At 67.1% G+C, this 57671-nt stretch carries 48 protein-coding genes and 1 tRNA gene (2 of these 49 running past the window's edge); 30 read left to right on the top strand and 19 right to left on the bottom strand.

The window, feature by feature from the left end; translation table 11 throughout:
• Nucleotides 1-1729, top strand: partial view of a TonB-dependent receptor gene (locus tag AC06FE_RS14765; protein ID WP_478073464.1) — the 3' portion only. The gene continues 1319 nt to the left of window position 1, outside the view; only the last 1729 of its 3048 coding nucleotides appear in the window; its start codon lies beyond the left edge, outside the window; it ends in the stop codon at nt 1727-1729.
• A gap of 688 nt (nt 1730-2417) precedes the next feature.
• Complete coding sequence (locus tag AC06FE_RS14770; RefSeq protein ID WP_192287798.1) at nt 2418-5447, top strand: TonB-dependent receptor; 3030 nt, start codon at nt 2418-2420, stop codon at nt 5445-5447.
• Nucleotides 5448-5564: 117 nt separating this feature from the next.
• Here AC06FE_RS14770 and AC06FE_RS14775 read toward each other — a convergent pair whose 3' ends face one another.
• On the bottom strand, nt 5565-7649 hold the full coding sequence (locus tag AC06FE_RS14775; RefSeq protein WP_478073465.1) for an NHL repeat-containing protein: 2085 nt from the start codon (nt 7647-7649) through the stop codon (nt 5565-5567).
• 88 nt (nt 7650-7737) lie between these two features.
• On the opposite strand from AC06FE_RS14775, the gene AC06FE_RS14780 reads away from it, so the two are divergent.
• Complete coding sequence (locus AC06FE_RS14780) at nt 7738-8193, top strand: hypothetical protein (RefSeq protein ID WP_478073466.1); 456 nt, start codon at nt 7738-7740, stop codon at nt 8191-8193.
• Nucleotides 8194-8211: 18 nt separating this feature from the next.
• On the opposite strand, the gene AC06FE_RS14785 is transcribed toward AC06FE_RS14780, so the two are convergent.
• Nucleotides 8212-8985: a lytic transglycosylase domain-containing protein gene (locus AC06FE_RS14785; protein ID WP_478073467.1), complete on the bottom strand. Its 774-nt coding sequence runs from the start codon at nt 8983-8985 to the stop codon at nt 8212-8214.
• A 106-nt stretch (nt 8986-9091) separates the two neighbouring features.
• Between AC06FE_RS14785 and AC06FE_RS14790 the strand changes: the two genes are divergently transcribed.
• Nucleotides 9092-9415 carry an ASCH domain-containing protein gene (locus tag AC06FE_RS14790; RefSeq protein ID WP_478073468.1) on the top strand — a complete coding sequence of 108 codons (324 nt, stop codon included), beginning with the start codon at nt 9092-9094 and terminating at the stop codon, nt 9413-9415.
• A 192-nt stretch (nt 9416-9607) separates the two neighbouring features.
• Here the strand turns inward: AC06FE_RS14790 and AC06FE_RS14795 are convergent, their stop codons facing one another.
• Together AC06FE_RS14795 and AC06FE_RS14800 are read right to left on the bottom strand one after the other, a co-directional pair.
• Nucleotides 9608-10681, bottom strand: a complete 1074-nt coding sequence (locus AC06FE_RS14795) for a chitinase (protein ID WP_478073469.1) — start codon at nt 10679-10681, stop codon at nt 9608-9610.
• A gap of 226 nt (nt 10682-10907) precedes the next feature.
• The gene (locus tag AC06FE_RS14800) at nt 10908-11861 is read right to left on the bottom strand and encodes a hypothetical protein (protein ID WP_478073470.1); all 954 of its coding nucleotides are present in this window, start codon (nt 11859-11861) and stop codon (nt 10908-10910) included.
• 192 nt (nt 11862-12053) lie between these two features.
• On the opposite strand from AC06FE_RS14800, the gene AC06FE_RS14805 reads away from it, so the two are divergent.
• Nucleotides 12054-13802 carry an acyl-CoA dehydrogenase family protein gene (locus AC06FE_RS14805; RefSeq protein WP_192287805.1) on the top strand — a complete coding sequence of 583 codons (1749 nt, stop codon included), beginning with the start codon at nt 12054-12056 and terminating at the stop codon, nt 13800-13802.
• Between the two features lie 48 nt (nt 13803-13850).
• On the opposite strand, the gene AC06FE_RS14810 is transcribed toward AC06FE_RS14805, so the two are convergent.
• Complete coding sequence (locus AC06FE_RS14810) at nt 13851-15350, bottom strand: SulP family inorganic anion transporter (protein WP_478073471.1); 1500 nt, start codon at nt 15348-15350, stop codon at nt 13851-13853.
• A 329-nt stretch (nt 15351-15679) separates the two neighbouring features.
• Between AC06FE_RS14810 and AC06FE_RS14815 the strand changes: the two genes are divergently transcribed.
• From AC06FE_RS14815 to AC06FE_RS14830, 4 genes are all read left to right on the top strand, one after another.
• Entirely contained in the window at nt 15680-16522 is an 843-nt protein-coding gene (locus AC06FE_RS14815; protein ID WP_478073472.1) for a class I SAM-dependent methyltransferase, read from the top strand.
• A gap of 169 nt (nt 16523-16691) precedes the next feature.
• Complete coding sequence (locus tag AC06FE_RS14820) at nt 16692-17333, top strand: CDGSH iron-sulfur domain-containing protein (protein ID WP_446539855.1); 642 nt, start codon at nt 16692-16694, stop codon at nt 17331-17333.
• A 14-nt stretch (nt 17334-17347) separates the two neighbouring features.
• On the top strand, nt 17348-17644 hold the full coding sequence (locus tag AC06FE_RS14825; protein ID WP_446539854.1) for a hypothetical protein: 297 nt from the start codon (nt 17348-17350) through the stop codon (nt 17642-17644).
• 302 nt (nt 17645-17946) lie between these two features.
• Nucleotides 17947-18312, top strand: a complete 366-nt coding sequence (locus AC06FE_RS14830) for a hypothetical protein (protein ID WP_478073473.1) — start codon at nt 17947-17949, stop codon at nt 18310-18312.
• Nucleotides 18313-18325: 13 nt separating this feature from the next.
• Here AC06FE_RS14830 and AC06FE_RS14835 read toward each other — a convergent pair whose 3' ends face one another.
• Both AC06FE_RS14835 and AC06FE_RS14840 read right to left on the bottom strand, forming a co-directional pair.
• On the bottom strand, nt 18326-19744 hold the full coding sequence (locus tag AC06FE_RS14835; protein WP_478073474.1) for a sensor histidine kinase: 1419 nt from the start codon (nt 19742-19744) through the stop codon (nt 18326-18328).
• Between the two features lie 89 nt (nt 19745-19833).
• Nucleotides 19834-20583: a response regulator transcription factor gene (locus tag AC06FE_RS14840; protein ID WP_478073475.1), complete on the bottom strand. Its 750-nt coding sequence runs from the start codon at nt 20581-20583 to the stop codon at nt 19834-19836.
• Nucleotides 20584-21088: 505 nt separating this feature from the next.
• Between AC06FE_RS14840 and AC06FE_RS14845 the strand changes: the two genes are divergently transcribed.
• Together AC06FE_RS14845 and AC06FE_RS14850 are read left to right on the top strand one after the other, a co-directional pair.
• On the top strand, nt 21089-24076 hold the full coding sequence (locus AC06FE_RS14845) for a TonB-dependent receptor (RefSeq protein WP_478073476.1): 2988 nt from the start codon (nt 21089-21091) through the stop codon (nt 24074-24076).
• A 584-nt stretch (nt 24077-24660) separates the two neighbouring features.
• A complete protein-coding gene (locus AC06FE_RS14850; protein ID WP_478073477.1) occupies nt 24661-25395 on the top strand; it encodes a response regulator transcription factor in 735 nt (244 codons plus the stop codon).
• 382 nt (nt 25396-25777) lie between these two features.
• Here AC06FE_RS14850 and AC06FE_RS14855 read toward each other — a convergent pair.
• From AC06FE_RS14855 to dtd, 6 genes are all read right to left on the bottom strand, one after another.
• Nucleotides 25778-25853: transfer RNA gene (locus tag AC06FE_RS14855), tRNA-Ile, on the bottom strand.
• 249 nt (nt 25854-26102) lie between these two features.
• Nucleotides 26103-26561, bottom strand: coding sequence for a DUF6691 family protein (locus tag AC06FE_RS14860; protein WP_478073478.1), 459 nt, complete (start codon nt 26559-26561; stop codon nt 26103-26105).
• Nucleotides 26558-26983, bottom strand: a complete 426-nt coding sequence (locus tag AC06FE_RS14865; RefSeq protein ID WP_478073479.1) for a YeeE/YedE family protein — start codon at nt 26981-26983, stop codon at nt 26558-26560. The genes AC06FE_RS14860 and AC06FE_RS14865 overlap by 4 nt, the downstream gene beginning before the upstream one ends.
• A gap of 19 nt (nt 26984-27002) precedes the next feature.
• Nucleotides 27003-28265, bottom strand: coding sequence for an OmpP1/FadL family transporter (locus AC06FE_RS14870; RefSeq protein WP_192287817.1), 1263 nt, complete (start codon nt 28263-28265; stop codon nt 27003-27005).
• Nucleotides 28266-28922: 657 nt separating this feature from the next.
• Nucleotides 28923-30776, bottom strand: coding sequence for an RNA polymerase sigma factor RpoD (gene rpoD / locus AC06FE_RS14875; protein ID WP_192287818.1), 1854 nt, complete (start codon nt 30774-30776; stop codon nt 28923-28925).
• 90 nt (nt 30777-30866) lie between these two features.
• The gene (gene dtd, locus AC06FE_RS14880) at nt 30867-31307 is read right to left on the bottom strand and encodes a D-aminoacyl-tRNA deacylase (protein ID WP_132865847.1); all 441 of its coding nucleotides are present in this window, start codon (nt 31305-31307) and stop codon (nt 30867-30869) included.
• A gap of 62 nt (nt 31308-31369) precedes the next feature.
• Between dtd and AC06FE_RS14885 the strand changes: the two genes are divergently transcribed.
• The 4 genes from AC06FE_RS14885 to AC06FE_RS14900 all read left to right on the top strand — a co-directional run bounded on the left by AC06FE_RS14885 (nt 31370) and on the right by AC06FE_RS14900 (nt 35722).
• Nucleotides 31370-32290, top strand: coding sequence for a lauroyl acyltransferase (locus AC06FE_RS14885; RefSeq protein ID WP_478073480.1), 921 nt, complete (start codon nt 31370-31372; stop codon nt 32288-32290).
• A 72-nt stretch (nt 32291-32362) separates the two neighbouring features.
• Nucleotides 32363-33487: a GTP cyclohydrolase II RibA gene (ribA, locus tag AC06FE_RS14890; protein WP_478073481.1), complete on the top strand. Its 1125-nt coding sequence runs from the start codon at nt 32363-32365 to the stop codon at nt 33485-33487.
• A gap of 226 nt (nt 33488-33713) precedes the next feature.
• The gene (locus tag AC06FE_RS14895; RefSeq protein ID WP_478073482.1) at nt 33714-34226 is read left to right on the top strand and encodes a PH domain-containing protein; all 513 of its coding nucleotides are present in this window, start codon (nt 33714-33716) and stop codon (nt 34224-34226) included.
• On the top strand, nt 34223-35722 hold the full coding sequence (locus tag AC06FE_RS14900; protein ID WP_478073483.1) for a PH domain-containing protein: 1500 nt from the start codon (nt 34223-34225) through the stop codon (nt 35720-35722). Before AC06FE_RS14895 ends, AC06FE_RS14900 begins: the two co-directional genes overlap by 4 nt.
• A 48-nt stretch (nt 35723-35770) precedes the next feature.
• Here AC06FE_RS14900 and AC06FE_RS14905 read toward each other — a convergent pair whose 3' ends face one another.
• Nucleotides 35771-36802, bottom strand: a complete 1032-nt coding sequence (locus AC06FE_RS14905; RefSeq protein ID WP_478073484.1) for a CDP-glycerol glycerophosphotransferase family protein — start codon at nt 36800-36802, stop codon at nt 35771-35773.
• A 102-nt stretch (nt 36803-36904) separates the two neighbouring features.
• On the opposite strand from AC06FE_RS14905, the gene AC06FE_RS14910 reads away from it, so the two are divergent.
• The 6 genes from AC06FE_RS14910 (at nt 36905) to AC06FE_RS14935 (ending at nt 43114) form a co-directional block, all read left to right on the top strand.
• The gene (locus AC06FE_RS14910; RefSeq protein ID WP_446539834.1) at nt 36905-37720 is read left to right on the top strand and encodes a glycosyltransferase family 2 protein; all 816 of its coding nucleotides are present in this window, start codon (nt 36905-36907) and stop codon (nt 37718-37720) included.
• Between the two features lie 158 nt (nt 37721-37878).
• Nucleotides 37879-38826 carry a UDP-glucuronic acid decarboxylase family protein gene (locus AC06FE_RS14915; RefSeq protein WP_132865853.1) on the top strand — a complete coding sequence of 316 codons (948 nt, stop codon included), beginning with the start codon at nt 37879-37881 and terminating at the stop codon, nt 38824-38826.
• On the top strand, nt 38823-39731 hold the full coding sequence (locus AC06FE_RS14920; protein WP_192287824.1) for a glycosyltransferase family 2 protein: 909 nt from the start codon (nt 38823-38825) through the stop codon (nt 39729-39731). The genes AC06FE_RS14915 and AC06FE_RS14920 overlap by 4 nt, the downstream gene beginning before the upstream one ends.
• Nucleotides 39732-39911: 180 nt before the next feature.
• Nucleotides 39912-41135, top strand: coding sequence for an O-antigen ligase family protein (locus AC06FE_RS14925; protein ID WP_478073485.1), 1224 nt, complete (start codon nt 39912-39914; stop codon nt 41133-41135).
• Entirely contained in the window at nt 41132-41971 is an 840-nt protein-coding gene (locus AC06FE_RS14930; protein ID WP_192287826.1) for a glycosyltransferase family 2 protein, read from the top strand. The genes AC06FE_RS14925 and AC06FE_RS14930 overlap by 4 nt, the downstream gene beginning before the upstream one ends.
• Before the next feature lie 21 nt (nt 41972-41992).
• On the top strand, nt 41993-43114 hold the full coding sequence (locus tag AC06FE_RS14935; RefSeq protein ID WP_478073486.1) for a glycosyltransferase family 4 protein: 1122 nt from the start codon (nt 41993-41995) through the stop codon (nt 43112-43114).
• Here the strand turns inward: AC06FE_RS14935 and AC06FE_RS14940 are convergent.
• From AC06FE_RS14940 to def, 4 genes are all read right to left on the bottom strand, one after another.
• Nucleotides 43087-44802 (bottom strand): ArnT family glycosyltransferase, encoded by a 1716-nt coding sequence (locus AC06FE_RS14940; RefSeq protein WP_478073487.1) that lies wholly within the window; start codon nt 44800-44802, stop codon nt 43087-43089. The two genes, AC06FE_RS14935 and AC06FE_RS14940, sit on opposite strands and share 28 nt — an antisense overlap.
• A gap of 20 nt (nt 44803-44822) precedes the next feature.
• Nucleotides 44823-46166 carry a 16S rRNA (cytosine(967)-C(5))-methyltransferase RsmB gene (gene rsmB / locus AC06FE_RS14945; RefSeq protein WP_478073488.1) on the bottom strand — a complete coding sequence of 448 codons (1344 nt, stop codon included), beginning with the start codon at nt 46164-46166 and terminating at the stop codon, nt 44823-44825.
• 4 nt (nt 46167-46170) lie between these two features.
• Entirely contained in the window at nt 46171-47094 is a 924-nt protein-coding gene (gene fmt / locus AC06FE_RS14950) for a methionyl-tRNA formyltransferase (protein ID WP_478073489.1), read from the bottom strand.
• 113 nt (nt 47095-47207) lie between these two features.
• Nucleotides 47208-47723 (bottom strand): peptide deformylase, encoded by a 516-nt coding sequence (gene def / locus AC06FE_RS14955; protein WP_132865861.1) that lies wholly within the window; start codon nt 47721-47723, stop codon nt 47208-47210.
• A gap of 129 nt (nt 47724-47852) precedes the next feature.
• On the opposite strand from def, the gene AC06FE_RS14960 reads away from it, so the two are divergent.
• The 9 genes from AC06FE_RS14960 (at nt 47853) to AC06FE_RS15000 (ending at nt 57264) form a co-directional block, all read left to right on the top strand.
• Nucleotides 47853-48977 (top strand): LysM peptidoglycan-binding domain-containing protein, encoded by a 1125-nt coding sequence (locus AC06FE_RS14960; RefSeq protein ID WP_132865862.1) that lies wholly within the window; start codon nt 47853-47855, stop codon nt 48975-48977.
• 77 nt (nt 48978-49054) lie between these two features.
• On the top strand, nt 49055-50203 hold the full coding sequence (dprA, locus tag AC06FE_RS14965; RefSeq protein ID WP_192287831.1) for a DNA-processing protein DprA: 1149 nt from the start codon (nt 49055-49057) through the stop codon (nt 50201-50203).
• Between the two features lie 45 nt (nt 50204-50248).
• Nucleotides 50249-50722, top strand: coding sequence for a DUF494 family protein (locus AC06FE_RS14970; RefSeq protein ID WP_132865864.1), 474 nt, complete (start codon nt 50249-50251; stop codon nt 50720-50722).
• Between the two features lie 36 nt (nt 50723-50758).
• The gene (locus tag AC06FE_RS14975; protein ID WP_192287832.1) at nt 50759-51496 is read left to right on the top strand and encodes a GYF domain-containing protein; all 738 of its coding nucleotides are present in this window, start codon (nt 50759-50761) and stop codon (nt 51494-51496) included.
• A gap of 30 nt (nt 51497-51526) precedes the next feature.
• Nucleotides 51527-52453, top strand: a complete 927-nt coding sequence (locus AC06FE_RS14980) for an RDD family protein (RefSeq protein ID WP_478073490.1) — start codon at nt 51527-51529, stop codon at nt 52451-52453.
• 186 nt (nt 52454-52639) lie between these two features.
• Nucleotides 52640-55147, top strand: a complete 2508-nt coding sequence (locus AC06FE_RS14985; RefSeq protein ID WP_192287833.1) for a DNA topoisomerase I — start codon at nt 52640-52642, stop codon at nt 55145-55147.
• 121 nt (nt 55148-55268) lie between these two features.
• Nucleotides 55269-55829, top strand: a complete 561-nt coding sequence (gene tsaC / locus AC06FE_RS14990) for an L-threonylcarbamoyladenylate synthase type 1 TsaC (protein WP_132865868.1) — start codon at nt 55269-55271, stop codon at nt 55827-55829.
• 152 nt (nt 55830-55981) lie between these two features.
• Entirely contained in the window at nt 55982-56629 is a 648-nt protein-coding gene (locus AC06FE_RS14995; protein WP_478073491.1) for a DUF4124 domain-containing protein, read from the top strand.
• Nucleotides 56630-56646: 17 nt separating this feature from the next.
• Nucleotides 56647-57264, top strand: a complete 618-nt coding sequence (locus AC06FE_RS15000) for a DUF4124 domain-containing protein (RefSeq protein ID WP_478073492.1) — start codon at nt 56647-56649, stop codon at nt 57262-57264.
• On the opposite strand, the gene AC06FE_RS15005 is transcribed toward AC06FE_RS15000, so the two are convergent.
• A protein-coding gene (locus AC06FE_RS15005; protein ID WP_192287837.1) for an SDR family oxidoreductase crosses the window boundary here: on the bottom strand, nt 57252-57671 show its 3' portion. Its footprint extends 357 nt past the window's final position; only the last 420 of its 777 coding nucleotides appear in the window; the start codon falls outside the window, past its right edge — the gene reads right to left on this strand; the stop codon is at nt 57252-57254. The genes AC06FE_RS15000 and AC06FE_RS15005 overlap by 13 nt on opposite strands.

The raw sequence follows: 57671 nt of genomic DNA on the forward strand, positions 1-57671 counted from the left end.
GTTCACCATCAGCCCCGATGGCACGATGAGCTACTACGACGGCAACATCGACAGCGATGCCGGCGCATGCCCCTACGTAATCGACCGCACCGGCGCGCAGATCGGCTGCGCGGTAAGCAGTTCGGTCGACATGATGGGCGGCAAGAACGAGCGCAAGAACACCCGCCTGGACCTGGAATGGCAGCTCGGCCAGCACAAGATCAGCGCCGGCTACAGCGACGAGAGCTGGGATTCGACCGCCGGCACCTCGTACTCGGCCGGTGCCTACTGGCGCATGGCCTCCTCCTACGCCTACCTGATCAACTACCGCACCGGCGGCGGCATCGGCATCGACCAGAAGTCCTGGTACGTGGATGACCATTGGCAGGTCACCGACAACCTCATGCTGTATGCGGGTATCCGCAACGACTCGTTCGAGAACAAGAACGGCTCGGGCGCGACCTTCGTCAAGCAGGACAACATCTGGCAGCCGCGCCTGGGCTTCTCGTGGGACGTGTTCGGCGACGGCAGCAGCAAGCTGTACGCCTCGCTGGGCCGGTACTCGCTGCCGATCGCCGCCAACGTGGCGCTGCGTGCCGCTTCGGCCTCGTACTACACCTACACCTACTACACCTACGACGGCTACGACCCGGTCACCGGCGTGCCCAACGTCACCGGCTCCTTCGCCGATGGTGCGTACGACTTCGTGGTCAACGGCGAAGATGGCAGCACCCCGGACCCGAAGGCCGTCGCGTCCAAGGGCCTGAAGCCGTACACGCAGGACGAGGCCATCCTCGGCTACCAGTACGAGCTGCGTTCGGACACCCCATGGCTGGACGCGTGGACCTTGAGTGCCAAGGCCACCTACCGCCGCGTCAACAACGTCATCGACGACACCTGCGATACCCGCCAGCTGTACAACGCCGCGCAGGACGCCGGCTACGACGTCTCCAGCTGGGGGGACGAGTGGGGCCTGCGCGAGGGCCTGCCGGGCTGCTACCTGTACAACCCGGGCCGCGACCTGACCCTGACCCTGGACGTGGATGGCGACGGCGCCACCGAAACCCTCACCGTCGACGGCGACAAGCTGGGCCCGAAGGCCAAGCGCTACTACAAGGCATTGACCCTGGCCGCCGAAAAGCACACCGACAAGTGGTATGCCAGCTTCAATTACACCTGGGCCAAGCTCAGCGGCAACTACGAGGGTCTGGTGAAGAGCACCAACGGCCAGGACGACACCGGCACCACCTCGGACTTCGACTTCGCCGAGATCATGTACGGTGCCGACGGCTACCTGTTCAACGACCATCGCCATACCTTCAAGCTCTATGGCGGCTACAGCTTCAACGACGAGTGGCAGGTCGGCGCCAACCTGCAAGTGCAGTCCGGCGCGCCGATCAGCTGCCTGGGCGGCGGCACCGGCACCTTCGGCACCGAGTATGGCTACGCCGGCGTGTTCCACACCTGCAACGTGGGCGAGGACGACATCGCCAAGCTCGGCAGCGCCGGCCGTACGCCGTGGACGTTGAACTTCAGCCCCAACGTGGTCTACACCCCGAAGTGGGCTGAAGGCCTGAGCTTCCAGCTGTCCGTGCTCAACGCCTTCAACTCGATCAAGCCGCTGCAGGTGTACGAAACCAGATACGCGTACAACTCCGCCGGCACGGTCACCGACTACTACAGCTACCGGGTCGGCAAGTACTACACCAGCCCGCGCTACGTGCGCCTGCAGCTGCAGTACGACTGGTAAGGATCCACCGCTCCACCCGGCCCGGCACATCACCAAGGCGATATCGGTGGTGTGCCGGGCCGACGGCATTTGAGGAGGTCGGCAACGGCATCCTGCCTGGCACTGCCGCCGCGACCTCGACCTGCGTGCCTTGCCATCGAACGGCGTGCGCTTCCACGCACGCCCCCGCATCCTTGATCGGCATCAGACGTGAACGCTCGCAGGCCCGCTGCGTGCCAACTGCGATCACACCGGGCGGCCAGCACAGGCCGTCAACCTCGCCGGCGACGGCAAACCCCACTGGCCGACACGGCCGCGGGGACGGGATGGGGGCACGACGGCTGCTCCATCTGGAAAGCACTGCGTGTCATCCGAAGCATCTCCCGACATCGACTGGCATCTGCCGCCGCGAGCGGGGCAGACGGCATGTCACACATGACACGAAGACCCCGCCCAAGGCCGGATCCCGCCGTTGAGCGCCCCGTAAGCGTCCTCATCGGGCGGGCTCTGACGTGCCTGAGGGTGGGCAATAACACCCCATTCAGCGTCCAGTAGAATTCGAAATTTCAATGTTTTCAATCACTTAAATTTAGTTTCAGCTGATATTGCAAAACCTGTCAAAAAGAAATTAAGATTTCGTTCAGTTGTCACGGTGGTTTCACCAGAAACAGCTAGCGAATGAAACAACTTTCCAATGCAAGGGATTTAGATGAGCAGTGCTAAGCAAGCAATCCGCCTGAAGCGCACCGCGCTCGCGGTGATTCTGACTTCGGTCATCGGTGCCGCTGCCGCCCAGAGCACCACGGGTTCGTTGTACGGCAACGCCCCGCAGGCCGCCGGTGCAACCATCACGGTGCAGAACGATTCCGGCCTGAAGCGCTCGGTGACGGTCGATGCCAATGGTCGCTACAACCTCGGCTCGCTGCCGGTGGGCAACTACTCGATCACCCTGCAGCGTGATGGCCAGGTGGTCGACAAGCGCGAGAACGTGCAGCTGCGCGTCGGCGCCGGTACCGAAGTGTCCTTCGGCGGTGGCGATGCCACCAACCTGGACGCCGTGACCGTCACCGCAGCCAACATGCCGAAGATCGACGTGAGCAACACCGTCTCCAAGTCGGTCATCACCTCCGAACAGCTGGACGTGCTGCCGCTGGGTCGCAGTGCCGAAGCCATCGCACTGCTGGCACCGGGTGTGGTCGCCGGTAGCGGCCAGTTCTCCAACGGTTCGCGCTCGGTGCTGTCGTTCGGTGGCTCCAGCGTCACCGAGAACGCCTACTACCTCAACGGCTTCAATGCCTCCAACCCGCTGAGCAACATGGGTGGCGTCAGCCTGCCCTACGGCGCAATCGACCAGCAGGAAACTTACACCGGTGGTTACAGCGCGCGCTACGGCCGTTCGACCGGCGGCGTGATCAACCAGCTCGGCAAGCGCGGCACCAACGAATGGCATTTCGGCGCGCAGGTGACCTGGGCTCCGGACAGCCTCGCCGCTTCGCCGCGTGACATCAATTTCCCGGACATGGATCTGCCGGATGGCTACGGTTACGCCTTCGCCGACCGTGCAGGCACCATCTATCGGTCGCGCGATGAAGACACCGCCACCCGTACCACCTATAGCGGTTATGTCAGTGGTCCGCTGATCGAAGATCGCCTGTTCATCAACCTTGCCGCAGAGTCGGACAAGACCGAAGGCGTATCCACGGCCAATCGCGTGGCATCGCAGGTCATCCGCAACCACTACAGCTACTCGGCACCGAAGTTCTACGGCAAGATCGACTGGAACATCAACGACAACAACACGTTGGAGTACACCCGCGTCCAGAACACGGACCGCCAGGCGGGCTATTACAACAAGTTCGACTACGCCACGCTGCAGGAAGGCGGGCGCGCAGGTACCTTCGCCGACACCACGAAGCTGAAGAACGAGTTCGACATCTTCAAGTACACCGGCTACCTGACTGACGACCTGACCCTGAGCGCCGTGTGGGGCCGTAGCAAGGAAACCAACCTGCAGGGCAACCCGGGCAACTCCACCAATCCGTATCTCAGTGGCGTGGCCAACCAGAACACCGCGGTCACCGGCGGCAAGCTGATCCGCAACGATCAGGCCAGCCTGTACACCAAGGCCGATGATGCGGGCAGCAAGACCCGTGGCCTGCGCGTGGACCTGGAATACCGCCTCGGCGACCATGAGCTGACCGCCGGTATCGACAACATGTATTACAACGCGCATAACGAAGGTGAGCGCGTCACGGGGCCTGGCTACGCTTGGGTTTACTCCAAGTCGAAGTCCCCGTCCTCGCCCATCTCTCCGGGTCTGGGAGTCGGCGCACCGGGTGGTGACGGCTACTACGTCTCCAAGTACATCCTCACCACCACCACCAGCATGGCCGTCAAGCAGAAGGCCTACTACCTGGAAGACCGCTGGCAGGTCACCCCGAACTGGCTGCTGACGCTCGGCGTACGCAATGACAAGTTCACCAACTACAACAGCGCCGCGGTTGCCTACGTGGAAAGCGGTGACCAGTGGGCCCCGCGTCTGGGCGCCACCTGGGACGTGTTCGGTGATTCGTCGCTGAAGGTGTTCGCCAACCTGGGCCGCTACTACCTGGCCCTGCCGAACAGCGTCGCCATCCGCGGTGCCTCGGCCTCGACCTTCACCTACGAGTACTTCAACTACACCGGTATCGATGCCAACGGCAACCCGACCGGCCTGACCGCACTCGGCCCGGGCGCCGTGTCGTCCAACGGCGAGTACGGCCAGACCCCGGATCCGGCATCCGTGGCTCCGACCGACCTGAAGTCGCAGTACCAGGATGAGCTGATCCTGGGCTTCGAGAAGACCATCGGCCAGTCGTGGAACACTGGCGCCAAGGTCACCTACCGTCGCCTGCAGTCGGCCATCGACGACATCTGCGATCCGGACCGCATGTTCGAGAAGCTGGAGTCGATGAACATCGACACCTCGAACCTGGACGTGCCGCACTGCACGATCTTCAACCCGGGCAAGACCAACACCTTCCTGGCCAAGCACCTGGACGGTTCGGGCTACACCTCGTTCCAGATGAGCGGCAGCGACTGGGGCTTCGGTGGCAACAAGGCCAAGCGTGACTACGTCGCCATCGACCTGTTCCTGGAGCACCCGCTGTCGAACAAGTGGTACGGTCGTGTGGACTACACCTGGTCGCGTAACTTCGGCAACACCGAAGGTCAGGTGAAGTCGGATATCGGCCAGGACGACGTCTCCAAGACGCAGGACTGGGACGGCTCGTACCTGATGGAATACGCCGGCGGCTACCTGGCCAACGACCGTCGCCATCAGCTGAAGGGCTACGGCGCCTATCAGTTCAACGACGAGTGGACCGCCTCGGCAACCGTGCGCATCATGTCGGGCATGCCGAAGAGCTGCCTGGGCTACTACGGCGCCAATGAAGGCGACCCGATGAGCTACCGTACCGCGTATCACTACTGCGCCGGCGAGCCGTCGCGTCCGGGTGATGCGGGCCGTCAGCCGTGGACCAAGCGTGTGGACCTGGGCGTGATGTACCGTCCTGCCTTCGCCGACCACAAGCTGGCCTTCAGCCTGGACGTGTTCAACGTGTTCAACGAACTGAAGGCGGTGCAGTCGGATTCGAAGTTCAACGCGGATTCCCCGTACACCGTTTCCAACACCTATGGAATCGGCACGTACTACACCGCGCCGCGTTCGGTCCGCCTGTCCGCTTCCTACGATTTCTGATCGAAGGAAGGCAACAGCAAGGCAATCGCCCGTCGATTGCAGGTGAACAAAAGCCCCGGCATCTGCCGGGGCTTTTTTGTTGCCGCACGACACGATGTACCTGCCGGAGGATCGCCGTTACTGGACCCTTATCGGAAGCTCGGTTCCCGCCATCGCCGCGTTCCCGCTGTAATCCTTCGCAGTGATGCGGATCGTGTAGTTCCCCGGCAGCAGTTCCGCTGGTTGCAGCAGGCCGGTGGCCAACAGGCCGTCACGCACGGTGTTGGTCAGCACGTAGCGGAAACGCGTGCTGCTGCTGCCATGCACGGTGATGCCGCTGTCGGCGGCATAGGCCACCTTCACCGCCTCGCGTTGCGGCGGCATGCGGTTGAAGAGGATGTTCATCCGTGGCTGCTCATAGCCGGGCAATGCGCGACCGTTGCTGTCCAGGATCTGGTAACCCAGCGCGTACAGGCCAAGGCGGCGGCGCGGCAGGTTGTCATCGACCTGATCCCACGCCTCCACCACCAGTTGCAGGCCGTTGTCATCACGGGGTACCCGCAGGCGGCCATCGACCTTCGTCACCAGGCGCTGGTCATTGGCATCGAGCAACGCGATGTCGTCGATCTTCGGCGCGACGTGATCGGCGTAGTTGGCGAAGCCCAGTCGCACCGCGTTGCGCTCGTAGCCGGACGGTCCCACCGCCAGGTGCACGTGCGCCTGGTTGTTGATGCTCCCCAGGGCGTCACCCGGCTGGAAGCGGGTGCCGCGGCGCACGCGCACGCGATCGAGGCGGCCGCTCTCATCATCGAGCAGCTGGAAACGCGCGGCGTCCAGCGGGCGGTTGCCGGCATCACGCCCCACCTTCATGTGGATGTAGTCCAGCTTGTCCAGCGAGAACCCTTCGGCCTGGCCGCCCAGTGACCAGGTCGACGCGGGACTGCTGACCTTCCCGGGCGCAATCGCCAGCACGGTCTGGCCGACATCGCCACGCACGTCGAAACCGCTGTGCAGGTGATGGCGGCTCTCGCCGCTGAAGTTGCCACGCACCTCGCCCAGTGTCCCGGTCACCTCATGCCAGCCGAGCTGCGGTGCCAGCGGCCACCGCCGCTGGTTGGCCGGCAACGGGTTGTCCGGCGAAGGCCCCAGCACGGGCGGCGACGCCTGCAGGCCGCCGGCTGCCGGTGCCAGGTGATGGACACGGTAGGCATCGGCATCGGCCATCAACAGGCTGCCGTCCGGGGCCAACGCCAGGCCGGCCGGTCGCGCGAAGCGCTGTGCGTCATTGCCCGCCACCGCCACGATGTGGCCGTGCGGCGAGACCTGCACCACGCGACCGCTCAACCGCTCGCTGACATAGACCACGTCGTCGTGCGTCACCGCCAGCGCCATTGGTCCCCACAACACACGCTCCCCGTCGCGCATGCCCACGCGCGTGCTGACCATGCCTTCGGGGCTGATCACGCGCAGCGCATTGTTCTGCAGGTCGGCGACCCACAGGTTGCCGTGCGCGTCGAGCTTCAGGTCGGTGGGCGTGTCGAACCGCGCCACCGCACCGGCGCCGTCCTCCCACCCCGGGCGCTCGCCGCCGGCCAGGGTCGCAACCTGTCCATCGGGCGTGATCACGCGGATGCGGTCGTTCCAGGTATCGGCCACGTAGATGCGGTCATCCGGTCCCACGGTCACGCCCATCGGCCCGTTGAAGCGTGCCTGCGCGCCCGCACCGTCGGCGAAGCCCGGCGTACCGTCGCCCGCCACGGTGCTCACCTGCCCCTGCGGGGTGATCCTGCGGATGGCATGGTTGCCGGTATCGGCCACGTAGAGGTTGCCATGGCGGTCCAGCGCGATGCCGGACGGCGTGTTGAACGCCGCCGCCGCACCCTGTCCGTCGGCAAAGCCTTCGCGGCCACCGGCCAGCAGCGTGAAGGCCCCGCCCAGCAGGTCGCGGTAGAGGATCCGGTTGTTGTCGCCGGCATCGGCCACGAACAGCACCGTGCCGCCGAGGGCCACGCCCCACGGGTCGCTGAAGCGCACCTGCGCGGCACTGCCTGCCGCATTGCCGGCAACGCCGTCACCGCCCACCAGGTCGATGCGGGCCCGCCAGCCCAGCGGCGTGGGCGCCGGGCCCACCGGGCCTTTCGGCGTCGGTACCCACAGGAAACTTGCCGCCAGGGCAGCTCCGGTAACGACGACGACGGCCGTAATCCAATGCTTGCGATCCATGTACACCCAAATGATTACCGAGCCGGCACGATAGACGCTGATCGACCGGGGCGGAACCTGCCATCGGTCCCGGACCCCGGAGCCCACCATGACCACTCGCCTGTACCTGCACGCCACGCCCATCACGCTGCAACCGGCGCATGGCGAGGCCATCGCCCTGGCGCTGTCGCTGGACCGCTTGCTGGCCGACGGGCTGGCGCGCTTTCCGCCGGGCGAGGCAGCGATCGAATGGGCCATCGCCACCACCGAGGATGCACTGATGCCACATGTCGCGGCACTGCGCGCGCACCCCGTGGAGGTCCTGTGGGTGGCCGATGACGGCCTGGCTGCATTGCCAACCCTACTTGGTGATGAAGCACGCACGCGTTGGCACATCGACGCGGTGGAACGCGCCTTCAACCTGCTGGCCGACGTGGCCGCTGGCTTGCCCGCACATCGTGTCGGTTTGCCTGCGCAACCGCGCTTCATCGCCGCGCTGGTGGTGGTGCGTGAACTGATGCATCACGTGGGCTGGCAGCAGCTGCAGCTGCCACAACCCGCTTGAGCCCATCACGCCCGGCCGCTACTGCGCGGGACGCTCCGGGCCATTGCCCATCGCCTGCCGGTAGGCGCTGTACAGCGCCAGCACCTTGTCCACGTACTGTCGCGTTTCCGCGTACGGCGGCACGCCGCCATAACGCGTGACCACGCCGATGCCGGCGTTGTATGCCGCCGCCGCGAGGGTACGGTCACCGTTGTAGCGACGCAGCAACGACTGCATGTAACGCGCGCCACCGTTGATGGACTGCGCCGGCGACAACGGATCGGTCACCCCATACTCCGACGCGGTCTCCGGCATCAGCTGCATCACGCCCTGCGCGCCCTTGGGTGAAATGGCCTTCTCGTCGAACGCACTCTCGGCGTGTGCCACCGCGCGCAGCCACGCATCATCCACGCCGGTAGCCTTGGCGGCGGCACGGAACTGCCGTGCATGCCGGTCCAGCTGCGGCATGCCCACGCGTCCCAGGCCGGCGTGCGCCGGTTCGCCCGGCGGAGTGGCCACAGTGAAACGCAGGTAGGGCGTCGAACCGGGCAGGTTGCGGGTGGAGTACACCTTCCGGCCGTCCTGCTCACGCTCGTACAACGTGCCACTGAACACCCCGAAGTTGCCCCACAGGTTCGGCGCCTGCACGGCGTTGTCGTCCACCGTCATCGCCGTGCAGCGCGATCCCGGTTCCGGTGCGGTGGCCAGGCTGACCGTGCCCTTCTGCACGCAGCGGTAGACGGTGCGCGCCTGCAACGGCGCACACAGCCCGCACAACAGCAACACCATCGCAACCGCAGCCGCGCGTGACATGCCGGAACCAGATCATGGGAAGGGGCGATGATGCTGGGCCCGCGCGTTTGAACGGCAGGTGATGAAAAGTGCGGCAGAATGAATGGCCGCCTTCCGGCCTGCCACCATGCCCGACGCCGTCCCCCTGCTGGGCTTCGCCACCCCGCTGTTCCATACCGGTCGCAATACCAGCGTACGGCGTGGCCAGCGCTGGCATAGCGTGCCCCGGGCCTGCATCGAATATGCGCCGGGGCAGCTGTCCGCCCCGCTGGAACTGCGGACCGAACTGCGCCGCTTCGACACCCTGACAGCGGCCGACCTGGCCGATGAGCACGACCCGGCCTGCCGCACGCCCCCAGGGCTGCTGGCCGTGATGCAACAGCTGTATCCCGGCTTCGAGCAGGACGAGACCGTCACCCTCGTGCACTTCCAGTGGCCCGCATCCTGGTAGGAACAGCCGCGGCCGCAAAGCCAGCACACGCCGGGAATCACCCCTCCCCCACCCTCCCCCTTCGCTGCGCGAAAGGGAGGGCGCAGTTCGCCACGACCTGCACCACGCCGTAGGCGTGGCCTCGGCCGCGAAGCCAGCGGCCTTCCAACCGCCTGCGCCGGCCGGGGTTTCGGCCGGCACCTACCGGGGATGTCAGCGCGTGCTGGCCGCGCGCAGGTGTGCGCCTACCGGTGCGGAGAACGCACGGTTGTCGGTGACGTCCCAGTTGATCGACCAGGTCATCACGCCACGGAACGCCGGATGCGGCTGCGCCGGGGTGACTTCATCGCAGTTGGAAGCGGTGGTCAGGCAATCGAAGGCACGGTTGATATCGGCCGGCGTCGCGTAGCCATTGCCTGCCGCACGCAGCCCCGATGGCAGCGCCAATGCCACCTGGTCCGCGCGCAGGCCTTCGAAGCGGCCCTTGCCGCCGGCCAGCGGGAAGCCCTCGATCAGCATCTTCGCCGAGCCCACCATCATGTCCACGCTGCCACCGGGGTACTTTTCGGCGCGATAGGGCGTGGGCAGGCCGCCGTTGTTGTAGAGCTGCACGTGCAGCAGGTCCAGCTCGGCGCGCAGGCCATCGATCAAGGGCAGGTAGGCGCCCCAGATGCCTTCCATCGAGACGAAGCCCCCCTGCACGTACGGGTGTTCCGGCGCCATCGACACGTACAGGTTGGGGTACATGCCGTGCAGGCGCTTCACCGCCGAGATCAGGTGCGGCACCACCGGCGCGTCATGCGTGACGCCGGCGATCTTCTCCAGGTCGATGTCGATGCCATCCAGCCCGAAGGTGTTGATGGCCTCGGCGGTGGTGCGCACGAAGTTGTCCTCATCGCGCTGCGTGTTCAAGGTCACCGTGCCCAGCTCCCCCCCGAAGGACAGCACCACGATGCGTCCACGGGCACGCTTGGCGGCGATGTCGGCGATGAGTTGCGCGCGGTCCAGCGCCGGGTCGGGGTTGAACGCCACCTTGCCTTCGCCCATGTCGTCGGCGAAGGCCAGCACGATCACGTCCCAGCTGTCGTCGACCTGCGAGACCGGCAACACGCCCTGGCCATTGTCGAAGTTGTGCAGGTAGCCGACCAACGCATGCCGTGGCAATGCATGGCTATGCCCGGGCGCGACGCCGACCTGCGTCGCCGCAGGCGATGGTTCCGTCTTTGCCTGACAGCCAAACGTGGAAGCCAGTGCCAATGCACAGGCGAGAACGGTGATCGACTTCATCGTGGTCCCTGGGTTGGAAGAGCCCCGATTCTAGGCACACGATCGCCCCGAAAATCGCGAAAAAACAATTGGTTATGAAACCTGTCCGATAATGGCGCCGGGTTGTCCTGGCGATGACCCGTGTGCAGCGCAGCAGGGACGGCACGCGGCCGTGGACATGTGTTCGGCATGTCCGCGCCTTGCCCACCCTTGCCCTTCCGCAGCCACTGCAGGGGACAGGGACGACTCAGCTGCAGGTCTTCATCCGCCGCTCGGCGTCCCAGAGCGCACGCCTTGCCATGTCATAGGCGCTGTCAGCGGCGCTCGGCAGGCTGTGTTCGGCCTCCACCGGATCGGCACCGTTGTTGAAGCGGTACTCCACCCGCTGCAGCGCATCCAGGTGCGCCAGCACCGGCGCCATCCAGCGCGTGCGCTGCTCGGCACTGCAGCGCGGGTAGCGCCGTTCCAGATCACCCACCGCGACGCGGATGCGACGACTCGCTTCGCCCTTCAGGTCGGGCGCCTTCTCGAAGCGGATCGGCGCTGCCTTGTAGGCGTCGCCGGTGGCTTCGCTGCCCAGGTCGGCCTTCTGCTCATGCAGGTTGGGGTTGAAGGCCACCGGCGGCGGGCGACGGGCCTGCGCCGGCTGCACGTCGCGCCCATGCACCACGCGCGCGGCCATCGCGTACGGGGACTCCCCGGGCTTCTTGCTGTCCTCGAACATCTTCGCCACCGCCCCTTCCAGCGGCCGCTCGCCCACGCCGCTGGCCAGCGCGTCGCGGTGCTCGAACACCTGCTCGGTCGCACTCTTCTGCCGGGCCGTCGACGCCTCCGGCATGGCCAGCGTGCCGTCCTTTCCATACAGCCGCTGCGACCAGCTGGCGGCCGGGATGGCCGCGGTCGCGACGGGCGCAGGGGTGGGCGTAGCCGGCGCGGTCACCGCGACCGGCCGCTCGGCCGGCCCGGTGCGGGCAACCACGACGGGCGCGGCGCTCCGTGCAGGCACGGGGGCCACGATCAGCGGCGCGGGCAAGGTCCCTTCCGCGGCCAGCCAGCGCAGCTGAATCCGCGTCTCGCGCCGTACCGGCGTGGCTTCGGGCATCTGCAGCAACAGCCGCGCCAGCGTGGAGAGGAAAGCCAACGCAACCGCGACCGCCGCAACGCGGTTCCACAATGGCTCGGGCGAGGCCTGATAACGCATGCATCTCCATCAAGGGGGTGAATCCGCGGGACGACGACCGGCCCGCCATCGCGGGGCCGTGGCAAGCACAGACCGGGCGTGGCACGGCGAGTTCCATGATTGTGCCGGGCGAATGTGTGAACCTATGGCAATGGGCTGAGCGTTCATTCAGCCAGCCATCGTTCGTTGCCTGTCCTTCCAAGGAGTTGTTCCGTGACTACCGCAGCATCGCCGAACCTGGATGAAAGCATCGCCAAGCAGCTGTTCTTCGGCCATATCGCCGAGGACACGCTGTTCCCCTATCCGCAGATTCGCGAACGTGACCGCGAGATGCTCGGCGCGATGACCGATGCCATCGACCAGTTCCTGGGGGAGAAGACCGCCGAGCTGCGCCAGTACGACCGCGATGCCGAACAACCGCCAGCGTTCATCCAGGCCCTGCGCGACATGGGCCTGTTCGGGCTGATCATTCCCGAGGAATATGGCGGCATGGAGCTGTCCAATGGCGCCTATGCACGCGTGCTGGGCCAGACCAGCAGCCATGACAGCTCGGTTTCGCTCACCGTCGGCGCACACAGCTCGATCGGCATGAAGGGCCTGCTGCTGTTCGGCAACGATGAACAGAAGCAGCGCTACCTGCCGAAGCTGGCCAGCGGCGAGATGATCGCCGCGTTCTGCCTGACCGAATCCGGCGCCGGCTCCGACGCGGCGGCCATCCGCACCAAGGCCACCCGCAACGACGACGGCACCTGGACGCTCAACGGCGAAAAGATCTGGATCACCAACGGCGGCATCGCCGATTTCTACACGGTGTTCGCGCGTACCGACACGCCCGAAGGCAAGGTCACCGCGTTCATCGTCGAGGCCGGGTGGGAGGGCGTCAGCCACGGCCCGCACGAGGACAAGATGGGCATCCGTGCCTCATCCACCACCACCGTCGCCTTCAACGAGGTGCGCGTACCGGCCGCCAACGTGCTGGGCCCGGTCGGCAAGGGCTTCAAGGTGGCGATGAACATCCTCAACAGCGGCCGCACCGGCCTGGGCGGTGGCGCGGTGGGCGGCATGCGGGCGCTGATCCGCATGGCCTGTGCGCAGGCCAGCGAACGCAGGCAGTTCGGCCAGCCCATCGCCGAGTTCGGACTGGTGCGCGAGAAGATCGCGCAGATGACCGCCGACTGCTTCGCCGCCGAAAGCACGGTGTGGATGGTGGCGCACCTGATCGACAGCGGCCGCACCGACTACTCGGTGGAAGCGGCGATGAGCAAGGTGTTCGCCAGCGAGGCCGTGCAGCGCTGCTGCTACGAGGCATTGCAGATCGCCGCCGGCAACGGCTTCATGCGCGAGCTGCCGTACGAACAGATGACCCGCGACACGCGCATCCTGTCCATCTTCGAAGGCACCAACGAGATCCTGCGCCTGTACGTGGCGCTCAATGGCCTGAAGGGCGTGGGCGCGACGCTGGCCGAGCTGCAAAGCGCGGTGGGCGGCATCTTCAATGACCCGATCAAGGGCTTCGGCGTGCTCGGCGACTACGCCGGGCGGCGCGTGCGCGAGGCCACCGGCTACGGCACCGGGCGCATCCGCGCACCGCTGGACGATGCGCTGCGCCCGTTGGCGCGCCTGTGCGAAAAGTACGCGGTGGAACTGTCCAAGGCCTCCGACCGCCTGCTGCGCAAGCACGGCAAGCAGATCGCCGACCAGCAGCATGCGCAGAAGCGAGTGGCCGATGTCGCCATCGACCTGTTCGTCGGCCTGTGCGTGCTGTCACGCGTGGAAAGCCTGATCCAGGCAAAGCACCCGGCGGCGGATGATGCGGTCCGGATCGCCCGCCTGTTCGCCCGCCAGGCGCGCCGTCGCATGGCCCGCAACATCCGTGGTCTGGAACGCAACGAGGACGAGATCATCGAATCCCTGGCCGCCTCGGTGCTGGAGCGCGGCGGCTATGCGTGGGACGTGATGTAAACCCACGCCCGCAGGAGCGGCCTTGGCCGCTCCTGCGATGTTCGCCGGTCAGCGCCCTGCCGGTGCATCCTCCAGCGCCACTGCTCCTTCGCGCAGCATCCGCCGCAACAACATCCGTCCCTGGCGGTCCAGGCCGTGCACGCGTGGCTTCACGCCGTGGTGGCGATAGCGGCTCACCACTTTCTCCAGTGCCGCCACGGCGGTGATGTCCCACAGCTGCGCGCGCGACAGGTCGATCACCACCGTGCGCCCCTGCGCGGCACGCGGATCGAACGCATCGATGAACGCGTCGGCCGAGGCGAAGAACACCTGCCCACGCACCGTGTAGCGCAGGCCACCATCGGCGGCGTCGCCCACTTCCACGTGCAGCAGTCGCGCCACCTTCAGCGCGAAGAACACGCCGCTCAGCAGCACCCCAACGCCGACGCCCGCGGCCAGGTTGTGCGTGCCCAGCGTCACCACCACCGTCGCCAGCATCACCACGCCGGACAGGCGCGGGTGGCGCAGCAACGCGCCCAGGCTGGACCAGTCGAAGGTGGACACGCTGACCATCACCATGATCGCCACCAGCGCGATCACCGGCACCTGCGCCACCCATGGCTTGAGCAGCACCATCAGCACCAGCAGGAACACGCCGGCAAACAGCGTGGACAGCCGGCCACGACCGCCATACTTCACGTTGCCCACGGTCTGCCCGATCATGCCGCAGCCGGCGATGCCGCCGAACAGGCTGGTGGCAATGTTGGCGATACCCAGGCCAGTGCATTCGCGGTTCTTGGAACTGGGCGTGTCGGTCAGCTCATCGACCACACGCGCGGTCATCATTGATTCCAACAGTCCGACCATGGCGATCGCCAGCGCCGGCATGGCGATGATCCGCAGCGTCTGCAGGTCCAGCGGCAACTGCGGCAATCCCATCCAGTGCGGCAGCGATTCGGGCAACCGGCCAAGGTCCGCCACCGTCGGCAGGTCCAGCTTCAACCACGCCGACAGCCCACTGAGCACCACGATGCAGATCAGCGGCGAGGGAATCGCGCGCACACCGGGCAACGGCAGCCGCGGCAGCCCGTAGATCACCAGCAGGCCCAGCGCCAGCATCGCCCAGGTCGCGGTGGTGGCGCCCTGCAACTGCGGCAGCTGCGCGGAGAAGATCAGGATCGCCAGTGCATTGACGAAGCCGGTACGCACCGAGCTGCTGACAAAGCGCATCAGCACGCCCAGCCGCAACACCCCGAACAGCACCTGCATCACACCGGCCAGGAGACCGGCGGCGAACAAATACGGCAGGCCATGCGCACTCACCAGCGGTGCGGCCACCAGCGCCACCGAGCCGGCCGCGGCGGTGATCATCGCCGGCCGGCCGCCGAACACGGCGATCACGATGCTCAGCACGAACGAGGCGAACAGGCCCACCTGCGGGTCCACACCGGCCACGAACGAGAAGGCGATGACCTCGGGGATCAGCGCGAAGGTGGCCACGGCACCGGCCAGCATTTCACGCAGGGGATGGGCGCGCCATTGCGCCAGTTCGGTAGACAGGAAGGACATGCGGGCAAGCCGCCCTGCATGGCAGAGGCGGCGGGATCCAGGGGGAACAGGCCGCGAATTATGCCTGCTGCCATCAACCATCGTGGGTCGCGGTGAGTTCCCGGCAGACCGTGCACATCCGAAATCACCCCTCCCCAGCCCTCCCCTTCGCTGCGCGAAAGGGAGGGGGCGGAAGCGAGTTGCCCGCACTCTGGCCGATCACGCAGGGCCACTCCCTCCCTTTCGCGCAGCGAAGGGGAGGGCTGGGGAGGGGTGCCGTTCACGCCAACCCGAGCCCCCCCATTGCCCCCTGCGGTAGCATTCCCTCCCTCGCACCACGCCTCACCCCAATGCCCCACTACACCGGCCCCCTGCTCACCCGCCCGCTGCTCGACCAGCTGCAGACCGCACTGAAGAAAGGGGCCAGCGAAGCGACCGCCTCGTTCGACCTGGGCCGCAGCCAGGACCCGGTGGGCCTCTCTCCCGACGGCTGGCAATGGCGCGGCCAGGCCTTCCCCTGGCCGGCCAAGCTCAAGGACCGCACGCTCTACTACTGGGACGGCGAGGAATTCAGCCCGGCTTCGCGTTTCGGCAGCGGCCTGTACAAGCTGGTGCCCACCGACTGGGGCGTGCCCACCTTCGAGATCGACGGCATCAAGATGCTGGTCAGCGCCCAGCTCTCGCCGATGGACGATGCGCGCCGCAAGGTGGCGCTGGTCGAACCGCGCGGCAAGCGCGTGCTCGATACCTGTGGCGGCATGGGTTACTTCGCCGCCTGCTGCCTGGACGACGGCGTGGCCGCCATCCACTCGTTCGAGAAGAGCCCGGAAGTGCTGTGGATGCGCACCCTGAACCCATGGTCGCCCGACCCGGACAGTCCCCTGGCCGGTGGGCGCCTGCAACTGGTGCACGGCGATGTCTCGCAGCAGGTCGCCACGCTTGGCGACGCCTCGTTCGATGCCATCCTGCACGACCCACCACGCTTCGGCATCGCCGGCGAGCTGTACTCGCAGGTGTTCTACGACCAGCTCGCGCGCGTGCTGCGCACCGGCGGGCGGCTGTTCCACTACACCGGCGCACCGAACAAGCTCACCAGCGGCCGTGACGTTCCGCGCGAAGTGGCCACGCGCCTGCAGAAAGCCGGCTTCAAGGCCGAACTGGCGCTGGACGGCGTGTTCGCGATCCGCCGCTGAGCCGCAGGAGCAGTCCCGGCCGCGATGCCGGGCTGCCTGAATGCGCACATGCAGTGGCGCGCATCGTCGCGCATGCAAACCGCGTCCGTTCCGCGAGCGGGGACGCGCCTACCCACGGGTGTTTCACATCCGGCGCGCGACACTGGGCGCTCCGAAGCGGAGGCAGCCCATGGCAACCGAAACCGTTCGCGGCACCACCGTCACCCTCCATTTCGACGGCAGCCGGTGCATCCACTCCCGCAACTGCGTGCTCAGCCACCCCGATGTCTTCGTGCCCAACGTGGCGGGGGAATGGATCCACCCCGATGCGGTCAGCGCCGAGGAAGTGGAACTGATCGCCCGCAACTGCCCTTCCGGTGCCATCCGCTACGAATTCAATGACGGCAGCCATGCCGAACCGGCGCCCGTGGTCAACCTGGTGCACGTGCGCGAGAACGGCCCGTTGGCCTTCAATGCACCGCTGCGCATCGCCGGCCAGGATGAGGGCATGCGCGCCACGCTATGCCGCTGCGGTGCGTCGGAGAACAAGCCCTTCTGCGACCACCGCCACGTCGACTGCGGCTTCACCGCCACCGGCGAGCCGGCGGAACGGAAGTCCGAAGCCCTGGCCCAGCGCGACGGCCTGCTGCAGGTCATGCCAACCCGCGACGGTCCGCTGCATGTCGTCGGCAACCTGGAAGTGGTCAGCGGCACCGGCCGCACCCTCGACCGCGTCACCGAAACCTGGCTGTGTCGCTGCGGCCATTCCGCCAACAAGCCGTTCTGCGATGGCTCGCATCGCAAGGTCGGCTTCACCGCGGACGGCGAGTAGACGGGAGTTCCCGCATGCGTGCACTGCAGCTACGACTCACTGCCGATGAAGGCGTTGCCCAAGCCATGCTGGACATGCTCAAGGGCATGGACGACGTGGCATGGGCCGAGGACGCCGCCGACCTGCTTCCCGACGTCACCGACCAGGACAGCAGCTCCGCCGGCCTGAGCGACAACCAGGGCCCGGGCAATCACCTGATCCGGGTCGAGGTCGCCAGTGACAGCGCCACCGAACGGGTCATCGATGCGCTCCAGGCGCTGGCCGAACGGCTCGGTGCGGTGCTGGAGATCGATCCGGACACGGCGGACTGACGTCCCGCCGTCGCGTCGCACCGCACCGCGACGACGGCACCGACGCTTGCGGCATGCAGCGCGCACATAAGCGGCTTCATGCATCGTCCGGTCAGTCCATCCCGAAATCCCCGCCCACTCACCATTACTCACCGGGCAGGTGAAAGTGCGTGCGTGCAAAGCGCAATTCCGATCAATAGATTTAGGCACCAGATCACAATCATCCTGCCTTGCGAGGCTTGCGCAACCACGCCGGTTGCCACCTCAGACATACGCATATGTTCGTATATTCCGTGAGATCCGAGGGAAGCTCGACCCATCCCGTGATGCACCTGACGGACTGGCCCGAGATCTACTCGGCCAATGCGAGCCATCTGGAACGGAGCCTCGGCGTGGCGCTGAGGACGGAGATACGCAGGAAATTCCAGGCCGGCGCTCCCGTCCCGTTGCCGCGGAGCAAGCCCAGCAATGGCGTCAACATCCATCTCTCGGCCAGCGAATCACTCAAGGTGCTGGTGCACAACGAGCTGGTGAAGAACCGGATGAGCCACGAGGCGCTGGCCAGGTCGCTGCGCATGCCGCCCCCTTCTCTCGCGCGCGCACTGGACCTGGAACAGCCGGTGGACGTGGACCTGCTCTCGAGCATGGTCGCGGCCGTGGGCAAGCGACTCATCGCCTACATTTCCTAGGCCGGCGGCCGCGTCAGCGCCCGCTTTCCGCCTCCGCCTCGGCCAGCTCCGCCAGCGCGTCGGCGAAGCACAGGGAAATCGTCGTTCCCACACCCGCCTGGCTTTCCGCGTTCACGCTGCCCCCGGTCCGCTGGACCAGGTCGCGCACGACCGACAGACCCAGTCCGCTTCCCTGTCCACGCGGCTTGGTGGTGAAGAACGGCTCGAAGGCATGTGCCAGCACGTCACCCGCCATGCCCGCCCCGGTGTCGGCAAGGTCCAGCACCAGCCGGTCGCCATCCCGGCGTGCCCGCAGCAAGAAGCGACCGCCACCGGGCATGGCATGGTCCGCGTTCGCGGCCACGTTCAGCACCATCAGGTCGAACTGCATCCGGTCGAAGAACAGCGCCGGCAGGTCCGCGCCAAGGACGACATCAACCTTCACGTCCGGGCCCATCAACTGCCGGATCATCGGCACCAGCGCCTTCAACGCCTCGCCCGGGTCGAACCACTCCTCCACGCCGTCTTCGGCGCGGGCAAGCGACAGCAACCGGCGTGTGAGCAGGTTGGCCCGGTTCACCGCCGAATCAACGCCCACCAGTGATTCCCGCATGTGCGCCGCATCGCCGGCACGCAGCCCGCTGCGCACGTACCCGCCCGCCACCGCCAGGACGTTGCCGAAGTCATGCGCGACGCCGCTGGCGAGCCGGCCCACGGCTTCCATCTTCTGCGCCTGGACCAGCTGCGCGAACGTGCGCTCACGTTCGGCCATTTCCTCGGTCAAGCGCCGGTTGGCCACGTCCAGCGCATCACCACGTGCCCGTGCCTCGCGCAGGCTCTCGCGCAGCGCGACCGAGCTGCGGTCCAGCACCACGGCAATCATCAGGAAGATGGCGGTGCTGAAGGCGGCATCGCCGAGAAGCTCGACCGCCTGGCCCTGCGTGTCGATGTCCACGGCGATTCCCAGCCCGAAGGCCGCGGCGATGCAGAGGAACATCAACCACAACGCCATGCGCCCCACGGCCAGTGCCGCGATCGCCATCCAGATGGCCAGCACCGGCTGCTCGAACCGCTGCCCGCCGAAGCCGGCAACCAGGTAGGCGGGAATCACGGTCGCGGCGAACACCGCCAGCAACGCATGGGAGGCTGCCCTGAACTTCCCCTTGCGCACCAGCACCAGGCTCAGCGCGGAGATGGCGCTGACCGACAGGCCGAACACCATGCCGGTGACTTCGCCCGGCCGCCACGGGATATCCACCAGCAACGCCCGGTAGCACCAGGCGGCCGTCGGGAGCACCGCCAGCAGGAAGGAAACCAACTGGAGCATCGGCGCATTGCGCCGGTCCACCGGATCGGCGACCGGCACGTCCCGCACCCAATGCAGCATCGACCGCCACCGCTGCAGGCCCCGGGCCAATACGCTCCCAGGCACCGCCACGATCTTGTCTTCCACCTGCCTGCTCTCCCCGGAATACCGATCTGTCGGCTGCCCAAGCGGCCAGCCCCTGCTCCCCCGGGGCCATCATATCGGCTGCCCCGGGGTTACAGCAGCAACAGGTAACCGATGCCGCGCACCGTGGTCAGCGGCAGCTCGCAGCCGGTGCCGGCGAGCACCTTGCGGCGGAGGCGATGGATCAGCATCTCCAGCCGGTGCAGGTCGAAATCGTCTTCATCCTGGCTCAGGTGCCCGATGACCGCTTCCCGCGACACCACCCCGCCCCCCGCCTCCGCCAGCAACGCCAGGAACAGCCGCTCGGCCCGGGACAGGGCCACATCGTCACCGGCAGGCGTGGCGATGCGCCAGCCCTGTGCGGTCAAGCGCCATCCCGCTGCATCCGGCGCCGGCATTGCCACGGTGGAGGCGCCGCGCCGCATGACGCTGCGTATCGTCGCGGCAAGCACATCCACGCCGACCGGCTTGGAAAGATAGGCGTCGGCACCCTGCTCCAACCCGTGGACGTGGTCATCGGCACCGCCTCGCCCGGTCAGCATGATGATGGCGGCATTGCCCAGCCTGCGCAGGTGCTGCACCACCGCGAAGCCACTCTCATCGGGAAGGCCGACATCCACGACGAACACATCGTAGGAGCGCAGACTCAGTGCCCGGTACAAGGCCAGCGCACTGCCCACGCCCTCGACCTCGAACCCTTCCCGCTCCAGTCCTGGAAGGAGGATCTTCCCGCGCAGCTCCTCCTCATCCTCCAGCACCATCACCGACCAGCCGTTCGTTTCCCGCTGCATATCTTCCCTTTGCTGCAACCGTGCGAATGGCTGCGCCTGAGCCGCAAGCATTCTTCTTCCAACAGCCCCGAACGAGGCAGTGCCTTCCCCCGGCAGCAGCTTCGTTGCTCGTCGTGCCCATGATCAAGCTGGCTTCGCTGGCTTGAGCTTCACACACCTGCCCGGAATCCAACGATCTGCGCCTGTGCGTCAGGCTTTCTCTCTCCGCGTTTCCCGCCTCGGGGCCGACTGCCGGGAAAGAGCCTGAATGCGAAATTCCGCGCACATCCTGCAGTCAACTGCGCCCTTCACCCCAAATTTCCGACAGACGATCAACGGAGATGATCGTAACCGGCGACGTGCCCACGCCTCGTATAATTTCAAAAACTCTCTTCAATATTTCATTTTTGCGTATTCATATTTGTAGTTTATTTCACTCCGCATTTCGATGACCAAAACTGAATCCTCCATTACAGTCCGGTAGCTTCGTTCAACTTAGGTGCATCTGTAACGATTCAGCCGTTTCTCGGTCATTTCCGGGCGAAGCGCATTCTTGAGTAGGAGAGAGAGAACCCTAATGAAGACAGTTAAAGTACTGACCCGTTCCGCTCTTGCCGTTGCCCTGATGGGCGCGGTGATGAGCTTCGGTGCAAACGCGCAGTCCACCTCCGGCGCCATCAGCGGTTCGGCGGATGCTGGAAGCACGATCGTTATCGAAAGCACCACGGGCCTCTCGCGCACCGTGGTGGTCGATGCCAACGGTCGCTACAACGTTGGCAGCCTGCCGGTGGGCAGCTACACCGTGAAACAGGTCAAGGACGGCGCAACCGTCGGCACCCGCAACATCACCGTTGCCGTGTCCTCCACCACGGACGCTTCGTTCGACGCCACGACGCTGGCCGCCATCGAAGTGGTGGGTTCGCGCATGCAGCCTATCGACGTGACCCAGGTCGACTCACGCATGGTCATCACTGCCGAGCAGTTGGCCAAGCTGCCCATCGCGCGCAGCGCCGACGCCATCGCGCAGTTGGCTCCGGGCGTCATCCAGGGTTCCAGCGACTTCGTGAACGCCTCGAACGGCCAGCGCCTGTCATCGTTCGGCGGTGCCTCCATCTCGGAGAACGCTTACTACATCAACGGCATGAACGTTACCGACCCGCTGAAGGGCTTCGGTGGCATCGAACTGCCCTACGGCTCGATCGAGCAGCAGGAAGTGCTGACCGGCGGCTACGGCGCTGCCTACGGCCGCACCACGGGCGGCGTGATCAGCCAGATCGGTAAGCGCGGTACGAATGAATGGAAATTCGGCGGCCAGCTGCAGTGGACCCCCGAATGGGGCAAGGGCGCGCCGCGCAACACGTACTACTCCGACGCACTTCCGGGCGACGTGGGCAGCAAGGACCTGTACCAGTACCGCGAGGACAACGTGGGCTGGTCGACGGTGCAGAGTGCCTATGTCGGTGGCCCGATCATCCAGGACAAACTGTATGTCTTCGCGTCGGTGGAAGGCGCCCGCTCCGAGGATTCGCTGGTAGGCACGAAGTCCTCGTCCTCCCAGATCTCCGAGCGCACGTTCAAGGACCCGAAGTGGTACGCCAAGGTCGACTGGAACATCACCAACGACCACGTGATGGAGCTCACCGCAGCGTCAACGGAGCACAAGTTCTCCGCCAACAACTACCAGTACGACTACGGCACCTTCCGCCGCGGTGACTACCTCGGCAAGGCGACTGCAACCGACACCAAGGCATTGATGTGGATCGGCAAGTACACCGGCTACCTGACTGACAACCTGACCGTCAGTGCCCAATATGGCGAGCAGACGACGGACCTGAAGTCCAATCCGGACAACAAGTACTCCAACCTGATCCCGGTCGGTGGCAGCGCGAACCAGAACCCGGCCTTGAACGGCGGCGTTCCGATCACCAATGCCAACAAGCTGGCGCAGCTCTCCGACCCCAAGCATCAGACCTTCGGCGCGAACTATCGCCTGGACGTCACCTACCATCTTGGCGATCACGCCATCACTGCCGGTATTGACAACCAGCGGACCGAAGACCGCAATGACAGCACCATCATGGCACCGGATGCCGGGTTCTATTGGCTGTACGGCCGCAAGGCCAATCCGATGACCGACATCAGCGAAGGTGAAGTCGACGCGCCCGGCAAGTATCCGGGCGGTGAAGGTGGCTACTTCGTTTCCAAGTACATCCAGGAAACCCTTGCCTCGGTCAAGGTCACGCAGCGTGCCCAGTACATCGAGGACAACTGGCAGGTCAACGACCGCTGGCTGGTGAAGCTGGGTCTGCGCAATGACCAGTTCATCAACTACAACCCGGAAGGCCAGGCCTACATCAAGCAGACCAAGCCGCAGTGGGCGCCGCGACTGGGCTTCGCCTGGGACGTCAATGGCGATGGTACGTTCAAGGTGTACGGCAATGCCGGACGCTACTACCTCGCGCTGCCGACCTCGCTGGCCGCACGTGGTGCCGCGGGCTCGATCTATACCAACGAGTACTACACCTACACGGGCATCGATGCGAACGGTAACCCGACCGGCCTGACCCCGATCGACACCATCAACGGCCCCGGCGTGCCCTACTCGGCCAACCGCGAGTACGGCCAATCCCCGGATCCGAAGACGGTCACCGCGAAGAACCTCAAGGCGCAGTCCCAGGATGAGTTCATCGTTGGCTTCGACAAGGTCTTCAACGAGAGCTGGAACTACGGTGCCAAGCTGACGTACCGCAAGCTGAACAACGCCATCGACGACACCTGCTACATCGAGAAGTTCGAGGAAGTGGCTGCTGCCCAAGGCATCGATACCACTGGCCTGCGCGGCTGCTACTTCTTCAACCCCGGCGATACCGCGGTGTTCAACCTGCCCGATGGCAAGGGCGGCTACAGCGAGCTGACCCTCACCAACGCAGACCTCGGCTATCCGGCCGTGAAGCGTACCTACATGGCGTTGGATGCCTACATCGAGCACCCGTTCGACGGCAAGCTGTGGGGGCGCGTGACCTACACCTTTGCCCACAGCCGCGGCAACACGGAAGGCCAGGTGAAGTCCGACATCGGCCAGGGCGACATCTCGGCCACGCAGGACTGGGATTACCCGTACCTGATGGAATATGGCAGTGGTCGCCTTCCGAACGATCGGACCCACCAGCTCAAGGCAATGGGCATGTGGCAGATCAACCCGGAATGGAGCGTCAGCAGCACGCTGCAGATCATGAGCGGCACGCCCAACTCCTGCCAGGGTGCCTATGGTCCGGATGAAACCTATCCGGCCTACGCGGGCAACTACTACCACTGGTGTGGTGGCAAGCCGGCCAAGATGGGCGACGCCGGTGAAACGCCCTGGATCAAGAACCTCAACCTCAATGCCGAGTACCGTCCCTCCTTCGCCGACGGCAAGCTGGCCTTCTCCGTCGACGTGCTGAACGTGTTCAACGAACAGAAGGCTACCCGCCTGGATCCGGACTACAGCCCGGGCACTTACCGTCAGGTTCTGTCCTGGCAGGCCCCGCGTAGTGTGCGCCTTGGCGTGACGTACGACTTCTGATCCACCGCTGCAAAAGGAAGGGGGCGCGCAAGCGCCCCCTTCTGCTTCTTACCCCACATGAGTGACTCTGTTGCACCACGCATGTACCCGCGCCGATGGCATCCCCAGCGCAGCCTTCTCTCACCCCTCCTTGGGTGCTGGCACAACACGACACCTGGTGATCGGATACGCATCCACCCCAGTCATGCCCTGCAGGTCATACAGATCGCGCAGGCCATCCCCACATACGGTGTCAGGTGCAACGAACCAGTCAGAAGGACAACGCGTGTACGAGTGCGTGCCTACCTTTCAGGCACCGAGCCTCAGGCAATGATTCAAACCCCATGGCAGCATCATCCTTATGTACTTTCGGCGATGAAACAGGTTGTCGCAGTGCGCGTCGCGACAGAAATGCTGCATGAGCATTCATCTCGTCGCCGTTCATGGGCAGTGCGTGGATTCCACGGCAGCCTGCAATCAAACGCTGACACTTAATGAGATATTGGGAAGAATTTCATGTTGTAAGCTCGAAAGGCGCCAAGACTTGCCTCCGTGCTCGCGGCCTCTGGTTCATTTCGCGCGAACCCACTGACTGAGTCGATCACATGTCCAACCGCACACAGGTCAAGGAAGTTCTGATCGTCGAAGACGACATTGCGTTCCGCGAAGAAGTCCTGGCTCCCCGCCTCAACGACGCTGGCTTCAAGGTCCTGCGCGCGACCAACATCCGCGAGATGTATCGCGAGTTGCTCGTGAACGAACCTTCCCTGGTACTCATGGATGTCAGTCTCCCGGATGAAAGTGGCTTCAGTGCACTCAAGCACCTCAAGGGCGTGGCGAAGTACCCGATCATCATGATGGCCGATCACTACTCTCTGGATGAGCTGCTCCTGGGACTGGAGAATGGCGCCGATGCCTATCTGCCCAAGAGCATCGATGCCACAAGCCTGATCGCGACGCTGCACAGTTCCATCATTCGACACGGCCGGCTCGACTCGCACATCAACGTTGTTGACGAACAACACGCCGGTGCTCGGAATCCGGAGATGGAGTGGCATCTCGACCACATTTCATGGCACATGCTTTCCCCCAAGGGGGTCAGGATCTGGCTCAACTCCGCCGAACGAATCATCGTCCGGCACCTCTGGTCATCGCAGGGGAAACCCGTGCGACGCGAAGTCCTGATCGAATCCCTCACTGCCGACATGAAGGGCTTTGATCCCCACCGCCTTGAAGTCGTCATGCACCGGCTGCGCAAGAAGGTGTTCGATCTGGCAGGTGAACACCTGCCTGTTAAAACGCTGCGCAACATTGGTTATGCGATGTCACAGCACGATTGACGTCGGCGAGCATCGCCCCGCACCCGGGCTTCCGTGGGACACCACTGACTCAAGCGGCAGGATGGGCCGTGCCCTTCGACACAGCTCCAACTTTCCTGTTCCCGCGGCCAGCAAGACCTGCGCGTCATGTGAATGGCCGGAAACCGGGGCCCCAGGTCCGGGACTTCGATTCACGGCAATGTCACCGCACTGCCAGCACCAGATGTGCCCCGGATCTCCCAGCAACGCAGCCGGCCCACTTCGTCGGTTTCAGAACTCTGACGAGATCGGGGAGGATGCAGCCTCAGCATTTCGTACTGGACTGCACAGCGGAAGCATCAACGCACCAAAGCCCAGCCCATGCAATCAGCGCAGCTCGCGGCAGGCGACGTTGAAGTCGCCATGGTGGGCCCACCAGGATTCGAACCTGGAACCAAAGGATTATGAGTCCTCTGCTCTAACCGTTGAGCTATAGGCCCGTGGCAGGCATCACCCTGTCCCGCGATGACGGGAAGTATCGCCTTGCGTCGCTCCCCACGGCCGTTGCGCCGGGAAAGGACCGCTGCGAGCGAGGCATTGCCTCGTGATGCATGGCTGCGCATTTTTGCATACTCGACTGACATGCGCCTACGCGACAGGTGCGGCGATGTCCCGGCAGCTGCAGCGCGGTGGCATTCCCGCAGGATGCGGCCCTACATGCAGGTCCGGCATGCCTGCCCGCAATCCACTCAGCCCTGCCCTTGCGTCAGCAGCCGTCGCTGCTGCAACGCCCTCTGCCAGCGCGCCAGCGCGATGCCCAGCAGCATGGCGGGCAGGAACAGCTGCAGTTCGGGATTGCCGAAGGCCAGCCCGACGATGGCCGGCCCCGGGCAGTAGCCGGCAATGCCCCAGCCGATGCCGAACATCGCCGCGCCCAGCACCAGCGGTGTGTCGATGGCACTGGCGGCCGGCAGATGAAAGCGATCGGCCAGCAGCGGCGCCTTTTGACGCCTTGCCCAGCGATAGCCCGGGAGGGTGACCAGAACCGCCGTGCCCAGCACCAGCAGCAGGCTGGGGTCCCAGCCGCAGACCACGTCCAGGAAGGCCAGCACCTTGCGTGGATCGGTCATGCCCGCGATGGCCAGGCCCAGGCCAAAGAGCGTGCCCGACGCCAATGCGGATGCCCCGGCCCAGGATGCCCTGCTCATGCCGCCACTCCCATGCCGTAACGCAGCACCCAGGTACTGACGATGGCGAACCACAGGAAGGTCAGCGTCGCCACCAGCGAACGCGGCGACAGCCGTGCAAGGCCGCTCACGCCGTGGCCACTGGTGCAGCCATTGCCCAGCGTGGTGCCGTAGCCCACCAGCAGCCCGGCCAACAGCAGCAACCCGGCAGGCATGCCCTCGCGCACCTGCGGCACGCTGCCGCCGAGCAGCAGATGGACGCCACCACCCAGTACCAGACCCAGCAGGAACAGCAACCGTCCGCTACGCTCGGGGCCACTCAGGGCATGGCCGAGGATCCCGCTGACCCCCGCGATGCGGCCGTTCAGCCATAGCAGCAGCACTGCGGCGGTACCGATCAGGCTGCCTCCCACCACGGCCGATACCGGCGTGAACTGCACCATCGTCATTTCCTCCAGGCCCTCAGAACTTCCAGGCGTAGGCAACGCCCAGCAGGTTTTCGGCCAGCTTCAGGTCGGCTTCGCCGCCGCCGAAGCTGGCCGGTATCGCGCCACGGCCGTGCACCTGCCGCGACAGCGCGCGTGCAAGGTAGGCACTGAACTCGTTGCCGTCGCGCGTGGTCCAGGTCGCCCCCAGCGTCACGTGGTTCTCGACCACCGCCGGCGCGAGGATGTTGAAGAAGGTCTGCGCCTCGGGCACCGGCTGCCCGGCATGGCTGAAGCCGCCACGCACGGTGAGCTGCGGGGTGAGCACGTACTGCACGCCCAACTTGTAGACGGTGACGTCCTTCCAGCCGAATCCCGGCCCGTTTGGTGCGCCCAGCGGCTCGCCCTGCAACAGCGGTGCCAGCGGCTGCCCCACGGCGCGCACGTCGCTGTAGTTGATGCGCTGCACTTCGGCGGCGAGGGTGGCGCGGCCACTGGCGCGCACGGCAATGCCGATGCCGTAGTTCTCCGGGACGTCGAAGCTGCCATGGTCGGCGAACAGGCCCTTGTAGCGGTCGAAGGCACTGGCGCTGATCTTCGAGGACCACGTCGCGCCCACGGTGACGCTGTCGCCGAACTGTCCGTTCCACCCCACGCGCACGCCGGCACCGGTCGACGTGTCGGTACCGCGGTTGCTGACCTTGCCGGGTGTCTGCGAGAAGCCGTCGAAAAAGCCGATGCCCTTGGCCTCGAAGCGCTGGTACAGCAGGTTCACGCCGATGCCGATGGCGTGGTGCGGGTTGAGCTTCAACGCAAGCGAGGGCGTCAGGAAGAGCTGCTCCAGGTTCACACCGGCCCTGCCGGTACCGCCAAAGCGCGCATAGGGGTTCTGGCCGTAATCGGTGTTCATGCCGCCGTTGCCATACAGGGCGATGCCCCATGCAGAGCGCTCGCCCACTGCGTGCGTGTAGCCCACCTCGGGCAACACGAAATTCCTGCGCCCGTTGCCGTCGTAGTGCGTATCCGGCGCGATGGCATTGCCCACGATGTCCGCACTGCGCCGGGGCACGAACCAGGTCGCGCCCACATCCAGTCGGTTGCCGACCAACGCGGTGCCGGCGGGATTGGCAGCCGCCGCCAGGCCATCCTGCGGAAGGGCGATGCCAATACCGGCAATGCCGTTGGATTTGACGCTGTTGCCATGGGTGAAATAGCCATTGGTCGCCGATGCGAATGCCGGGGCAAGCAACGCCACGATGCCTGCGGTGAGACGAAGCGGAGCGGGAGCATGGACGTTCATGAGGACCTCGGGGGACAGGTGGCACGACGCCCGATGGCGTCGCTTGCCACCGACGCTAAACCCGCCGACCCCGTGCCTCCCCCGCTGCCTGATTGTTTGAATATTCCAAGCACTCATGTGCCGGCTTCGACGGGATGAAGCAGCACTGTGTGTTGCAACCGCGGATGTTCCGGAACGGCGCGCAGCGCTGCGTCCCTACGCATTCCGCCCTGGTTTTTCCGGTGATTCAGGCGATTTCGCTCCGAATGCAACGACGTCTGGAAGGCGCCTGCCACCTGCGCGCTGCGGGTCCACCGCGCATTCTCGATACGGCGAAACGGTGCGTTGCCGCAGCAGGGGCTGGAATGTTGCCGGGCAACCTGTCCTTGCCTGGCATGACACCCGCAAAGGCGCATCATCGCTGGCGATGCGGGTGCATACGGCGGATTTCCAGCGGGCATCGGGAATGCCGGGGCGCTTAAGTGTGCCCGTTGGTTATCGGGTACGGCATGTGGCCGCTGTACGCTTCATGCGGCGCCTGCCGGAACTGGCCTCCCCGTCTGCGATTGCACTTCCCATGCCGGGCAGGCCCGGACGGCATCCCTACCGATGGCGGCCGTCGCGGGCAACAAAAAACCCCGCCTGGGCGGGGTTTTTTTTTGCTGCCGTCGCTATCGATCAATCGATATCGAGGAAGCTGCGCAGCTGCTCGGAGCGGCTCGGGTGACGCAGCTTGCGCAGCGCCTTGGCTTCGATCTGGCGGATGCGCTCGCGGGTGACGTCGAACTGCTTGCCCACTTCTTCCAGCGTGTGGTCGGTGTTCATGTCGATGCCGAAGCGCATGCGCAGCACCTTGGCTTCCCTCGGGGTGAGGCCGGCCAGCACGTCACGCACGGTTTCGGACAGGTTGATGTTGGTGGTGTTCTCGATCGGGGACTCCACGTTGGTGTCCTCGATGAAGTCGCCCAGATGCGAATCCTCGTCGTCGCCGATCGGGGTTTCCATCGAGATCGGCTCCTTGGCGATCTTCATCACCTTGCGGATCTTGTCTTCCGGCATGTCCATTTCCTTGGCCAGCTCCTCCGGCGTGGCCTCGCGGCCGTACTGCTGGAGCATCTGGCGGGAAATGCGGTTGAGCTTGTTGATCGTCTCGATCATGTGCACCGGGATACGGATGGTGCGCGCCTGGTCGGCGATCGAGCGGGTGATCGCCTGGCGGATCCACCAGGTGGCGTAGGTCGAGAACTTGTAACCGCGGCGGTACTCGAACTTGTCCACGGCCTTCATCAGGCCGATGTTGCCTTCCTGGATCAGGTCCAGGAACTGCAGGCCACGGTTGGTGTACTTCTTGGCGATGGAGATCACCAGGCGCAGGTTGGCCTCGACCATCTCCTTCTTGGCCTTGCGCGCCTTGGCTTCGCCATAGGCCATCACGCGGCTGATTTCCTTGAGCTCGTCCAGCGACAGCTGGGCGCTCTTTTCCAGGTCGATGGTGGCCTGCTGCTCGGCCACGATCTGATCCTTGACGTCACGCAGCGCCGAGGACCACTTCTGCTTGCGCTTGATCGCGTCCTCGACCCATTCCAGGTTGGTCTGGTTGCCTTCCCAGGAACGGATGAAGTCCTTGCGCGGCATGCGCGCGGTGATCGTGGCCAGGTGCAGCACGCGGCGCTCCTGGGCCTTGACCTGGCCCATGGTGTCGCGCAGCAGCTTGGTCAGCACGTCGGTCAGCGGCAGCGGCAGCTTCAAGGTGATGAAGGTAGCGGCCAGCTCGTCGCGCAGCTTGGTCTGGGCCTTGGTATCGCCCTTGGCATGCGCCTTCTTGAACTTGGCCAGGTCCGCGGCCAGCAGGTCCATGCGACGGGCGACTTCGACCGGATCCGGGCCGGTCGGGCCGGTATCCTCGTCGCTGCTGACGTCGTCATCGTCCTCGTCGGCTTCCGAATCGGCGTCGTCGCTGCTGTCGCCGTCGGCGGCGGCGGCCGGGGCCGGTTCTTCCTCGACCAGGTCGTTGAAGCCGACGATCACTTCGGCCAGGCGCTTCTTGCCTTCCTTGTGCGCTTCGTAGTCGGCCAGCACCGATTCCACGGCCAGCGGGAAGGTGCCCAGTGCAGCCTGCACCTGGCCCAGGCCTTCCTCGATGCGCTTGGCGATGGCGATTTCGCCTTCGCGGGTCAGCAGCTCGACCGTACCCATCTCACGCATGTACATGCGCACCGGGTCGGTGGTGCGACCACCTTCGGTGTCCAGCGCGGTCAGCGCGGCCGCGGCTTCTTCGGCGGCGGTATCATCGACTTCGCGGTTGCCGGTGTTGCCATCGCTGAGCATCAGCGTGTCGGCATCGGGCGCAACCTCATGGACATCAATGCCCATGCCGGTGATCAGGCCGATGATGTCTTCAATCTGCTCCGGGTCGACCATGTCGTCGGGCAGGTGATCATTGACTTCGGCGTAGGTCAGGTAGCCCTGTTCCAGGCCCTTGCTGATCAGAAGCTTGATGTCGTTTTGCTGGGCAGGACGTTCGTTGGCCATGTAGTGCTCGCGCCACCGGCGGGTTGGAATATAGGGAACCTAGCATTATACCAGCGCAGCGTAACGCTTGCCGGCGGTGGTTCCGGGGCGTCAGGGTCTGAGCAGGAAAGTGACGGGACCGTCATTCACCAGGCTGACAACCATATGGGCACCGAAGCGCCCGGTTTCCACCCCTGCGGCGTGCTTTTCACGGCAGATCGCCACCAATCGATTGAAAAGCCGTTCAGCCTCGGCCGGCGGTGCGGCGCTGGTGAAGCTCGGGCGCATGCCTGAACGGGTGTCCGCGGCCAGGGTGAACTGGCTGACCAGCAACAAGCCACCGCCGATGTCCCGCAAGGAGCGGTTCATCTTGCCGGCATCGTCGGCGAACACCCGGTAACCGAGCAGGCGATCAGCCATCCGCGAGAGCGCCGCCTCGTCGTCCCCCGGCTCCACTCCCACCAGGGCCAGCAGACCGGGGCCGATCTGCCCCACCACGGCGTCATCGACGGTGACCGAGGCCTGGGTAACACGCTGGATCAGGGAGAGCATGGTCGGTCCAATGGGGCAATCGCCCACCATAGCACCGGGCCTCAGCCGCTAGACTTGCACGGATGAAACCGCAAGCCACCGCCAAGCTCTACCACCGCCTCGCCACCGTCCTGACCCACCTGCCCTGGTCCTGGCAGCGGACGCTGGCCGACACCGTGGCCTGGCTGTGGGGCTGGATCGACGCCCGTGAAAGCCGGGTCACCCGCCGCAACCTGGAGCTGGCCTATCCCGAACTGGGGGCCGACCAGCGTCGCCGGCTGCATCGCCAGATCCTGCGCACCACCGCCCGCCAGGCGCTGGAAACGCTGTACCTGTGGACCCACGACCCGGCCGACAACCTGGCCCGGCACCTGAAGCAGCGCAACGGCCAGGCCCTGTACGACGCCGCGCTGGCCTCGGGCAAGGGCGTGATCGTGATCGCCCCGCACTACGGCAACTGGGAGCTGCTGAACCAGTGGCTGGCCGAACGTGGCCCGATCGCCATCGTCTACGCCCCGCCGGAAAACCCGGTCGGCGATGAGTTCCTGCAGCTGTGCCGCGGCGGTGACAACGTGCGCCAGGTGCGTGCCGAGGGGCCGGCGGTGCGGCAGCTGTTCAAGGTGCTCAAGGACGGCGGTGCCACCGGCATCCTGCCCGACCAGCAGCCCAAGAATGGCGATGGCGAGTTCGTGCCGTTCTTCGGCGTGCAGGCGCTGACCATGACCCTGGTCAACCGCCTGGCCGAGCGCACCGGCGCCACCCTGCTGTACGCCTGGTGCGAGCGCATCGGCCCGGACCTGGAGTTTGCCCTGCACGTGGAGCCGGCCGAGCCGGCCATCGCCGATGCGGACCTGCCCACCGCGGTGGCCACCCTGAGCGCAGGCATCGAGCGCATCGCCCGGCGCGATCCGTCGCAGTACCAGTGGACCTACAAGCGCTACACGCTGCGGCCACCGGGCAGCGGCGAAACTGACCCCTACGCCACCGCCAGGCACCCGCACTGACACCGGCCCTGCAACACTGCGTCACCTGTCCCGTCGATTGAATCAACGAGCGGCGGTCCCCATAAGGTCCCGATGAGCGTCCAGTCCCCCTCCCCCAGCGCCGGCCCGTTCGGCGAAACCGCCGCCATCCACTGCGAGCGCGCCGCCGCCGAGCTGCGTGCCGGTCGGCCGGTGGTGATCGTCGACGGGCAACGTCGGCTGGCCACCCTCGCCCTGGACAGCAGCTCCCCGCGCAGCCTGGCCGCCTTCGGCCAGGCCAGCGACCAGCAGCACTACCTGTTCCTGACCGCCCCGCGCGCGCAGACGCTGGGCATCACCGCCAGCGATGGCATCCGCCTGCCGCTGGCCGGCCGCGATTTCGCCGAGCTGCCGGCACTGGCCTACCTGCGCGATGCCCCCACGGCCGAAGGCGCGCAACCACTGGGCAATGACCTGGACGCCGCGGCGGTGGAAGTGGCCCGGCTCGGCCTGCTGCTGCCGGCCATGATCTCGGTGGAACTGGCGTCGGGGCCAAGCGCGTTCGACCCCTGCCTGCACCTGAGCGTGGAAGCCCTGCGTGACGGTGCCCGCCAGGCCGGCCAGGACTACGAACTGGTCACCCGCTCGCCGGTGCCGTTGCGCGACGTGGGCATGAGCGAGTTCGCGGTGTTCCGTGGCGGCGTGGCGCAGCGCGACCAGGTCGCGGTGATCGTCGGCACGCCGGACCTGCAGGGCGCGGTGCCGGTGCGCGTGCATTCCTCGTGCCTGACCGGCGACCTGTTCGGTTCGCTCAAGTGCGACTGCGGCGACCAGCTGCGGCGCGGCCTGCGCACGCTCAAGGAGCTGGGCGGCGGCATCCTGCTGTACCTGGACCAGGAAGGCCGTGGCACCGGCATCGCCGCCAAGATGCGCGCCTATGGCTACCAGCACGAAGGGCTGGACACCATCGACGCCGACGCCCAGCTCGGCTTCGGTGCCGACGAGCGCCGCTATGGCAGCGCGGTGGCGATGCTGCGCGCATTGGGCGTGCAGCGCATCCAACTGCTGACCAACAACCCCACCAAGGTGCAGCACCTGCGCAACGCCGGCATCGAAGTCAGCGGTTGCGTGCCGGTGACCGGCGAGATCACCGCCGAGAACGAGCAGTACCTGCGCACCAAGGCCGCCCGTGCCGGCCACCATCTGGATGTCGATGCGCTGATCATGGCCGCGCAGTGATGCACGACTGAGGCTGCGGGGAAGTTCGCGCAAAGCCCCTCCCCAGCCCTCCCCTGCTGCGCATGGGAGGGGGCCGATCATGCAGTTTGCGTTGTTGCCTTGGCTGTTGCCTTGGCCTTTGCCCCCTCCCTTGCGCCGAAGGCGGAGGGGAGGGCTGGGGAGGGGTCGCTCCTGCCCGGGCCGGGACACTTGCCTCAGCCTCCATCCAACCCGCTACAGTCAGCGCATGACCGAACCGCCCGCGCTCCCCGAAGCCCCCCTTCCCGCCCCCGAAGCACAGTGGCAGCCATTGCCCCGGCGTGGCGCGGTGTTCGCCGCTGTCGGCAGCGCCATCGGCATGGCCATCCCACTGACGCTGGCCGCCGGCATCGTGCCGTTGGCCTTCCATTACGCGCACTGGCTGCTCGCCGGTTGCGCCGGCCTGCTGGTCGGGCTGGCGTGGGGCGCCTGGTTCGGCTGGCGGCGGCACCGGCTGACGTTCTGGCGGCTGGATGAGCAGGCACTGGGCGTACACCGCGGCCACCTGTGGCAGAGCGAAAGCCATGTGCCCATCTCGCGCGTGCAGCACCTGGACCTGGGCCGCGGCCCCCTGCAGCGCATGGCGGGGTTGGCGACGCTGACCGTGCACACCGCCGGCACGCGCATGAACACCGTCGCCATCGTCGGGCTCGCCCTGGCCGATGCCGAACGCCTGCGTGACCGCCTGGCGCGCCAGCTCGACCACGACGACGCCCTGTGAACCTGCCTTCCGCCGACAACGCCGAACGCCGGCTGCACCCCTGGTCGTGGTTGTTCGTGCTGCTGCGCCAGATCCAGCAGATGCTGCTGCCGCTGGTCGCGGTACTGATCTTCGGTGGCCGGCGTGGCGATGAAGCGTGGTGGTTCCAGCTGATCCCGCTGGTGGTGATCGCCGCGCTGGTGGCCAGCTCGGTGCTGCAGTACCTGACCTACCGCTACCGCATCGGCGCCGACACGCTGGTCATCCGCAGCGGCGTGTTCGAACGCACCCGCCGCGAGATCCCGTTCGCCCGCATCCACAACGTCGCCGTGCACCAGAACCTGCTGCACCGCCTGTTCGGCGTGGCCGAACTGCGGCTGGAATCGGCCGCCGGCGACAAGCCCGAAGCCGAGATGCGCGTGCTCAGGCTCGACCAGGCGCTGGAACTGGAACGCCTGATCCGCCAGCGCGGCCACGCACCGGTCGCCACCGATACGCCGGGGCCGGAAGCCGACCTGTTGCTGGCCCTGCCACCCATGGAACTGGTGCGGCTGGGGCTGGTGTCGAACAAGGCGCTGGTCGTGGTCGCCGCGGCGGTGGGCGCCCTGTACCAGATGTTCCCGCGTGAGATGGCGGCCGACTTCATCGAGCAGCAGGGGCGCCAGGCCCTGGGCTATGCCAGCCAGCTGCATTTCAGCAGCACCGCGATGGCGATCAGCGCCGTGGCCGGGCTGCTGACCCTGCTGCTGTTGATGTGGCTGCTGTCGATCGGCCTGGCCTTCATGCAGTACCACGGCTTCCGCCTGACCGAAGCCGACCGCCGCCTCACCGTCGAACGCGGGCTGCTCACCCGCGTGCGCAGCAGCGTGGCGCGCCGGCGCATCCAGGCCTGGACGCTGCGCGAAGGTGCGCTGCATCGCCTGTTCGGGCGCCGCCAGCTGCGCGTGGACATCGCCAGCGGTGGCGGCAACGAGGACAAGGACGGCCGTGCCCTGAAGGAACTGGCGCCGCTGGCCACGCCGGCCACCTGCGACGGCCTGCTGCAGCACATGCTCCCGCAGCTGCAATGGCCGCCGCTGCAATGGCAGGCCGTCTCCACCCGCGGCTGGTGGCGCCTGTGCCTGCCGGCGCTGCTGGCAAGCGGCGCGCTGGCCGCCGTGTTGACCCACGAAACCGGCCCGTGGGGATTGTTGCCGTTGCTATGGCTGCCATGGTCGGCGTTCAAGGCCCGTCGCCAGGTCACGCGCATGGGCTACAGCATCGATGCCCAGCGCGTGACCGTGCGCGGCGGCTGGTGGAACCGCTGGTGGCGGGTGGCCGAGCTGGACAAGCTGCAGGCGCTGCGGCTGGACCGCTCGCCGCTGGACCGCCGTTTCGGCACCGCGACGCTGACCCTGGACACCGCCGGCGCGTTCGGCGCACCACCGCTGCAGCTGCGTTTCCTGGAGGAACAGCGCGCGCAGGAGCTGATGGCGCAGCTTGGCCAGGAGATGGCGCGGCGCCGGCTGCGCTGGTGAGAGTGAACGACGCCCCTCCCCCAGCCGGGAGAAGGGCATGGCGGGCCGTCAGGTCCGCGCCGGTCCCCAGTAACCGATGCGCTTGCGCAGCTTGAACTTGCGCCACAGGTTCATCGGCTTGGGCTTGCGGTTGCGCGCGCCCTTGGCGACGAACGCATCGATCGCATCCAGGATGCGGTCACTGGACTTGCCATCCCGGTACGGGTGCAACTGGTCGGCGAAGTCGCGCACCGCGGCCATCAGCGCCGGCGGGCGCGACAGCGCGGTACGGATCGCCCCTTCGAACTGCGCCGGGTCGTCGATGTCGATCAGCTGCGGGCCCGGGCGGCGGTTCTTGAACGTGACCACCGGCTTGTAGGTCAGCAGGAACTCGTTGAGCGCCGAGGAGGTGTCCGAGCACATCATGTCCACCTGCGGGAACAGGTCTAGGATGTTGTCGTCGTCGGCGAAGCGCAGGTATGGGCCTTCCAGCGCGCGGTACTTGGCCACCACTTCCGGGTCCATCTTCGGGTGGAAGGTGACGATCCAGCGCCACTCACCGCTCTGCGAGAGACGCTTGATCTCATCGTGCAGGATGCCCGCCGCACTCCATGAGGGCGAGAACGTGGAGTGGTACAGGATCACCGGCGGCGCGCGCACCGGGTCGGGCGCGTCGCGCAGCTGGCTCATGAACGGGTCGATCTTCGGGAAACCGGTCTCCACCACCGAGAAGTGCCCCTGCTCCTTGGCCAGCGCCGAGAACGCGGCGGTGTCGCGCGGGCCGGTGGTGCAGTACAGGTCGAAGAAGCCACGGATGTAGATGTGGCGCGGCTTGCCGGCGTCGAACCCGTGGAAGGTCTCGACCTTCACGCCGGGGAAGAAGTGCGGCACGGCATTGGACGAGGTGATCACCGCGTACGGGTTCCAGGCGCGTACCTGCGCCACCGTCAACAGGGTTTCGTCCTCGGCCAGGTCCTCGGCCCCGGGACCATCGAAGAACCACGCTGCCTCATCCCCGCGTGCCCGGATCGCCGCCTGGACCGGCCGGAGGATGGCCAGCGCGTAGCGCTCCGAGCCGTACAGCAGATAGTGGCGTGGCACGTGGAAACTCCTGAATCTCCGGGATCTGGCGCGGATTATCGCATCGCCAGCCGGCAGCGTCGCTGCTAGGCTTTGGCCCCGGCTCCCACCGCGTACCCCTGCATGCCCCAGCCCTCGTCCAGCTCCCCGAGCAGCCGCCCCCGCGTGTCGGCCTGCGTCATCGCCTTCAACGAGGCGGACCGGATCGGCGATTGCCTGGCCTCGCTGGCGTTCTGCGACGAGATCGTGGTGGTGGATTCGTTCTCCACCGACGCCACCGTGGCGGTGGCCGAAGCGGCCGGGGCACGGGTGCTGCAACGCGCCTTCGACGGCTTCCGGAGCCAGAAGGACTTCTGCGTCAACCAGGCCCGGCATGACTGGGTGCTGTGCCTGGATGCCGACGAACGCGTCGACCCGGCCCTGCGCGCGGCCATCGAGGCCGAACGCGATGCAGGGTTCCCGCGTGGCCCCGGTTACCGCTTCGCGCGCTGCTCGGAGTACTTCGGCCGTTTCCTGCGCCACGGCACCGCTTACCCGGACCGCGTGCTGCGCCTGTTCGACCGCCGCCACGGCGGCTGGCGCGGCGACCGCGAGATCCACGAGGCGGTCTCGGTCGACGGCCCCGTCACCCTGCTCAAGGGCGACCTGCTGCACCACCCCTACCGCAGCTTCCTGCAGTTGCTGGACAAGAAGCAGAAGTACGCGCGGATGATGGCCGAACACGAATTCAGCCGCGGCAAGCGTGCCAGCCTGGGCAAGCTGATCATTTCCCCCGCCTGGCGCTTCTTCCGCAGCTTCGTGTTCAAGCGGGGTTTCCTGGACGGCTGGCCGGGGCTGATCGAGGCCTTCGTCAGCGCCAACTACGTCCGCCAGAAGACCATCATGCTGTGGCTGCTGCAGAACGGCCAACCGGTGCAGACGCCCCCCGCCAGCCGTTGAACCGCTTCCTGTCACGCGCGCCGGAAACGTTTTCCCAGGGATGAACGGCCGCGTTTCCTGCCGCGTACGGCGGCTCGACCGGATGCAACCGTGACAAAATGATGCGCCGGCCCTGCTCCCGTGGCGGGGCCTGTCTTTTTCCTCTCTGGGATCGTTCCATGCAAAGAATTCTGGTCACCGGCGGCGCCGGCTTCCTGGGCTCGCACCTGTGCGACCGACTGATCCGGGACGGCCACGACGTCCTGTGCGTGGACAACTATTTCACCGGCAGCAAGCGCAACATCGCGCACCTGATCGGCCACCCGTCCTTCGAACTGATGCGCCATGACGTCACCTTCCCGCTGTACGTGGAGGTGGACCGCATCTTCAACCTGGCCTGCCCGGCCTCGCCGGTGCATTACCAGCACGACCCGGTGCAGACCACCAAGACCAGCGTGCACGGGGCGATCAACATGCTCGGCCTGGCCAAACGCGTGAACGCGCGCATCCTGCAGGCCTCCACCAGCGAGGTCTACGGCGACCCGGAAGTGCACCCGCAGCAGGAAGGCTACTGGGGCCGGGTCAACCCGATCGGCATCCGCAGCTGCTACGACGAGGGCAAGCGCTGCGCCGAGACGCTGTTCTTCGACTACCACCGCCAGCACGCGCTGGACATCAAGGTGGTGCGCATCTTCAACACCTACGGCCCGCGCATGCACCCCAATGACGGGCGCGTGGTCAGCAACTTCATCGTGCAGGCGCTGCGCGGCCAGGACATCACCATCTACGGCGATGGCCAGCAGACGCGCAGCTTCTGCTACGTCGATGACCTGCTCGAGGCCATGACCCGGATGATGGACACCGAGGCCGGCTTCACCGGCCCGATCAACATCGGCAACCCCGGCGAGTTCACCATGCTCGAACTGGCCGAGAAGGTGCTGCAGCTGGTCGGCGGCCGCTCGCAGCTGGTGTTCCAGCCGCTGCCTTCGGACGATCCGCGCCAGCGCCAGCCGGACATCACGCTGGCCCGCGAGAAGCTGGGCTGGGAGCCCAAGGTCGCGCTGGAAGACGGCCTGAAGGAAACCATCGCCTACTTCCGCACCCTGCTGGCCGAGGACCGGGCATGACCCGCTTGGCGGTCGTCATCACCAACTACAACTATGCGCGCTTCGTGGTCGAGGCCATCGAAGGCGTGCTCGCCCAGACCCGTCCGGCCGCACAGATCCTGGTCGTGGACGATGGTTCCAGCGATGGCTCGCAGGCGCTGCTGCAGGAGCGCTACGGCGCGCATCCGGCGATCACCCTGCTGTTCGGCCAGAACGGCGGGCAGCTGGCGGCGTTCCAGCGCGGCGTGGCCGCCGCCGACGCGGACGTGATCTGCTTCCTCGACGCCGACGATCGCTGGGAGCCCACCTACCTGGAGCAGATCGGCGCGGTCTACGACCAGCGCAAGGACGTCGGCTTCGTGTTCTCCGACATCGCGCTGTTCGGCAACGAGAACGGCCGCATCGGCTTCGCCGGGCGCGCGCTGGACCTGGGCTACACCGCGATCAGCACCTACGCGCTCACCTACTGGTACGGCGCGCCGACCTCGGCGTTGTCGCTGCGCACCCGCTATGCGCGGCAGTGCATGGACCTGCCGGCGCAGGTCAGTGCCAGCTGGCGCCTGTCGGCCGACAACTGCCTGGTGTTCGGCGCCAGCCTGTTCGGCGCCCGCAAGTACTTCCTGCCCACCGGGCAGGTCGGCTATCGCATCCATGGTGACAACGGCTGGTGGGCCAAGCAGGACCGCAACACCGTCTTCCACGGCCTGCTGCAGTCGCGCGGCCTGATCCACCACTACGCCCGCGCCGCCGGCCTGGACGACTCCTGCCTGGAGCTGGCCAAGCTGGAGTACCGCACCAAGCCAGACCCCGACTGGGCCGAGGCACGGCGCTACATCGACCTGTGCTGGCGCGCCCGGCTGCCCTGGTGGAAACGCCTGGAGCGGATCCTGAGCATCGTCCGCAGCCGCAAGCGCGGCAAGGGCTGAACCGGACTGCGGGAATGAGGCTGAACGCTCGTTCGGGGCGTTCATCAAAGACCCGCTTGGCTTCCCTTACCCTTTGCGTCCCCTCCGCCCGCCCCAGCGCCCCGAGGTGACGGCCCTGCGGCATCGAATCCCTTGCGGACCGGGGATTGCGGCGCACGCCCCGCCCACCACCGTTTGCACATGACGCCCGACCTGAAACCGCCACTCTCCACCGTCGACCTGCCCTCCCCCGGGGAGCCAACTGCACCGCGCTGGCGCAACCTGCTGTTCGTGGGGCTGCTGGTGGTGATCGCCGGCATGAGCTTCCTGCCGGCCGGGCCGTCGTTCAATCCGGGCAAGCCATTCCAGTACCTGGCCGCCCTGACGCTGTACCTGCCGGCCTTGATCATCGCCATCGCCCGCCCGGGCCGCTTCCTGGATTTCGCGCGGCGCCCGTTGATGCCCGTGCTGCTGTTGCTGTTCGCCTGGGCCCTGCTGAGCCTGTCGTGGAGCAATGCGAAGCGTCCGCACGATGAGTTCCTGCGCCTGCTGACGGTGTGCCTGTTCCTGTTCGGCTGCACCCTGGCGGTCGGCCGCGACGTGGTACGCCAGCGCGCCCTGCTGGCCTTCGGCGCCGGCATCCTGGCGGTGTCCGCGGTCGCGGCGATGGTGCACTTCGCGATCAAGCCCACGGTCGACAACCGCCTGGTTGGGTTCGGGGTGATGGCCAACGCCAACCTGTTCGGCGCCGCGATGGCCGCCGGCATCCTGTGGCTGTGGCCATGGCGCTGGGAGACGCGCAATCGCCGCCTGCTGAAATGGCTGGCCATGGGCGTCATGGCGACCGCGCTGATCCTCACCTTCTCGCGCAGCGCGATGCTCGCGCTGGCCTTCAGCCTGTTCGTGCTGCTGGTCGTCCGGCACCGGGACCGTGCGCTGCAGCGGCTGCTGCTGCTGATCGCCGTGGGGTTGGGCATCGCCATCCCGGCCTACCCGGAACTGGCCGAACGCGGCCTGTCACTGCGGCCACAGCTGTTCGCCCATGCCATGGAACTGTTCCAGCAGCATCCGTGGCTCGGCCTCGGCCTGGGCGCCGACTTCACGCTGCCGGTGATCGGTGGCAACGGGCAGTACCAGGTCCACACCCACAACCTGTTCACCCAGTTGGCCGTCGAACTGGGCATCCCCGGCGTGCTGCTGTGGTCGGCGGTCTGGCTGGGCCTGGGCTGGCGTGCCTGGCAACGGCGTGACGTTGCCACCGGCCGGGTCGTGCTGGGCCTGTGGCTGTTCGCCACGGTCATGGTGCAATTCGACCTGCCCCACCTGATCGACAGCCCGCGACCCGGTTGGCTGATTCTCTGGCTACCCCTGGCACTGAGCCTGTCGTTACCATCTTCCGGGTCCAAACCGTCCGGGCCTGCATGAAAATCTCGCTGGTGATCCTCACCTACAACTGGCCCGAAGCGCTGGACCGCGTGCTGGAAAGCGTCGCCGGCCAGCGCCGGATGCCGGACGAGGTGCTCATCGCCGATGACGGTTCCGGCGCGGCCACGGCCGACGTCGTGCGGCGTTGGCAGGAACGGCTGCCGGTGCCACTGCGGCACATCTGGCAGCAGGACCAGGGCTTTCGTGCGGCACGCTGCCGCAACCTGGGCATCGCCGCCAGCCAGGGCGACTACGTGGTCCTGCTCGACGGCGACATGCTGCTGCACCGTGATTTCATCGCCGACCACGCGGCCTTCGCCGAACCCGGCTTCTTCCTGCAGGGCGGACGCCTGAAGGCCAGTGCTGCTGAAACCGAACGATTGCTGGCGGGGGGCCGGCCGACGTTCGCGCCGTGGATGGACGCCGACTTCCACGAGTTCGATGGCACCCGTCGCCTGTATGCCTTCCGCCAGCCGTTGCTGGCGCGCTGGAAGGCGCGTGCCCGCAACGGCGGCCGGGTCATGAGCTGCAACATGAGTTTCTGGCGCGCAGACCTGCTGCAGGTCAACGGTTTTGACGAGCGCATGGAAGGCTATGGCGCCGAGGACCGCGAGCTGGCGGCCCGCCTGGAGAACACCGGGCTGCGCCGACGTGGCCTGAAGTGGGCGGCGCTGGCCGTCCATTTGTGGCATAACTCACGGGCGCCCCCGGACGTGGATGACATGACGTTGCCGAACAACCGCCTGTTCCATGCCACGCGTACGCAGAAGCTCACCCGCTGCACGCAGGGCATCGACACCCACTCCGCTGCACCGCCGGACCCCCGGATCGGCTGACCGCCCTTCCACCCCCCCCCCATGAAATTGCTCTTCACCAACTTCCACAGCGGCAGCGGCGGTGGCCACACCACCTATACCCGCGAATTGGCCGGCGCGCTTGCCGCCCGGCACGAGGTGCACGTGGCCGCACCGGGCGGCAGCACGCTGCTGGCCCAGGCCAGTGCCCTGCCCGGCGTGCGCGTGCTGGCGCAGCCGTTCCCCAATGGCCTGCGCCGCATCCGCCAGCGGCTGCACGCGGTGCGGCAACTGCGCGGTTACCTGCGCCGGCACCGCTTCGACGTCGTCCATGTCAACGGCTCGGCCGACCACCGCATCACCCTGGCCGCCCTGCGCGGCATCAGCCCGCGCCCGCGCGTGGTGCTGACCAAGCACAACACCAAGCCCATGCGCGGACCGCAGCACGTCTGGCGCGCACGCTGGCATACCGACAAGGTCATCGCGGTGTGCGAATACGTGCGCCGGCAACTGGAATCCACGCCGTACCGCGTGTGCCATCCGCAGACCGTCTACAACGGCGTGGACACCGTCCACTTCCAGCCCTGGCCACAGGATGCAGCCGCCGCGCAGCGACGCGCGCTAGGAATCGCCGACGATGCGCTGCTGGTCGGCAGCAACGCCGGCACCGCCGGCTACAAGGGCTGGACCGACCTGGTCGCCGCGCTGCAGTTGCTGCCGGCGGCAGAACGCGAACACATCCATGTGGTCCTGGCCGGGCATCCCCCTTCCGCCGCCCAGCAAGCGGTCATCGACGCCGCCGGGCTGCAGGCGCAGTTCCATTTCCCCGGCCTGCTCGCCGACGTGCGGCCGGTGATCGCCACCTTCGATGCCGGCTTCGTGCTTTCCCATGACGTGGAAACCATCTCCTTCGCCTGCCGCGAGATGATGGCCATGGGCAAGCCGGTGATGGTCACCGACTATGCCGGCCTGGCGGAGAACATCCATCCCGGCGAAGACGGCTGGGTGGTCCCCGTCCATGGTCACGCGGCCATGGCCGCCACCCTGCGCACGATGCTGGAAGACCGCTCGCACCTGCTGCGCATGGGTGCCGCGGCACGGGCACATGCCGCCGCCGAGTTCGGGCTGGAACGCTTCGTCACTGCCACCGAAGCGATCTACCGGGAACTGCTCTCCGCCGGCTGAGGCGCCGCGCGCTCGGCCTCGCTCCGGCACGGCCCACGCACCGCCGTGGCCGGCACCAGCCACCACCCCCGGCCACTCAGGCTGCCGACGTGCTGGCTGCGGCCGCGGTCGATGCAGGCCAGTGCGGCCTCGTCCTGCACCAGCAGCCAGCGGTGCGACGGCGCGGACTGCTGCCAGGCCACGCCGGCCCGCAGCTGCTCCGGCCACGGCCGCAGGAAACCGAAGTTGGCCACCGGCCGGTCGGCCATCAGCAGGTTCTGTTCCTTCCAGGCAACCAGCCCCAGCTCGACATCGGGCCCGAGGCGCCGCCCGACCTCACGCATCAGCCCACGTCCGGAGCTGGAGTCGGTGATCAGCGGGTTGACCACCAATCCCTGCAGCACCCACACCAGCGCGAGCAGCGAAGCCAGCACCTGCGCCGGCCAGCGTCGGCCCCACCGCCACAGCGCCACGGCTCCCCAGAATCCCATCACCAGCACCGCGGCACCGATCGTCCGCGCCGCCGCCACCGACAACTCACGGCGCTCCAGCAAACCCTGCACGCGCTCGCTGCCCTCGCCCAGCAACACGCCGGCACCGGCCACCAGCAGCACCAGCGTCAACGTCGCGGTGAACAGCAGCACCAGCGCACGCACGCCGGCCTTGCGCAACAAGCCGGGCAACAACGGCGCCAATGCCAGGCAGAACACCGGCAACGCCGGCAGGATGTAGACGTCACGCTTGCCGCTGGGAATGGAGAAGAACACCACCACCAGCAACCACCAGCCCAGCAGCAACAGGTAACGCGGGTCATGTCGCCGCAGCCGGCGCCACCAGGCCGGCAGCGCCCAGGGCAAGGCGAGCATGGCCGGCATCCACAGCGTCAGCATCACCCCGAGGTGGTACCACGGTGGATTGTGGTGGTCCCAGGACGCGGTGTAGCGACCGGCGGTCTGGCGGAACAGGATTTCGTGCAGGTAGGCATGCCGCCCGGGGTCAGCACTGCCCATCACCGCGGCCAGCAGCGGCCCCAACCACAACGACAGGGCCACGACGAAGGCCAGCGGTCCCAGCCAAAAGCGCGGATTGGCCACATGCAGCATCGGCCGACGCCAGCCCATCGCCACGCAGAGCACCGCCGGCACCAGCATCGCCAGCGCCAGCATGCCCACGCCCTTGGTGATCACGCCCAGTCCGGCGGCGAACCAGCCGATCGTCCACCAACGCCAGTCCGGCCCACGCAGCAGGTGCCGCAGCAGGCCGTAGTTGGCCAGGGTGATGAACAACAGCAGCAGCGCATCGATCTGCGCCTTGCGTGCCTGGAAGGTGAACTGCAGCGTGAACAGCAGCAACCAGGCCGCATACAGGCCGACCCGCCGGGTCCACAGGCGCCGGCCCAGGTCATGGACGCAGGCCAGCGTGCCCAGCGCCGCCAGCAACGAAGGCAGCAGGAAGGCCACGCGCCAATCGCGCAGCAGCAGGTAGAAGCCGCCCTGCAACCACATCAGCATCGGCGGCTTGTCGCCATACAACTCGATGCCGCGATGGGGGAACAGCCACTGGCCGCTCTCCACCATCTGCCGGGCAACCAGCGCGAAACGCGGTTCGTCCGATGGCCACGGATCCCGCAGGCCGAGGCCGGCGGCGAGCACCAGCACGGCGGTGATCGCCAGCAACCAGAATTCCCTGCGCGCCAGATCGTCCCTCATGGCGCCGGATGATAGCCAGCCTAGATGACGGCCAACTTCACGATCCGGGCCTGGAAGAAACCATCGCCCCCCTGCTCCCCCGGCAGGCGCTGGCGGCCACCGCCATCGTCATGGCCGAACGTGTCGGGCAGTGCTTCCAGGCGTGCATCCGGCGTGCGCGCCAGGAACGCGGCGACCTGCTGGCTGTTCTCGCGGCGCAGGATCGAACAGGTGGCGTACAGCAGCACGCCACCGGGGCGCAGCACCTTCCACAGCGCATCGAGCAGGCGTGCCTGCAACGCAACCAGCGCGGTGATGTCCTCGGCGCGACGATGCAGCAGCACGTCGGGTTGGCGACGGATGATGCCAGTGGCCGAGCACGGGGCATCCAGCAGCACCGCATCGAACGGCGTGCCATCCCACCAGGCCGGGACATCGGCCGCATCCACCGCCTGGACCTGTGCCGCCGCGCCCACGCCGGTGCGGTTGAAGGTCTCGCGGATGCGCTGCAGGCGCCGTGCATCCACGTCCAGCGCCAGCAGTTGCAGCGACGGATCGCGTTCGAGCAGGTGCGCCGACTTGCCGCCCGGTGCGGCGCAGGCATCGACCACGCGTGCCCCCACGGCGGGCGACAGGCCATCGGCCACCTGCTGCGCGGACAGGTCCTGCACCGACACCGCGCCCTGCGCGAAGCCCGGCAGGCTCGCCACCGGCACGGCCACCGGCAGACGGATCGCATCGGCGGCGGCCGGCTCGGCCAGTGCGTCGATGCCGGCGTCCTGCAGCACCGCCAGATAGGCATCGCGGCTGTGCTGCTGGCGGTTCACCCGCAGCCACAACGGTGCCGGCTGCAGGCTATGGGTGAGGATCTGCTCGACATGTGCCGGCCAATCCGCGCGGACCTGCTGCAACAACCATTGCGGCCACGCATCCTCGGCGCGCGCGGTGCCGAAGCCCTCGCGCTGCGCGCGGCGCAACACCGCGTTGACCAACCCGGCCTGGCGCTCGCGGCCCAGCGCGCGCGCGGCATCCACCGTCGCCGACAACGCAGCGTGGGCGGGCAGCTGCAGCGCATCGAGCTGCGCGAAGCCGGCCACCAGCAACCCACGCAGGTCCGCTTCACGCGGGCCCAGCGGCTTCTGCAGCCATTGCCCGAGTGCACGCTCGTAAGCGAAACGGCGGCGCAATGCGGCAAAGCAGATCGCCTCCAGCAGGGCACGGTCGCGGCTGTCGTCCAGCTTCGGCAACGCCGTGGACAACTCGGCCTTGAGCGAACGACCCCGGACCAGCACCGCGGCCAACACCCTGGCCGCCTGCACGCGGGTCTGCACGCCGGGCTGGCGCGCGGCGCCCTTGCTGGCCGGCGCGGAAGACACAGCCGTCATCGCCTCACCCCTCGACCAGCAGGTCACGACGGGCGTTGAGGTAGTCGGCGGCGGTGATCGCCTTGCCGCCCTCACGCTGGACCACGCGCAGGCGCAATGCACCCTGGCCACAGGCGATGTCGATGCCTTCGCGGCTGGCCGCGATCACCGTGCCCGGGGCCTTGCCACGGTTGTCCTCGAGCGCCACCGCTCCATGGATGCGCACGCGCTCCCCGGCCAGGCTCGCCTCGGCGACCGGCCACGGATTGAACGCCCGCACGCGACGCGCCAGCGCGGCGGCGTCCTGGCTCCAGTCCAGCCGCGCCTGCGCCTTGTCCAGCTTGTGCGCGTAGGTGACGCCGGCGTCCGGCTGCGGGCGCGGGATCGGCTTGATGCCGGCGCGCAGCAGGCCCAGCCCATCGGACAGTACCTGCGCACCCAACTGCGCCAGGCGGTCATGCAACTGGCCGCCGGTATCGCTGTCGCTGATCGCGGTGGCCTGGTGCAGCAGCACCGGGCCGGTATCCAGGCCGGCCTCCATCTGCATCAGGCAGACCCCGGTTTCGGCATCCCCGGCCTCGATCGCACGCTGGATCGGCGCGGCACCGCGCCAGCGCGGCAGCAGCGAGGCGTGCACGTTCCAGCAGCCATGGGTCGGGATGGCCAGCACGGCCTTGGGCAGGATCAGCCCGTAGGCCACCACGATCATCAGGTCCGGCTGCAGCGCGCGCAGCTGCGCCTGGGTCTCGGGGGTCTTCAGCGTTTCCGGCTGGAACACCGGGATGCCGCGGGCAATGGCGTCGAGCTTGACCGGCGACGGCATCAACCCGCGACCACGCCCGGCCGGGCGATCGGGCTGGGTGTAGACCGCGACCACTTCATGGTGGCGCGCGGCGGCCCCCAGCGAGGCGACGGCGAACTCCGGCGTACCGGCAAAAACGATTCTCATGGCGTGGCAACTCCCGGAAAGGACGACGGCGCCGAAGGGCGGCGCCGTGCGATGCGGGGGCCGGTCACGGCACCCGCTGGGGGCGACCCGGGCATGCCGGACCGCCGTTCAACTCAGGCAACGTGCTTGCGCTGCTTGGCCAGCTTCTTGCGCACCATCTCGCGCTTGAGCGGCGAGAGGTAGTCGATGAACAGCTTGCCGTCCAGGTGGTCCATCTCGTGCTGGATGCAGGTGGCCAGCAGGCCATCGGCGGCCAGCTCCTGCGGCTTGCCCTCGCGGTCGAGGAAGCGCACGACGATCTCGTCGGCGCGGGTCACGTCGGCGTAGATGCCCGGCACCGACAGGCAGCCTTCCTGGTAGACCCGGCCACCGTCGCTGGCGCTGACGATCTGCGGGTTGATGAACACCATCGGCGCGTTCCGCTCCTCGCTCACGTCGATGACCATGAAGCGCTTGTGCACGTCCACCTGGCTGGCCGCCAGCCCGATGCCGGGGGCTTCGTACATGGTCTGGAACATGTCGTCGAGCAGCTGCTGGAAGACCGGCGTGGTCACCTCGGCGGCCTCGATCAGAGCCGCCTTGGTCCGCAGCCGCGGATCAGGAAATTCGAGAATGGGCAGGAGGGCCATGGGGGGTCACCGAAAAAGGAATGCCGCGCAATCCGGCAAGATGTCCCAATTCTACCGCTTGCGCTTGCCCGCTGCTCCCGTTTCTGCAATATAGTGCGCCAACCTGTTGGGGAATCAGGCATCTCAATCATGCTGAAACACATCCGTACGGTCGCCGCCGTCGCGTTGCTGACCGTTACAACCTATGCCGTGGGCGTGGAACTGAATGGTTCCCATCCCGACACCTATGTGGTGAAGAAGGGCGACACGCTGTGGGACATCTCCGCGCGTTTCCTGAAGAAGCCGTGGCTTTGGCCGGAAATCTGGCAGGCCAATCCCCAGGTCAAGAATCCCCACCTGATCTACCCGGGCGACGTGTTGAGCCTGGCCTACCTAGACCGCGTCACCGCACAGCCGGGGCCGCGTCAGGAAGCGCCGATCAACGCCGTGCCGCTGGCGGACGTGGAACCGTTCCTGAAGAACCTGAACGTCGTCGACAGCTTCAAGGAGCTGCCGTACGTGGTCGGCCTGGAAGACAGCCGCCTGCGCGCCACCACCGGCCAGCAGGCCTACGTGCTGGGCCTGCAGGGCGCCCAGTCCGGCCAGCGCTACATGGTGGTCCGCCCGACCGTGCAGTACGGTCAGCCCAAGCACAGCAGCGACCTCAACCTGCGGGGCGACACCACGGCCGGCATGGGCAACCTCTGGAAGGATTACGCCGCCACCAGTGACCGGGATGAATTCCTGGGCTATGAGCTGGCCAAGGTCAACGTGGGCACGTTGACCCAGGTCGGCGCCGATGCCACCCAGGCCTCGATCCTGCGCCTGGAAGACAGCGGTCGCGAAGTCCGCGCCGGTGACCGCCTGGTCCCGGTGCAGGCCAATCCGTACGACCTGCAGTTCATCCCGCACGCACCGGCCAGCACGCTGGCGCCCGGCCAACTGCGCGTGCTGGCCGTCACCGACACCTTCACCTCGGGCGGCCCGCGCGACGTCATCGCCATTTCCGGCGGCGCCCGTGACGGCATCGACAACGGCACCGTGTTCTCGATCTGGCGCAGTGGCAGGCATGTCAACGACCGCGTGACCGGCATGCCGACCTCGCGCAAGGATGACGCCTTCAACGCCGGTGGCAGCCGCGTGTCGCTGCCGGACGAGTACGCCGCCCACGCCATGGTGTTCCGCACCTTCGACAAGGTCAGCTACGCGCTGATCATGGAAGGCACCAAGCCGGCCCGCGTCGGTTACGAGCTCAAGCATCCGGACGCGCAGTAAGCGCTGCGCCCAATCCTGATGTGATGCAACGACGGCGCCCGAGGGCGCCGTCGCTGTTTTGGCGGCAGGCTGGGGAGATGACCTCTCCCCGTCCCGCGCCGGCCACGCCGGTCGACATCGATGCACTGCTCGCGCTGCTGCTGGCCGGCGGCCCGAGTGCCCCCTTGCGCACGCTGCTCGCCCGCTGCGGCGATGCCGCCGCGGTGTTGTCCGCCGATGCATCGACCTGGCGCGAGGCCGGCTGCACGCCCGAGCAATGCCATGCCCTCCGCCACCCCGATCCCGCCCGGCACGACCGCGCGCGGGCATGGTTGGCGTCCCCCGGCCACCACCTGATCGGCTGGACCTGCCCCGACTACCCGCCGCTGCTGCGTGACAGCCCCCATCCGCCGCTGGCGGTCTTCGTCGACGGCGATCCGAGCGTGCTCTGGCAACCAGCCATCGCCGTGGTCGGCAGCCGCATCCCCAGCGCTGGCGGCCGGGACAATGCCCGCGACTTCGCCACCGCCCTGCTCGGCCATGGCCTGACCATCGCCAGCGGGCTGGCCGCCGGCATCGATGCGGCCGCACACCGCGCCGCACTGGCCCTGCCGGGGCCAACCTATGCCGTGATCGGCACCGGCCCGGACCTGGCCTACCCGCGCCACCACCGGGAACTGCAGGCGCAGGTGGCTCGCCAAGGGGCCGTGCTCAGCGAGTACCCGCCCGGCACCGCCCCGCGCAGCGGCCAGTTCCCCGCCCGCAACCGGCTGCTGGCGGCCCTGGCCCTGGGCACGGTGGTGATCGAAGCGGCCGAGCGTTCCGGCGCGCTGATCACCGCCCGCCTGGCCGCCGAGGCCGGGCGCGAGACCTTCGCCGTGCCCGGTTCCATCCACAACCCAATGGCGCGCGGCTGCCACCGCCTGATCCGTGACGGTGCCACATTGGTGACACACGCCGACGACATTCTTGAAGGCGTGGCCAATATGGCCGGCGAACTGGCCCAAGCCTTGCAAAACCGGCTGTCGACCCCCACCTCAGCTGCGCCGGAGACGCCACGTCCGGCACCCGCCCTGCCGGATCCCGACTACCAGCGCTTGTGGAACGCCCTGGGGTTCGACCCAACCGGTATGGATTTACTGATCGAACGCACTGGATTGACGGCCGCCAGCCTGTCCTCCATGCTGCTGGTCATGGAACTGGAAGGGAGAGTGTCGTCCGAACACGGTCGCTACACCCGCACCTGAGGGTTCCTTCACCTCCACAGCGCCGACTGGCGCAGGCCGAGGGCAATGAAAGAGAGCATCCTGGACGTCCTGCTGTATCTGTTTGAACACTATTTCAGCGAGGATGCCGATCTCATCCGAGACCGCGATTCGCTGCAGAACGGCCTGATCCAGGCCGGTTTCAGCCCCACCGAGATCAACAAGGCCTTCGACTGGCTCGATGCCTTGGCAGAACAGCGCCCGGCCGTGGCCCAGGCCCGGGTGAAGGGGCCGGTGCGCGTTTTCCACGGCCCGGAACTGGACAAGCTGGACGTGGAAGGCCGCGGTTTCCTGCTGTTCCTCGAGCAGCACGGCATCCTGGACGCCGACCAGCGCGAGCTGGTACTGGACCGCGCGATGGCGCTGGACCAGGACGAGCTGGACCTGGACGACCTCAAGTGGGTCGTGCTGATGGTGCTGTTCAACCAGCCGGGCGCCGAAGCGGCCTATGCCTGGATGGAAACCCAGATGTTCGTCGACGAACCCGAACCCCTGCACTGAGCCCAACGGCATGCAGGGACGCATGAGGAGACCCGCGTGAGCCAGTGGTTCTACGCCGAGGGCAACCGCGAACGGCGCGGACCACTGCCAGCGGAAAACATCGTCGAGCTGTTCCGCTCCGGGCGCATCGCCGCCGATACCCTGGTCTGGCGCGAAGGTGCCGAGCACTGGCAACCCCTGCAGGCATTCGCCGCCGAACTGGGGCTGCCGGACGTGTCCGGACCGGCTGTGCCGGTACCGCCGGCCCTGCCCGACCTTCCCGTACCACCCCCGCCGGCGGTACAGCACGTCCACGTCGCGGTTCCCAACCCGCCACCGGCCGCGGTCCGGCAGGGCCTGTCCGGCTGCGCCATCGTCGGCATCATCGTTGCCGTGGTCGGCGTGATCCTGCTGGCCGTCCTTGCCATCCTCGCCGCCATCGCCTATCCCCAGTACCGCGAGTACACCTTGCGCAGCAAGACCTCCATGGTGCAGGCGCAACTGGTCGCCCTGAAGGGGGAAGTGTCAGCCTTCGCCAGCGAGCACGAACGCTGCCCGGTCAACGGCGATGCCGGCTTTGGCAGCCCGGAAAGCTACGAGGACGGCACGATCGCCGAGGTCCGCATCGGCCGCTTCGACGGCGGCCATTGCGGGCTGGAAGCCCGCCTGCAGGCCCCCGGCACGCCGCAACTTGACAGCAAAGCGATCTGGCTCGACTACGATACGCAGACCGCCACCTGGAAATGTCGTTCGGACGTGGCGGACAACTACCTGCCGACCGATTGCCGCAGCTGAGCGGCGCGGCCTGAAACTTTGGGGAATGAGATGAGTGAGTGGTACTACGCTGATGCCCAGCGCGAACGGCACGGGCCGATCGACGCCGATGTGATCCGCAGCAAGTTCAACCAGGGCGAGCTGAACCTTGAGACCCTGGCCTGGCGCGAGGGCATGGCGCAGTGGCAACCGCTGTCGGCCCTGGCCGACGAGCTGCAGCTGCTGGCCCAGGCCAGCCCCGGCATCGACCTGCGCGCGGACTACAGCGCCATCGAGAACGGCACCGCGCCGTTGCCCGCCGCCGCCACGGCCAGCACCGATGGCTACTCGCCCTATTCGGCGCCCCGCAGCACCGTCAGCGGCGGCACGGCACCGGTGCAGGGCGGCGAAGTGGTCTATGCCGGCTTCTGGAAGCGCGTGGCCGCGTACTGCATCGACAGCGTGATCGTGGGCATGGTCGGCGGCGTGATCGCGATGGTGATCGGCATGGTGCTGGGCATCGGCATGGCCGGGCTGGGCGACAGCAACGCCGCCGGCGTCGGCATGATCATGGTGCAGTTGCTGACCAACCTCATTTCGATGGCGATCTCGGCCGCCTACTACGCCGGCTTCCATGCCTCGGCCGGCATGGCCACGCTGGGCAAGATGGCGGTGGGCATCAAGGTGGTGCGCCTCAATGGCGACCGGATGACCCTGGCCCGCGCCATCGGCCGCTACTTCGCCACCATCCTCAGTGCCCTGACCCTGTGCATCGGCTACGTGATGGCCGCCTTCACCGAGCGCAAGCAGGGCCTGCATGACATGATCTGCGACACTCTGGTGGTCGACAAATGGGCCTTCACCGACCATCCGGAATGGCAGCAGCGCGGCCTGGGCACGGTGACCATCGTGATCCTGTCGATCTTCGGCCTGCTGTTGCTGGTGGGCGTGGTGGCGATCATCGCGGTGATCGGCATCGCCGCCTCCAACTTCAGCTGACCGACCCCGGGGCCGCTTGACAAGAGCGGCCCCGGCGTGATTCCACTATAAAGACAAAGCTGAACGCCCGGGCGCCAACCCGGGCGTCGATTTATGCAGATCGGCCACACCGGCTTCACTATCGTGCCGGTTTACGCCACCCTAGCGCCCCCAACCGGGGCGTTCTCCCCCCAAGAAAGTACTGACATGCCCAAGCACCTGCTCATCGTCGAATCGCCGGCCAAGGCCAAGACGATCAACAAATACCTCGGCAAGGACTTCACCGTCCTGGCCTCGTATGGGCATGTGCGTGACCTAGTCCCCAAGGAGGGCGCGGTCGACCCGGACAACGGGTTCGCCATGCGCTACGACCTGATCGAGAAGAACGAGAAGCACGTCGAGGCGATCGCCAAGGCCGCCAAGGGCGCCGACGACATCTTCCTGGCAACCGACCCGGACCGTGAAGGTGAGGCGATCAGCTGGCATATTGCCGAGATCCTCAAGGAACGTGGCCTGTCCGACGGCAAGCCGATGCAGCGCGTGGTGTTCACCGAGATCACTCCGCGCGCCATCAAGGAAGCCATGACCCAGCCGCGCGCCATCGCCGCGGACCTGGTCGATGCGCAGCAGGCACGCCGCGCGCTGGACTACCTGGTCGGCTTCAACCTGTCGCCGGTGCTGTGGCGCAAGGTGCAGCGCGGGCTGTCCGCCGGCCGCGTGCAGAGCCCGGCGCTGCGCATGATCGTCGAGCGCGAGGAGGAAATCGAAGCCTTCATCGCCCGCGAGTACTGGAGCATCGAGGCCGAGTGCGCACATCCCTCGCAGCACTTCAACGCCCGCCTGATCAAGCTGGACGGACAGAAGTTCGAGCAGTTCACCGTCACCGACGGCGACACCGCCGAAGCCGCGCGCCTGCGCATCCAGCAGGCCGCCCAGGGGGCGCTGCACGTCACCGACGTGGCCAGCAAGGAGCGCAAGCGCCGCCCGGCCGCGCCATTCACCACCTCCACCCTGCAGCAGGAAGCCTCGCGCAAGCTCGGCTTCACCACCCGCAAGACCATGCAGGTGGCGCAGAAGCTGTACGAAGGCGTGGCCATCGGCGACGAGGGCACGGTCGGCCTGATCTCGTACATGCGTACCGACTCGGTGAACCTGTCGCAGGACGCGCTGGCCGAGATCCGTGACGTGATCGCCCGCGACTACGGCACCAGTTCGCTGCCGGACAAGCCCAACGTCTACACCACCAAGAGCAAGAACGCCCAGGAAGCGCACGAAGCGGTGCGCCCGACCTCGGCGCTGCGCACCCCGGCGCAGGTCGGCAAGTACCTGACCGACGACGAACGCAAGCTCTACGAACTGATCTGGAAGCGCGCCGTCGCCTGCCAGATGATCCCGGCCACGCTCAACACCGTCAGCGTCGACCTGGCCGCCGGCAGCGAGCACGTGTTCCGCGCCAGCGGCACCACCGTGGTGGTGCCCGGCTTCCTGGCCGTGTACGAGGAAGGCAAGGACAGCAAGAACGCCGAGGACGAGGACGAAGGCCGCAAGCTGCCGGCGATGAAGCCCGGCGACCGCGTGCCGCTGGACCGCATCCTGGCCGAACAGCACTTCACCCAGCCGCCGCCGCGCTACACCGAAGCGGCGCTGGTCAAGGCGCTCGAGGAATACGGCATCGGCCGTCCGTCGACCTACGCCTCGATCATCCAGACCCTGCTGTTCCGCAAGTACACCGAGATGGAAGGCCGCAGCTTCAAGCCGACCGACGTCGGCCGCGCGGTCAGCAAGTTCCTGTCCAGCCACTTCACCCGCTACGTCGATTACGACTTCACCGCCAAGCTCGAGGACGAGCTGGACGCGGTGTCGCGCGGCGAGGAAGAGTGGGTGCCGTTGATGGAACGCTTCTGGGGCCCGTTCAAGGAGCTGGTCAGCGACAAGAGCGAATCGCTGGACCGCACCGACGCCGGCAGCGCCCGCGTGCTCGGCGTGGACCCGGTCAGCGGCAAGGATGTCAGCGCGCGTATCGGCCGCTTCGGCCCGATGGTGCAGATCGGCACCGTCGATGACGAGGAAAAGCCCAAGTTCGCCTCGCTGCAGCCGGGCCAGAGCATCTATTCGATCTCGCTGGAAGAGGCGTTGAAGCTGTTTGACATGCCGCGCAAGCTCGGCGCCGACGCCAACGGCGAGGAAGTGAGCGTGGGCATCGGCCGCTTCGGCCCGTTCGCCAAGCGCGGCAGCACCTATGCCTCGCTGAAGAAGGAAGACGACCCGTACAAGATCGACCTGGCCCGTGCCGTCTTCCTGATCGAGGAGAAGGAAGAGATCGCGCGCAACCGCATCATCAAGGAGTTCGAGGGCTCGGACATCCAGGTACTGAACGGTCGCTTCGGCCCGTACATCAGCGACGGCAAGCTCAACGGCAAGATCCCGAAGGACCGCGAGCCGGCCTCGTTGACCCTGGCCGAAGTGCAGCAGCTGATGGCCGAAACCGGCAAGCCGGTGCGCAAGGGCTTTGGTGCCAAGAAGGCCGCCACCAAGAAGGCGGCGGCAAAGAAGGCCACCGTCAAGAAAGAAGCCGCGCCGAAGAAGGCCGCTGCCGGCAAGGCGCCGGCAAAGAAGGCTGCGACCAAGAAGACGGCCACCAAGAAGGCGGTCAAGAAAGCCGTCGCCAAGAAGACCGTGAAGAAGGCTGCCGCCGACGACGCGCCGCCGTTCTGAGGGCGACTACCCCCTGCCGCGCCGGCAGGAGGATAATCGTCCGCTCCCGTGTCAGGCCGCCTTCGGGCGGCCTGCTGCATTTGAAGCCCACGCAGCCCGCGCCGGGTTGGATGCCATCGCCATGATTGAACTTGATCTGCACAACGTCGTCCCGGTCCTGCAGGCCGGTGGCGTGATCACCTACCCGACCGAAGCGGTGTGGGGGCTGGGCTGCGACCCCGGCAACGCGCAGGCGGTGTTGAAGCTGCTGTCACTCAAACAGCGTCCGGTCGAGAAGGGCATGATCCTGGTCGCCGCCGACCCGGCGCAGCTGGAAGGCTGGGTGCAGCTGGATGCCTTGGCCGCTGAACGCCGCCAGGCGGTACTGGACAGCTGGCCCGGTGCCAATACCTGGATCGTCCCGGCCGGCCCGCGCGCGCCGCGCTGGATCACCGGCGCCCACACCGGCATCGCGGTGCGGGTCAGCGCCCACCCGCTGGTGCAGGCGCTGTGCACCGCCTGGGGCGGGCCGCTGGTATCGACCAGCGCCAACCTGGCCGGCGAACCGCCGGCACGCAGCCGCGAGCAGCTGGACCCGGCCCTGCTCCAGCACCTGGACGGCCTGCTCGACGGCGCCACCGGCGGCCTGGCCCAACCGACCCGCATCCGCGTGGCCGCCACCGGCGACGTCCTGCGCGATTGAGGCACGCAGGAGCGCCCTCGGGCGCGAAGCCGACAACGGCGACCTCCTTCTTCACGCATCACCGGGCGGCCGGCAATCCCGCGATGGACACGGCACCGGCTTCGCTCCCAAGGGCGCTCCTGCCGGGGGCATGTGCGTGGCACCATGTCGGCATGCGCGCCTGCCTGCTCCTGCTGGTTCCCCTGCTCCTGCTGCCCTCGCCGGCATGGGCGGTGGACCCGCCACCGAGCGATGGCGTGCGCATCTACCGCTGCGTGGGCGCCAATGGCGCGGTCTCGCTGCAGGATGCCCCGTGCACGCAGGCGCACCGGCAGCAGGTGCTGGACATGGTCCGGCCCAAGGATCCCCCACCACGCCCGGCCAGCCCGACTCCCCCACCCGCCCCGGTGGTCGAGCGCGAAGTGCGGGTGGTGACCGTGCAGCCGCCACAACCGATGTACGAATGCGTCACCGCCGAAGGCGAGCGCTATACCAGCGACAGCGCGGAGGGAAACCCGCGCTGGGTGCCGACCTGGACCTACGGCTACCTGCCGCATGGGCACGGTCCGCGCCCTCCCGGTGGTCACCCGCATCCGGGAGGCATCCCGGCTCGCCCGGGCGTGATCATCCCCGGCGACTCGGTGCTGGTGCGCGACAGCTGCCATGCACTGCCGCAACAGGAAGTCTGCGCACGCCTGCGTGACAGCCGCTGGGACCTGGTCCGCCGCTACAACAGCGCGCTGCAGAGCGAGCGCCAGCGGCTGGTGCGCGAGCAGCGCGGCATCGAGGCACGCCTCAACCAGGACTGCGGGGGCTGGTGATGCGCTGGAGCCTGGCCATGTTGCTGTGCCTGGCGCTGCCGGCCGCCGCCGGAGACGTGGTGTTCTACCGCTGCACCGATGCGAGCGGTGCACTCACGGTGCAGAACATGCCCTGTCCCAAGGGCACGCAGCAGAGCACGCGGGTGATGCAGGCGGTGGGCACGCCGCCACCGATGCCTGTACCCGCCGCGGCACCGATGCCTGCGGCCTCCCAGGCCGTGCAGGCCGGCCCGGCCCCCGTCGAGCGTTTGTACGCCGCCCCCGAAGAGCCTGCCGCACCAGCGCCGGCTGCGGTGCCGGCCGAGCCGTTGCCGCCGCTGTTTGAATGCAAGCCACGTGGCGGCGAGGCGTACCTGAGCGAAACACCGGAACCCCCGGCGCGCTGCGTGGCGATGCAGGTCACCGGCCTGGACGGCAACCCGCGCACCGGCGCCGGTGAAGCCTGCGAAGTCCTGCGCGACAGTTGCACGCCGGTCGATCCCGCGCGGCATTGCGCGATGTGGCGCCAGCGTGTGCACGAGGCCAGGAGCGCCTCGAACTTCACCGGCCTGGCGCAGGCCGAGGCACGCCGCCGCGAATACGAACGCCTGCAGGCGCGGTTCGATGCCAGCGATTGCGCCGCTCAGAACCCGTAACGCAGGAAGCCGCCATCCACGGCGATGCACTCGCCGGTGATGTAGCTCGAGGCCGGCAGGCACAGGAAGCCCACCGCCGCGGCGACTTCCTCCGGCTCACCGATGCGCCGCATCGGGGTGCGCGCGATCACCTCGTCGTAGTAGTCCGGGTCGGACAGCGGGCCGGAAGTACGGCGCGTGCGGATGTACCACGGCGCCACCGAGTTCACCCGGATGCCGTCCTCGGCCCACTCGCAGGCCAGGTTGCGGGTCATCTGCTGCATCGCCGCCTTGGTCATGCCGTAGACCACGCCGCTGCGCACGTGGGTGATGCCCGACACGCTGCCGACGTTGACGATGGCCGAGGACGCATGCCGGGTCAGCAACGGGTAGGCAGTGCGCGAGAGCTCGAAGGCAGAGAACAGGTT

The sequence above is a fragment of the Stenotrophomonas sp. Steno-C18 genome (assembly GCF_056393195.1).

Bases quoted from the DNA above. Each gene is read 5' to 3' on its own strand.
- AC06FE_RS14930 (WP_192287826.1), top strand. From the start codon at position 41,132: ATGAAAATCTCGCTGGTGATCCTCACCTACAACTGGCCCGAAGCGCTG.
- AC06FE_RS15000 (WP_478073492.1), top strand. From the start codon at position 56,647: ATGTTGCTGTGCCTGGCGCTGCCGGCCGCCGCCGGAGACGTGGTGTTC.
- AC06FE_RS14810 (WP_478073471.1), bottom strand. From the start codon at position 15,350: ATGTCCTTCCTGTCTACCGAACTGGCGCAATGGCGCGCCCATCCCCTG.
- tsaC (WP_132865868.1), top strand. From the start codon at position 55,269: ATGATTGAACTTGATCTGCACAACGTCGTCCCGGTCCTGCAGGCCGGT.
- AC06FE_RS14785 (WP_478073467.1), bottom strand. From the start codon at position 8,985: ATGTCACGCGCGGCTGCGGTTGCGATGGTGTTGCTGTTGTGCGGGCTG.
- AC06FE_RS14795 (WP_478073469.1), bottom strand. From the start codon at position 10,681: ATGAAGTCGATCACCGTTCTCGCCTGTGCATTGGCACTGGCTTCCACG.
- AC06FE_RS14925 (WP_478073485.1), top strand. From the start codon at position 39,912: ATGACGCCCGACCTGAAACCGCCACTCTCCACCGTCGACCTGCCCTCC.
- AC06FE_RS14850 (WP_478073477.1), top strand. From the start codon at position 24,661: ATGTCCAACCGCACACAGGTCAAGGAAGTTCTGATCGTCGAAGACGAC.
- AC06FE_RS14840 (WP_478073475.1), bottom strand. From the start codon at position 20,583: ATGCTTGCGGCTCAGGCGCAGCCATTCGCACGGTTGCAGCAAAGGGAA.
- fmt (WP_478073489.1), bottom strand. From the start codon at position 47,094: ATGAGAATCGTTTTTGCCGGTACGCCGGAGTTCGCCGTCGCCTCGCTG.
- AC06FE_RS14885 (WP_478073480.1), top strand. From the start codon at position 31,370: ATGAAACCGCAAGCCACCGCCAAGCTCTACCACCGCCTCGCCACCGTC.
- ribA (WP_478073481.1), top strand. From the start codon at position 32,363: ATGAGCGTCCAGTCCCCCTCCCCCAGCGCCGGCCCGTTCGGCGAAACC.
- dprA (WP_192287831.1), top strand. From the start codon at position 49,055: ATGACCTCTCCCCGTCCCGCGCCGGCCACGCCGGTCGACATCGATGCA.
- AC06FE_RS14980 (WP_478073490.1), top strand. From the start codon at position 51,527: ATGAGTGAGTGGTACTACGCTGATGCCCAGCGCGAACGGCACGGGCCG.
- AC06FE_RS14790 (WP_478073468.1), top strand. From the start codon at position 9,092: ATGCCCGACGCCGTCCCCCTGCTGGGCTTCGCCACCCCGCTGTTCCAT.
- AC06FE_RS14870 (WP_192287817.1), bottom strand. From the start codon at position 28,265: ATGAACGTCCATGCTCCCGCTCCGCTTCGTCTCACCGCAGGCATCGTG.
- AC06FE_RS14820 (WP_446539855.1), top strand. From the start codon at position 16,692: ATGGCAACCGAAACCGTTCGCGGCACCACCGTCACCCTCCATTTCGAC.
- AC06FE_RS14910 (WP_446539834.1), top strand. From the start codon at position 36,905: ATGCCCCAGCCCTCGTCCAGCTCCCCGAGCAGCCGCCCCCGCGTGTCG.
- AC06FE_RS14815 (WP_478073472.1), top strand. From the start codon at position 15,680: ATGCCCCACTACACCGGCCCCCTGCTCACCCGCCCGCTGCTCGACCAG.
- AC06FE_RS14995 (WP_478073491.1), top strand. From the start codon at position 55,982: ATGCGCGCCTGCCTGCTCCTGCTGGTTCCCCTGCTCCTGCTGCCCTCG.
- AC06FE_RS14845 (WP_478073476.1), top strand. From the start codon at position 21,089: ATGAAGACAGTTAAAGTACTGACCCGTTCCGCTCTTGCCGTTGCCCTG.
- AC06FE_RS14915 (WP_132865853.1), top strand. From the start codon at position 37,879: ATGCAAAGAATTCTGGTCACCGGCGGCGCCGGCTTCCTGGGCTCGCAC.
- AC06FE_RS14985 (WP_192287833.1), top strand. From the start codon at position 52,640: ATGCCCAAGCACCTGCTCATCGTCGAATCGCCGGCCAAGGCCAAGACG.
- AC06FE_RS14800 (WP_478073470.1), bottom strand. From the start codon at position 11,861: ATGCGTTATCAGGCCTCGCCCGAGCCATTGTGGAACCGCGTTGCGGCG.
- AC06FE_RS14970 (WP_132865864.1), top strand. From the start codon at position 50,249: ATGAAAGAGAGCATCCTGGACGTCCTGCTGTATCTGTTTGAACACTAT.
- AC06FE_RS14895 (WP_478073482.1), top strand. From the start codon at position 33,714: ATGACCGAACCGCCCGCGCTCCCCGAAGCCCCCCTTCCCGCCCCCGAA.
- AC06FE_RS14780 (WP_478073466.1), top strand. From the start codon at position 7,738: ATGACCACTCGCCTGTACCTGCACGCCACGCCCATCACGCTGCAACCG.
- AC06FE_RS14940 (WP_478073487.1), bottom strand. From the start codon at position 44,802: ATGAGGGACGATCTGGCGCGCAGGGAATTCTGGTTGCTGGCGATCACC.
- AC06FE_RS14920 (WP_192287824.1), top strand. From the start codon at position 38,823: ATGACCCGCTTGGCGGTCGTCATCACCAACTACAACTATGCGCGCTTC.
- AC06FE_RS14960 (WP_132865862.1), top strand. From the start codon at position 47,853: ATGCTGAAACACATCCGTACGGTCGCCGCCGTCGCGTTGCTGACCGTT.
- AC06FE_RS14775 (WP_478073465.1), bottom strand. From the start codon at position 7,649: ATGGATCGCAAGCATTGGATTACGGCCGTCGTCGTCGTTACCGGAGCT.
- AC06FE_RS14825 (WP_446539854.1), top strand. From the start codon at position 17,348: ATGCGTGCACTGCAGCTACGACTCACTGCCGATGAAGGCGTTGCCCAA.
- rsmB (WP_478073488.1), bottom strand. From the start codon at position 46,166: ATGACGGCTGTGTCTTCCGCGCCGGCCAGCAAGGGCGCCGCGCGCCAG.
- rpoD (WP_192287818.1), bottom strand. From the start codon at position 30,776: ATGGCCAACGAACGTCCTGCCCAGCAAAACGACATCAAGCTTCTGATC.
- def (WP_132865861.1), bottom strand. From the start codon at position 47,723: ATGGCCCTCCTGCCCATTCTCGAATTTCCTGATCCGCGGCTGCGGACC.
- dtd (WP_132865847.1), bottom strand. From the start codon at position 31,307: ATGCTCTCCCTGATCCAGCGTGTTACCCAGGCCTCGGTCACCGTCGAT.
- AC06FE_RS14935 (WP_478073486.1), top strand. From the start codon at position 41,993: ATGAAATTGCTCTTCACCAACTTCCACAGCGGCAGCGGCGGTGGCCAC.
- AC06FE_RS14865 (WP_478073479.1), bottom strand. From the start codon at position 26,983: ATGGTGCAGTTCACGCCGGTATCGGCCGTGGTGGGAGGCAGCCTGATC.
- AC06FE_RS14860 (WP_478073478.1), bottom strand. From the start codon at position 26,561: ATGAGCAGGGCATCCTGGGCCGGGGCATCCGCATTGGCGTCGGGCACG.
- AC06FE_RS14770 (WP_192287798.1), top strand. From the start codon at position 2,418: ATGAGCAGTGCTAAGCAAGCAATCCGCCTGAAGCGCACCGCGCTCGCG.